The organism is Dactylosporangium sp. NPDC050588, assembly GCF_040654975.1.
In the GTDB taxonomy this organism is placed as follows: domain Bacteria; phylum Actinomycetota; class Actinomycetes; order Mycobacteriales; family Micromonosporaceae; genus Dactylosporangium; species Dactylosporangium maewongense.
This window is the reverse complement of record NZ_JBFAJA010000040.1, coordinates 1-55,953: the sequence shown is the minus strand read 5'-3', so window position 1 is coordinate 55,953 and position 55,953 is coordinate 1. Positions and strand designations below refer to the sequence as shown.

General features: G+C 74.0%; 57 protein-coding genes. 19 read left to right on the top strand and 38 right to left on the bottom strand.

From position 1 onward, the window contains the following. Window positions 1-507: diguanylate cyclase (locus tag AB0I21_RS27170; RefSeq protein WP_360565267.1), on the top strand; the 507-nt coding region annotated here is incomplete at its 5' end. On the opposite strand, the gene AB0I21_RS27165 is transcribed toward AB0I21_RS27170, so the two are convergent. Further along, window positions 486-689, bottom strand: a complete 204-nt coding sequence (locus AB0I21_RS27165) for a hypothetical protein (protein ID WP_344502661.1) — start codon at window positions 687-689, stop codon at window positions 486-488. The two genes, AB0I21_RS27170 and AB0I21_RS27165, sit on opposite strands and share 22 nt — an antisense overlap. Window positions 690-840: 151 nt before the next feature. On the opposite strand from AB0I21_RS27165, the gene AB0I21_RS27160 reads away from it, so the two are divergent. Beyond that, window positions 841-1,707, top strand: a complete 867-nt coding sequence (locus tag AB0I21_RS27160; protein ID WP_360565265.1) for an aldo/keto reductase — start codon at window positions 841-843, stop codon at window positions 1,705-1,707. A 66-nt stretch (window positions 1,708-1,773) separates the two neighbouring features. On the opposite strand, the gene AB0I21_RS27155 is transcribed toward AB0I21_RS27160, so the two are convergent. The 3 genes from AB0I21_RS27155 to AB0I21_RS27145 are packed head-to-tail and all read right to left on the bottom strand — an operon-like array spanning window position 1,774 to window position 5,207. Further along, window positions 1,774-3,045 carry an aldehyde dehydrogenase family protein gene (locus AB0I21_RS27155; protein WP_360565263.1) on the bottom strand — a complete coding sequence of 424 codons (1,272 nt, stop codon included), beginning with the start codon at window positions 3,043-3,045 and terminating at the stop codon, window positions 1,774-1,776. Window positions 3,046-3,093: 48 nt separating this feature from the next. After that, window positions 3,094-3,948 carry a methyltransferase gene (locus AB0I21_RS27150; protein WP_360565262.1) on the bottom strand — a complete coding sequence of 285 codons (855 nt, stop codon included), beginning with the start codon at window positions 3,946-3,948 and terminating at the stop codon, window positions 3,094-3,096. Further along, complete coding sequence (locus AB0I21_RS27145; RefSeq protein WP_360565260.1) at window positions 3,897-5,207, bottom strand: glycosyltransferase 87 family protein; 1,311 nt, start codon at window positions 5,205-5,207, stop codon at window positions 3,897-3,899. Before AB0I21_RS27145 ends, AB0I21_RS27150 begins: the two co-directional genes overlap by 52 nt. A gap of 174 nt (window positions 5,208-5,381) precedes the next feature. Here AB0I21_RS27145 and AB0I21_RS27140 point away from each other — a divergent pair, with 174 nt between their 5' ends. Beyond that, a complete protein-coding gene (locus AB0I21_RS27140) occupies window positions 5,382-5,657 on the top strand; it encodes a hypothetical protein (protein WP_360565258.1) in 276 nt (91 codons plus the stop codon). Window positions 5,658-5,666: 9 nt separating this feature from the next. After that, on the top strand, window positions 5,667-6,881 hold the full coding sequence (locus AB0I21_RS27135; protein ID WP_360565257.1) for a sigma-70 family RNA polymerase sigma factor: 1,215 nt from the start codon (window positions 5,667-5,669) through the stop codon (window positions 6,879-6,881). Here AB0I21_RS27135 and AB0I21_RS27130 read toward each other — a convergent pair. Further along, the gene (locus AB0I21_RS27130; protein ID WP_360565353.1) at window positions 6,862-7,212 is read right to left on the bottom strand and encodes a MarR family transcriptional regulator; all 351 of its coding nucleotides are present in this window, start codon (window positions 7,210-7,212) and stop codon (window positions 6,862-6,864) included. The genes AB0I21_RS27135 and AB0I21_RS27130 overlap by 20 nt on opposite strands. A 154-nt stretch (window positions 7,213-7,366) precedes the next feature. Here AB0I21_RS27130 and AB0I21_RS27125 point away from each other — a divergent pair, with 154 nt between their 5' ends. Together AB0I21_RS27125 and AB0I21_RS27120 are read left to right on the top strand one after the other, a co-directional pair. Continuing rightward, on the top strand, window positions 7,367-9,154 hold the full coding sequence (locus tag AB0I21_RS27125; protein ID WP_360565255.1) for an ABC transporter ATP-binding protein: 1,788 nt from the start codon (window positions 7,367-7,369) through the stop codon (window positions 9,152-9,154). A gap of 52 nt (window positions 9,155-9,206) precedes the next feature. After that, window positions 9,207-9,446, top strand: coding sequence for a hypothetical protein (locus AB0I21_RS27120; protein WP_344502670.1), 240 nt, complete (start codon window positions 9,207-9,209; stop codon window positions 9,444-9,446). 296 nt (window positions 9,447-9,742) lie between these two features. Here AB0I21_RS27120 and AB0I21_RS27115 read toward each other — a convergent pair whose 3' ends face one another. Then, a complete protein-coding gene (locus AB0I21_RS27115) occupies window positions 9,743-10,588 on the bottom strand; it encodes an NAD(P)H-binding protein (RefSeq protein ID WP_360565253.1) in 846 nt (281 codons plus the stop codon). Between the two features lie 54 nt (window positions 10,589-10,642). Between AB0I21_RS27115 and AB0I21_RS27110 the strand changes: the two genes are divergently transcribed. Next, complete coding sequence (locus AB0I21_RS27110) at window positions 10,643-11,140, top strand: MarR family transcriptional regulator (protein ID WP_360565251.1); 498 nt, start codon at window positions 10,643-10,645, stop codon at window positions 11,138-11,140. A gap of 33 nt (window positions 11,141-11,173) precedes the next feature. Here AB0I21_RS27110 and AB0I21_RS27105 read toward each other — a convergent pair whose 3' ends face one another. The 4 genes from AB0I21_RS27105 to AB0I21_RS27090 form a co-directional block, all read right to left on the bottom strand. Then, complete coding sequence (locus AB0I21_RS27105; RefSeq protein WP_360565249.1) at window positions 11,174-12,166, bottom strand: glycoside hydrolase family 88 protein; 993 nt, start codon at window positions 12,164-12,166, stop codon at window positions 11,174-11,176. A gap of 1 nt (window position 12,167) precedes the next feature. Further along, complete coding sequence (locus AB0I21_RS27100; RefSeq protein WP_360565247.1) at window positions 12,168-12,605, bottom strand: nitroreductase family deazaflavin-dependent oxidoreductase; 438 nt, start codon at window positions 12,603-12,605, stop codon at window positions 12,168-12,170. Window positions 12,606-12,641: 36 nt separating this feature from the next. Continuing rightward, window positions 12,642-13,973 carry an AI-2E family transporter gene (locus AB0I21_RS27095; protein ID WP_360565245.1) on the bottom strand — a complete coding sequence of 444 codons (1,332 nt, stop codon included), beginning with the start codon at window positions 13,971-13,973 and terminating at the stop codon, window positions 12,642-12,644. Between the two features lie 149 nt (window positions 13,974-14,122). Beyond that, on the bottom strand, window positions 14,123-15,049 hold the full coding sequence (locus tag AB0I21_RS27090) for a hypothetical protein (protein WP_360565243.1): 927 nt from the start codon (window positions 15,047-15,049) through the stop codon (window positions 14,123-14,125). A gap of 237 nt (window positions 15,050-15,286) precedes the next feature. Between AB0I21_RS27090 and AB0I21_RS27085 the strand changes: the two genes are divergently transcribed. Next, window positions 15,287-15,568 (top strand): DUF3040 domain-containing protein, encoded by a 282-nt coding sequence (locus tag AB0I21_RS27085; protein ID WP_344502679.1) that lies wholly within the window; start codon window positions 15,287-15,289, stop codon window positions 15,566-15,568. A gap of 173 nt (window positions 15,569-15,741) precedes the next feature. Here AB0I21_RS27085 and AB0I21_RS27080 read toward each other — a convergent pair whose 3' ends face one another. Next, a complete protein-coding gene (locus AB0I21_RS27080) occupies window positions 15,742-16,551 on the bottom strand; it encodes an NAD-dependent protein deacetylase (RefSeq protein WP_360565241.1) in 810 nt (269 codons plus the stop codon). A 91-nt stretch (window positions 16,552-16,642) separates the two neighbouring features. Here AB0I21_RS27080 and secA2 point away from each other — a divergent pair, with 91 nt between their 5' ends. Further along, window positions 16,643-18,970: an accessory Sec system translocase SecA2 gene (gene secA2, locus AB0I21_RS27075; RefSeq protein ID WP_360565240.1), complete on the top strand. Its 2,328-nt coding sequence runs from the start codon at window positions 16,643-16,645 to the stop codon at window positions 18,968-18,970. 239 nt (window positions 18,971-19,209) lie between these two features. Here the strand turns inward: secA2 and AB0I21_RS27070 are convergent, their stop codons facing one another. Beyond that, window positions 19,210-21,381, bottom strand: a complete 2,172-nt coding sequence (locus tag AB0I21_RS27070; RefSeq protein WP_360565238.1) for a hypothetical protein — start codon at window positions 21,379-21,381, stop codon at window positions 19,210-19,212. Window positions 21,382-21,418: 37 nt separating this feature from the next. Here AB0I21_RS27070 and AB0I21_RS27065 point away from each other — a divergent pair, with 37 nt between their 5' ends. The 3 genes from AB0I21_RS27065 to AB0I21_RS27055 all read left to right on the top strand — a co-directional run bounded on the left by AB0I21_RS27065 (window position 21,419) and on the right by AB0I21_RS27055 (window position 23,797). Continuing rightward, entirely contained in the window at window positions 21,419-21,808 is a 390-nt protein-coding gene (locus AB0I21_RS27065; RefSeq protein ID WP_360565236.1) for a hypothetical protein, read from the top strand. Between the two features lie 91 nt (window positions 21,809-21,899). Then, entirely contained in the window at window positions 21,900-23,306 is a 1,407-nt protein-coding gene (locus AB0I21_RS27060; protein ID WP_360565234.1) for a ferric reductase-like transmembrane domain-containing protein, read from the top strand. Next, on the top strand, window positions 23,306-23,797 hold the full coding sequence (locus AB0I21_RS27055) for an FMN-binding protein (RefSeq protein ID WP_360565232.1): 492 nt from the start codon (window positions 23,306-23,308) through the stop codon (window positions 23,795-23,797). The genes AB0I21_RS27060 and AB0I21_RS27055 overlap by 1 nt, the downstream gene beginning before the upstream one ends. 4 nt (window positions 23,798-23,801) lie before the next feature. Here AB0I21_RS27055 and AB0I21_RS27050 read toward each other — a convergent pair whose 3' ends face one another. Next, window positions 23,802-24,281, bottom strand: coding sequence for a GNAT family N-acetyltransferase (locus tag AB0I21_RS27050; RefSeq protein WP_360565230.1), 480 nt, complete (start codon window positions 24,279-24,281; stop codon window positions 23,802-23,804). 12 nt (window positions 24,282-24,293) lie between these two features. After that, window positions 24,294-26,357, bottom strand: a complete 2,064-nt coding sequence (locus AB0I21_RS27045) for an ATP-binding cassette domain-containing protein (protein ID WP_360565228.1) — start codon at window positions 26,355-26,357, stop codon at window positions 24,294-24,296. A 138-nt stretch (window positions 26,358-26,495) separates the two neighbouring features. On the opposite strand from AB0I21_RS27045, the gene AB0I21_RS27040 reads away from it, so the two are divergent. Next, a complete protein-coding gene (locus tag AB0I21_RS27040; RefSeq protein WP_360565227.1) occupies window positions 26,496-27,014 on the top strand; it encodes a type 1 glutamine amidotransferase domain-containing protein in 519 nt (172 codons plus the stop codon). Window positions 27,015-27,120: 106 nt separating this feature from the next. Beyond that, the gene (locus AB0I21_RS27035; RefSeq protein WP_360565225.1) at window positions 27,121-27,957 is read left to right on the top strand and encodes a hypothetical protein; all 837 of its coding nucleotides are present in this window, start codon (window positions 27,121-27,123) and stop codon (window positions 27,955-27,957) included. 50 nt (window positions 27,958-28,007) lie between these two features. On the opposite strand, the gene AB0I21_RS27030 is transcribed toward AB0I21_RS27035, so the two are convergent. After that, window positions 28,008-28,670, bottom strand: coding sequence for an SDR family NAD(P)-dependent oxidoreductase (locus AB0I21_RS27030; RefSeq protein WP_360565223.1), 663 nt, complete (start codon window positions 28,668-28,670; stop codon window positions 28,008-28,010). A gap of 58 nt (window positions 28,671-28,728) precedes the next feature. Here AB0I21_RS27030 and AB0I21_RS27025 point away from each other — a divergent pair, with 58 nt between their 5' ends. Beyond that, window positions 28,729-29,694: a membrane dipeptidase gene (locus AB0I21_RS27025; RefSeq protein WP_360565221.1), complete on the top strand. Its 966-nt coding sequence runs from the start codon at window positions 28,729-28,731 to the stop codon at window positions 29,692-29,694. 52 nt (window positions 29,695-29,746) lie between these two features. Here AB0I21_RS27025 and AB0I21_RS27020 read toward each other — a convergent pair whose 3' ends face one another. The 11 genes from AB0I21_RS27020 to uraD all read right to left on the bottom strand — a co-directional run bounded on the left by AB0I21_RS27020 (window position 29,747) and on the right by uraD (window position 40,398). Then, complete coding sequence (locus AB0I21_RS27020; RefSeq protein ID WP_360565220.1) at window positions 29,747-30,250, bottom strand: flavin reductase family protein; 504 nt, start codon at window positions 30,248-30,250, stop codon at window positions 29,747-29,749. A gap of 102 nt (window positions 30,251-30,352) precedes the next feature. Beyond that, entirely contained in the window at window positions 30,353-31,321 is a 969-nt protein-coding gene (gene alc, locus AB0I21_RS27015) for an allantoicase (RefSeq protein ID WP_360565218.1), read from the bottom strand. Next, complete coding sequence (gene allB, locus AB0I21_RS27010) at window positions 31,318-32,616, bottom strand: allantoinase AllB (protein ID WP_360565216.1); 1,299 nt, start codon at window positions 32,614-32,616, stop codon at window positions 31,318-31,320. Before allB ends, alc begins: the two co-directional genes overlap by 4 nt. Then, window positions 32,613-33,767, bottom strand: a complete 1,155-nt coding sequence (locus tag AB0I21_RS27005; RefSeq protein WP_360565214.1) for a hypothetical protein — start codon at window positions 33,765-33,767, stop codon at window positions 32,613-32,615. Before AB0I21_RS27005 ends, allB begins: the two co-directional genes overlap by 4 nt. A 2-nt stretch (window positions 33,768-33,769) precedes the next feature. Further along, window positions 33,770-36,022, bottom strand: a complete 2,253-nt coding sequence (pucD, locus tag AB0I21_RS27000) for a xanthine dehydrogenase subunit D (RefSeq protein WP_360565213.1) — start codon at window positions 36,020-36,022, stop codon at window positions 33,770-33,772. A gap of 126 nt (window positions 36,023-36,148) precedes the next feature. Beyond that, window positions 36,149-37,495, bottom strand: a complete 1,347-nt coding sequence (locus AB0I21_RS26995; protein WP_360565211.1) for an 8-oxoguanine deaminase — start codon at window positions 37,493-37,495, stop codon at window positions 36,149-36,151. Next, the gene (locus AB0I21_RS26990) at window positions 37,492-37,950 is read right to left on the bottom strand and encodes a (2Fe-2S)-binding protein (RefSeq protein WP_360565209.1); all 459 of its coding nucleotides are present in this window, start codon (window positions 37,948-37,950) and stop codon (window positions 37,492-37,494) included. The genes AB0I21_RS26995 and AB0I21_RS26990 overlap by 4 nt, the downstream gene beginning before the upstream one ends. Further along, window positions 37,941-38,792 carry a xanthine dehydrogenase family protein subunit M gene (locus tag AB0I21_RS26985; RefSeq protein ID WP_344502700.1) on the bottom strand — a complete coding sequence of 284 codons (852 nt, stop codon included), beginning with the start codon at window positions 38,790-38,792 and terminating at the stop codon, window positions 37,941-37,943. Before AB0I21_RS26985 ends, AB0I21_RS26990 begins: the two co-directional genes overlap by 10 nt. Next, the gene (gene pucL, locus AB0I21_RS26980) at window positions 38,780-39,631 is read right to left on the bottom strand and encodes a factor-independent urate hydroxylase (RefSeq protein WP_360565207.1); all 852 of its coding nucleotides are present in this window, start codon (window positions 39,629-39,631) and stop codon (window positions 38,780-38,782) included. Before pucL ends, AB0I21_RS26985 begins: the two co-directional genes overlap by 13 nt. 3 nt (window positions 39,632-39,634) lie before the next feature. Then, entirely contained in the window at window positions 39,635-39,925 is a 291-nt protein-coding gene (locus AB0I21_RS26975; RefSeq protein WP_360565205.1) for a hydroxyisourate hydrolase, read from the bottom strand. Then, window positions 39,922-40,398, bottom strand: a complete 477-nt coding sequence (gene uraD, locus AB0I21_RS26970; RefSeq protein ID WP_360565204.1) for a 2-oxo-4-hydroxy-4-carboxy-5-ureidoimidazoline decarboxylase — start codon at window positions 40,396-40,398, stop codon at window positions 39,922-39,924. The genes AB0I21_RS26975 and uraD overlap by 4 nt, the downstream gene beginning before the upstream one ends. A 140-nt stretch (window positions 40,399-40,538) precedes the next feature. On the opposite strand from uraD, the gene AB0I21_RS26965 reads away from it, so the two are divergent. After that, complete coding sequence (locus AB0I21_RS26965) at window positions 40,539-41,816, top strand: ATP-binding protein (RefSeq protein ID WP_360565202.1); 1,278 nt, start codon at window positions 40,539-40,541, stop codon at window positions 41,814-41,816. A 300-nt stretch (window positions 41,817-42,116) separates the two neighbouring features. Here the strand turns inward: AB0I21_RS26965 and AB0I21_RS26960 are convergent, their stop codons facing one another. From AB0I21_RS26960 to AB0I21_RS26950, 3 genes are all read right to left on the bottom strand, one after another. Beyond that, entirely contained in the window at window positions 42,117-42,890 is a 774-nt protein-coding gene (locus tag AB0I21_RS26960; protein WP_360565201.1) for a GNAT family N-acetyltransferase, read from the bottom strand. A 48-nt stretch (window positions 42,891-42,938) separates the two neighbouring features. After that, a complete protein-coding gene (locus tag AB0I21_RS26955; RefSeq protein WP_360565351.1) occupies window positions 42,939-43,295 on the bottom strand; it encodes a hypothetical protein in 357 nt (118 codons plus the stop codon). Window positions 43,296-43,656: 361 nt separating this feature from the next. Next, entirely contained in the window at window positions 43,657-45,096 is a 1,440-nt protein-coding gene (locus AB0I21_RS26950) for an MFS transporter (protein ID WP_360565199.1), read from the bottom strand. Window positions 45,097-45,198: 102 nt separating this feature from the next. Between AB0I21_RS26950 and AB0I21_RS26945 the strand changes: the two genes are divergently transcribed. Further along, window positions 45,199-45,594: a MarR family transcriptional regulator gene (locus AB0I21_RS26945; RefSeq protein ID WP_360565197.1), complete on the top strand. Its 396-nt coding sequence runs from the start codon at window positions 45,199-45,201 to the stop codon at window positions 45,592-45,594. Here AB0I21_RS26945 and AB0I21_RS26940 read toward each other — a convergent pair. The 4 genes from AB0I21_RS26940 to AB0I21_RS26925 form a co-directional block, all read right to left on the bottom strand. Beyond that, the gene (locus AB0I21_RS26940; protein ID WP_344502708.1) at window positions 45,576-46,274 is read right to left on the bottom strand and encodes a methyltransferase domain-containing protein; all 699 of its coding nucleotides are present in this window, start codon (window positions 46,272-46,274) and stop codon (window positions 45,576-45,578) included. The genes AB0I21_RS26945 and AB0I21_RS26940 overlap by 19 nt on opposite strands. A gap of 299 nt (window positions 46,275-46,573) precedes the next feature. Beyond that, complete coding sequence (locus AB0I21_RS26935; protein WP_360565195.1) at window positions 46,574-47,089, bottom strand: hypothetical protein; 516 nt, start codon at window positions 47,087-47,089, stop codon at window positions 46,574-46,576. 79 nt (window positions 47,090-47,168) lie between these two features. Continuing rightward, window positions 47,169-48,431 carry a HAMP domain-containing sensor histidine kinase gene (locus tag AB0I21_RS26930; RefSeq protein WP_360565193.1) on the bottom strand — a complete coding sequence of 421 codons (1,263 nt, stop codon included), beginning with the start codon at window positions 48,429-48,431 and terminating at the stop codon, window positions 47,169-47,171. Continuing rightward, a complete protein-coding gene (locus AB0I21_RS26925; protein WP_360565191.1) occupies window positions 48,428-49,120 on the bottom strand; it encodes a response regulator transcription factor in 693 nt (230 codons plus the stop codon). Before AB0I21_RS26925 ends, AB0I21_RS26930 begins: the two co-directional genes overlap by 4 nt. 49 nt (window positions 49,121-49,169) lie before the next feature. Here AB0I21_RS26925 and AB0I21_RS26920 point away from each other — a divergent pair, with 49 nt between their 5' ends. Beyond that, complete coding sequence (locus tag AB0I21_RS26920; protein ID WP_360565189.1) at window positions 49,170-49,670, top strand: hypothetical protein; 501 nt, start codon at window positions 49,170-49,172, stop codon at window positions 49,668-49,670. A gap of 899 nt (window positions 49,671-50,569) precedes the next feature. On the opposite strand, the gene AB0I21_RS26915 is transcribed toward AB0I21_RS26920, so the two are convergent. Further along, window positions 50,570-51,442 (bottom strand): LysR family transcriptional regulator, encoded by an 873-nt coding sequence (locus AB0I21_RS26915; protein ID WP_344502714.1) that lies wholly within the window; start codon window positions 51,440-51,442, stop codon window positions 50,570-50,572. A 75-nt stretch (window positions 51,443-51,517) separates the two neighbouring features. On the opposite strand from AB0I21_RS26915, the gene AB0I21_RS26910 reads away from it, so the two are divergent. After that, complete coding sequence (locus AB0I21_RS26910) at window positions 51,518-52,240, top strand: hypothetical protein (RefSeq protein WP_360565187.1); 723 nt, start codon at window positions 51,518-51,520, stop codon at window positions 52,238-52,240. Between the two features lie 103 nt (window positions 52,241-52,343). Here the strand turns inward: AB0I21_RS26910 and AB0I21_RS26905 are convergent, their stop codons facing one another. The 4 genes from AB0I21_RS26905 to AB0I21_RS26890 all read right to left on the bottom strand — a co-directional run. After that, window positions 52,344-53,129, bottom strand: a complete 786-nt coding sequence (locus AB0I21_RS26905; RefSeq protein WP_360565349.1) for an endonuclease/exonuclease/phosphatase family protein — start codon at window positions 53,127-53,129, stop codon at window positions 52,344-52,346. Window positions 53,130-53,178: 49 nt separating this feature from the next. Beyond that, complete coding sequence (locus tag AB0I21_RS26900; protein ID WP_360565185.1) at window positions 53,179-53,895, bottom strand: alpha/beta hydrolase; 717 nt, start codon at window positions 53,893-53,895, stop codon at window positions 53,179-53,181. A 280-nt stretch (window positions 53,896-54,175) separates the two neighbouring features. Next, window positions 54,176-54,814 carry a hypothetical protein gene (locus AB0I21_RS26895; protein ID WP_360565183.1) on the bottom strand — a complete coding sequence of 213 codons (639 nt, stop codon included), beginning with the start codon at window positions 54,812-54,814 and terminating at the stop codon, window positions 54,176-54,178. A 34-nt stretch (window positions 54,815-54,848) separates the two neighbouring features. Continuing rightward, window positions 54,849-55,953, bottom strand: a 1,105-nt coding sequence (locus tag AB0I21_RS26890; protein ID WP_360565181.1) for a hypothetical protein, incomplete at its 5' end; no start/stop codon positions are given.

Sequence of the window (55,953 nt, the reverse complement as noted above, 5' to 3'; positions counted from 1 at the left end):
AACACCGCCGGCAACACCGCCGGCAACACCGCCGGCAACACCGCCGGCAACACCGCCGGCAACACCGCCGGCAACACCGCCGGCAACACCGCCGGCAACACCGCCGGTCACACGGTCGCGGCGGTGCTTCTCGTCGACCTCGACGACTTCAAGATGATCAACGACACGCACGGGCACCACGCCGGGGACGCGGTGCTCGTGGCGGTCGCGGACCGGCTCGCCGCCAGCGTGCCGGCCGGCGGGACGGCGGCCCGCATCGGCGGCGACGAGTTCGCGGTGCTGCTGCCGGGGTCCGGCGCGCCGGCCGCCGAGGCCGTCGCCCGCAGGTTCCTGGACCTGCTGGACGTGCCAGTGCCGGTGCAGGGCCACCGGCTGCTGGTGCGGGCGAGCGTCGGCGTCGTCGACGGCGACCCGCGGGCCGCGGAGGCGCTGCTGCGGCGCGCCGACGCCCGCATGTACGCGGTGAAGCGCGAGACCCGGTTGGCTCAGATGTCCTCGTCGAGCTGAGTCGCCCGGCGCGGCTCGCGGACCAGCTGGCCGGTCGAGTCGACCGCGCCGTCGTCGATGCGCCCGCCGCGCTGCTCGTGCACGGCGCGGCTCTGCGCCTGTTCGTACTCGCGCCGCGCGGCCGCCCTGGCCTGGCCCTCGGGGCTGTCGGGGTCCACCCCGGTCGGGTCCTGTGCGTTCATGACATCACTCCCAGCGGTCGGCGTGACTCCCAGCGGTTGGCGTGAGGAGGGTCACCTTACCCATACCTCTCCGCGCTAATCCAGCCGTACTTCGCCACAGCGCTACGTTTGGACGGTTGCCTGCCATACCGTTCTGAGGAGAGCCATCCGCATGTCAGAGCAGACCAGCGTGCACGCCGCGGCGGCGGCCGGGACCATCGACCTCGGCGGTGACCTGACCGTCAACCGGCTCGGCTTCGGCGCCATGCGCGTCACCGGCACCGGCATCTGGGGCGACCCGCCGAGCCGCGCCGACGCGGTGGCGGTGCTGCGCCGTGCCGTGGAGCTCGGCGTCAACTTCATCGACACCGCCGACTCCTACGGGCCCGACGTGAGCGAGGAGCTGATCGCGGAGGCGCTGCACCCCTACGCCGACGACCTCGTGATCGCCACGAAGGGCGGCCTGGAGCGGCCGGGGCCCGGCGAGTGGACGTCCAACGGCGACCCCGAGCACCTGCGCCGCGCGCTCGACGGGAGCCTCCGGAAGCTCCGGCTGGAGCAGATCCCGCTCTACCAGTTCCACCGGCCGGACCCGAACGTGCCCTTCGAGGAGTCGGTCGGCGCGCTCGTCGAGCTCAAGGACGCCGGCAAGATCCGTCACATCGGCCTGTCGAACGTGACGGAGGAGCAGCTGCGGGTCGCGCAGCGGCTGACCCCGATCGTCTCGATCCAGAACCGCTACAACGTCGACGACCGCGGCTCCGAGTCGCTCGTCGACCTGTGCGAGCAGGAGAGCATCGTGTTCCTGCCGTGGGCGCCGATCCAGAACCTCGACGGGGTGACGGCGGTGGAGGAGATCGCCGCGCGGTACGGCATCACGACCCGGCAGCTCGTGCTCGCGTGGCTGCTCGCCCGGTCGCCGGCGATGCTGCCGATCCCGGGGACGGGGTCGGTGGCGCACCTGGAGTCGAACGTGGCGGCGGCGTCGGTCGCGTTGACCCCGGCCGAGGTGGCGACGATCACCGCCGCCACGTCCTGAGGCTCAGGCCGGCCTGAGCCCCAACCCTGCATCCCGGTTCGCGGCCCAGGACGTTCCGCCGGGCGCTCACGCGCCCAGGTCGGCCGCCCGGTCGGCGGGCACGACCACGTACTGGCGCAGCGACAGGTCGCGGAAGGTCACCGGACCGCGCGGCCCCGGCACCCGGTCGATGTTGATGCCCGTCTCCGGCAGCGCGAGGAGCTTGAACCCGTCGAGGAGGCGGGTGGTCGCGTTCCAGAAGGCGCCGGTGCCGGCGTAGGCGGCGAGGAACTCCCGTGCGGCGGCGGTGGACTCGGTGACGATCCCCGCCGCCAGCCCGGACGTCTCGTCGTTGGCGATGCGGGCCGCCTCCTGGACGCCGGAGACCGGGGCGATCGTGACGGTCGCCTCGCCGGCGGAGTCGAGGGCCCACTCGTAGCCGAGGGCGTGGCTGTGCGGCGGCAGCGACGCGGCGATCGCCGGGGTGCGGGCGGCGAGCGCGTCGACGACGCCGGGGACGGTCGCGTCCCAGATCGCCCGGTGGACCAGCAGCAGGTTGAGCCGGTTGCACACGCCGAGCCGGTCGAGGCCCGCGTCGATGAGCGCGGCCGCCTTGGCCGGGTCGGCGGCCTCGTCGAGGTAGAGGACGCCGCCGCCGTCGGCGTGGGCGAGGGTGCGCACGCCGTGCAGGGCGGCGCGTTCGGCGAGGCTGCGGGTGCTGTCGCCGCTGCCCCGGAGGATGACGAGCGGGATGAGGCCGGGCTGCGACACGAGCGCCTCGGCGCTGTCGCGGCCCTTTGCCCGCACCAGCTGCACGGCGGCGGGGTCGAGGCCGGCCTCGGCGAGGGCGGGCGCGACGACGGCGTCCATGAGCGCGACCGCGGAGGCCAGCGCCGCGGAGCCGGTCCGCAGCACCCCCGCGTTCTGCGACTTGACCAGCTGCGACGCGACGTCGACGGTCACGTTGGGGCGGGCCTCGTAGTTGGCGCCGATGACCCCGACGGGCCGGCGCCACTCCTGCAGGACCAGGCCGCCGTCGAGGGTGCGGATGGTGCGCTGCGCCGGCTCGGCCTCGACCCCGGCGAGGATGTCGAGCTGGGCCGCCATCGCGGTCAGCCGGGCCTCGTCGAGCTTCAGCCGGTCCAGCAGCCCGCCGCTCATCCCGTCGGCCCGCGCCGCCGCCTGGTCCTCCTGGTTGGCGGCGAGGATCGCGTCGCGGGCGCCGCCGCCGAGGCGGCGGGCCATGCCGCGCAGCGCCTCGTCGATCGTCTTGGCCGGCGCCGCGGCGAGTGACGGCGCGGCGGCCCGGGCGGCGCGGGCAGCCTCGGAAACGGCCTCGGACGACGGCGAAGCGGACACGCGGCACTCCCGGGGAACGACGACTGGTGAAGCCCAGATTCTAGAGCGTCACCGTTTCCGGGCCTGGAGGGTGTACGTCTGCGGCAGCCGCCACGGCCGGTCGGTGAGGCGGTGTTCGCCGTGCTCGTCGGCGGTGGTGCGGCCGGGCAGGGCGTCCCACGGCGCGCTGTCGTGCTCCCGCAGCATGGTGAGGTCCAGGCCGGCGTCCATGACGGCGGTGACGATCTCGCCGAGGCCGTGGTTCCACTGGTGGGTGGTCGTGTTCTGGAAGACGGTGTCGGTCTCAACGTAGGTGCCGTCCTCGTCCCACACGAGGGGGTCCTCCCGTTCGAAGTACGCCTGGTCGATCGCGAGGAGACCGTCGGGGCGGGTCTCGTCGACGGCCCACAGCATCGGGTGGCCCTCGCGGATGAACAGCCGGCCGCCGGGCTTCAGCAGCGCGGCGACGACCCCGGCCCAGCGGCGGACGTCCGGGAGCCAGCAGAGCGCGCCGATGCCGGTGTACACGAGGTCGAAGGCGCCCGGTTCGAGCACCCGCGGCGCGTCGTACACGTCGGCCTCGACGTAGGCGATGTCCGCGCCGGTCGCGGCGGCCAGGGCGCGGGCCTCGGCGAGCGACGCGCCGGAGAAGTCGAGACCGGTGACCGCCGCGCCGAGGCGGTGCAGCGACAGCGTGTCGGTGCCGATGTGGCACTGCAGGTGCACGGCGCGCCGGCCGCGGATGTCGCCGAGCCGCGGCAGGTCGAAGCGGACAACGTCGCTGAGGAAGCCGGGGTCGTCGAGGAACCGCTGCCGGGAGTAGCCGGGCGACGCGGCGTGGGCGGGGGCCCGCTCGTCCCACTGGGCGCGGTTCAGGTGCAGGTATTCGGAGGCTGCCGGGAGGGCGCGACTGGGCTGATGCACACGGTCGAACCTGCCACGCCCGGCGGCGCCCCGACAGCGGTTTTCCCCGGCCGCAACCACACCGCCGCGAGGACCAGCAGAGCGACGCTGACCAGGGTGTACGTGTCGCCGACCAGCCGTTGCACGCCGTGCCAGGTCGCGGGGTCCTCGATGTCGGGAAGATGCCACAGCAGGCCGCGCGGGGCGGCGATCCGGTCGCCGCGGCCCTGCATCGGCCAGGCGAGGAAGGCCATCGCGAGCAGCCCGGGCAGTCCCGCGGCGAGCCACCGCAGCCGGGCGGGGACCTGCGCCACGACGGCGGCGGTCGCGACCAGCACCGGCACGATCCAGGCGTAGTGGTACGTCCACGACACCGGCGAGACGAGCAGCCCGGTGAGCGCGGTGCAGGCGACGCCGGCCAGCTCCTCGCCGCGGAGGTGGGCGGTGCGGGCGACGGCGAACCCGAGGACCCCGACGGCGGCGGCCAGGGCGTAGTAGACGGCGGTCGAGCCGGTCCAGCGTTCGGCGAGGGTGTGCAGCGACTGGTCCAGCGACCCCCCGAGCGCGCTGTCCTGCGTGACCCGGCCGGAGCTGGCGAACATGCCGGTGAACCAGTACTGGGCCGAGTCGCGCCCGTCGGCGGCGAAGCCGAGCAGCGTCAGCGCGGCGAACGTCCCGGCGGCCGTCGCGGCGGCCCGGAACCGGCGGGTGACCAGCAGGTACACGATGAAGATCCCGGGCACGAGCTTGGCCGCGGTCGCCACCCCGACGGCCACACCCCGCAGCCGGTGCCCGTCCGGCAGCGCGAAGTCGGCGAGGACGAGCAGCACCAGGATCATGTTGATCTGGCCGTCGTTGAGGTTCGCCTGGACGGGCTCCAGCCACAGGGCGCCGGCGGCGAGGGCGAGCGCGGCGCCGGCGACGCCGGGCCCGCCGCGCAGCCCGGCCATCCGGAGGCTGAGCAGGCAGACGCCGACAAGCGAGGCGACGGTCAGCGCGTTGAGCGCGACGAGGGCGTGGGCGCTGCCGAGCCGGGACAGCGCGTCGAAGGCGAGCAGCGTCACCGGCGGGTAGGTGAACGGCCAGTGCCCGGCGGTGAACGCCAGGTCGTAGACGTGCGCGTGGTGCCGGAACGCGGCGCCGGCCTGCACGTACACCTCGATGTCGCGGTCGTCCAGCTGCGGGCCCTCGATCCTGGCCACCTGCAGGTAGCTGGCCAGCGACACGACGAACGCCAGGGCCCCCGGCAGGGCCAGCCAGTTCGGGACGTTGCGCTGCACGGCCGCAGCGTCACACGCAGGCCGCTCGGGGGATGTCAGGAAGGAGATAGATCTCGTGTCACGCTTTTCCCCGGTCGCCGGCACCAGTATGAACCGTGCCACGTTTCGCACGGTTCCGGCCCGCCGCGCCGATAGGACAGCGTCGGACCGGCGACGCGACGGGAGGTGTGGCGCATGCGTTCGCGTGAGACCGTGGTCGTCGCCGTCCTCACCGCCGTCCGCGACACCACGGTCATCACCGGGGCGGGCGGCGGCAGCCCTGATCCGGCCGCCACGGTCACCGTCGGGGCGAGCGTCGGGATCGCCGTGGGCGGCACCGGGGCCGGCGACCTGATGCGCCACGCGGACGTCGCCATGTACGCGGCGAAGCTCCGCGGCCGCAACCGTGCGGTCACGTTCACGCCGCGGCTCGAACCCGTGGCGCCGCTGACGGCGGCATCTGCCGCATAATCGGCGGTCGTGGACGTTCGCGACACGGTCGAGGCGGTCTTCCGGATCGAGTCGGCCCGGCTCGTCGCCGGGCTGGCCAGGATCGTGCGCGACGTCGGCCTCGCCGAGGAGCTCGCCCAGGACGCGCTGGTCATCGCCCTGGAGCAGTGGCCGGTGCGCGGCGTGCCCGACGACCCCGGCCCGTGGCTGATGGCGACGGCGAAGCACCGCGCCGTCGACGCGCTGCGCCGCCGCGCCAACCACGACCGCAAGCTCGCCGTCATCGGCGTCACCGACGTGACCCTCGACGAGGAGCCCGACGTCGACGACCATGTGCGCGACGACCTGCTCCGCCTCATCCTGACCGCCTGCCACCCGGCGCTGACCACCGAGTCGCAGGTGGCGCTGATCCTGCGGACGCTGGGCGGGCTCAGCACCGCCGCCATCGCCCGTTCCTTCCTGACCACCGAGGCGACCGTGTCGCAGCGGATCCTGCGGGCCAAGCGGGCCCTCACCGGCGTCGCGTTCGAGCTGCCCGCCCCCGCGGAGCTGCCGGCCCGCCTGACCGCCGCCCTCGGCGTGACCTACCTGATCTTCAACGAGGGCTACTCGGCGTCCGCCGGCGACGACTGGGCCCGCCCGCAGCTGTGCGAGGAGGCGATCCGGCTCGGCCGGGTCATGGCCGGGCTGCTGCCGTCGGAGCCGGAGGTGCACGGGCTGTGCGCCCTCATGGAGCTGCAGGCCGCCCGGATCCCGGCGCGGACCGCGGCGGACGGCTCGCCGGTGCTGCTCATGGACCAGGACCGGCGGCGGTGGGACCGGCTGCTGATCCGCCGCGGGCTGGCGGCGCTGTCGGCGGCGGAAACCCTCGGCACGCTCGGGCCCTACGGGCTGCAGGCCGCGATCGCCGCCTGCCACGCCGCGGCGCCGCGCCCCGCGGACACCGACTGGGACCGCATCGTCGCCCTGTACCGGCTGCTCGCTCACGTCGCGCCGTCCGCCGTGGTGCGGCTGAACCTCGCCGTCGCGGTCGGCATGGCCTCCGGCCCGTCGGCCGGGCTGGCCCTGCTCGACGAGCTCGACGGCGCCCTGGCGAACTACCCCTACCTGCCGGCGGCCCGCGGCGATCTGCTCGAGCGCCTCGGCCGCCACGAGGAGGCCCGGGCCGAGTTCGCCCGGGCGGCGGCCCTGACCCGCAACGAGCGCGAGCGGAGCCTGTTCCTGGCTAGGGCCGCAGCGTCCTGAGGATCCGCCCGAGGGTCTCGCGGTCCTCGGCGTCGAGGCCGGCGAAGAAGCGCTCCGCCTCGGCGTGCCGGGCGGCGCGGATCGCCTCGGCGGTCGCCTGCCCGGCGTCGGTGAGCACGACCAGGGTGGCGCGCCGGTCCGCCGGGTCGGGGCGCCGCTCGACCAGGCCGCGCTCCTGCAGCCCGTCGACGACCTCGGTGGTCGAGCGCGGCGCGATCCGCAGGTGGTCGGACAGCTCGCTCAGGCGCATGACGCCGTGCCGCATGAGCACCGCCACCGCGCGCGACTGCCCGGGCGTGATCCCGATCGGCTCGAGGGTCTCGTGCGTCATGTGCCGCAGGCGGCGGGCCACGCTCCAGAACGCCTCGGCGAGACTCTCGTCACCGGACCCGTCGGCATCTTTCACGGGAATACGGTAGCAGGGGTTGGTGTTGCTGCCTCATAGTGAGGTAACCTCACCATTACCCGAAAGAAAGCGAGCCCCCTTGGAACCCCAGCACCGGACCCGGCCGCCGCGCGAGATCAGCACCGCTGACAAGGCCCGCGCCAAGAACGTCTCCCTGGCCCGCATCGGCCGCCTCTTCACCGCGCACCGCGGCCCCCTCGCCACGGTCGTCGCCATCATCGTCGTCTCCTCCGCGCTCGGCGGGGCGACCCCGTTCCTGCTCCGCGAGGTCATCGACGTCGCGCTCCCCCGGCGCGACACCACGCTGCTCGCCTGGCTCGTCGCCGGCATGGTCGGCGTCGCCGCCGTCACCTCCGCGCTCGGCGTCGTGCAGACCTGGATCTCGACCAAGGTCGGCCAGCAGGTCATGCACCGGCTGCGCACCGACGTGTTCACCCACCTGCAGCGCCAGTCCGTCGGGTTCTTCACCCGCACCCGCACCGGCGAGGTGCAGTCCCGCATCACCAACGACATCGGCGGCATGCAGAGCGTCGTCACCTCGACCGCGACCTCGGTCGCGTCCAACCTGACCACCACCGTCGCCACCGCGGTCGCCATGGCCGCGCTGTCGTGGCGGCTGTCGCTGGTCTCCCTCGTCGTGCTGCCCCCCGCGATCTACGTGACCCGCAAGGTCGCCGGGATGCGCCGCGACATCACCGCGCAGCGCCAGCGGGAGCTCGCCGACCTCAACGTCACCATCGAGGAAGGCCTCTCCGTCAGCGGCGTGCGCCTCAGCAAGACCATGGGCGCCGGCGCCGCCGTCGTGGACCGGTTCACCGCCTCCTCGACCCGGCTCATCGACCTGGAGCTGCGCTCCGAGCTCGCCGGCCGCTGGCGGATGGCGTCCATGAACATCATCTTCGCGGCCATCCCCGCCGTCATCTACCTCAGCGCCGGCCTGCCGCCGACCGCCGGCTCGCTGAGCATCGGCACGCTGGTCGCGTTCACCGCGCTGCAGTCCGCGCTCTTCCGGCCGCTCATGGGCCTGCTCGGGGTCAGCGTCTCCATCGCCAGCAGCCTGGCGCTCTTCGCGCGGATCTTCGAATACCTCGACCTGCCCGTCGAGGTCGACGACCCCGCCGACCCGGTGCCGCTGCCCCGCGCCAGCACCCGCGGCCACCTGCGCTTCGAGGACGTCACCTTCACGTACCCGGGCAGCGACGCCGCCGCCGTCGCCGGGGTCAGCCTCGACGTGCCCGCCGGCACCTCCCTCGCCCTCGTCGGCGAGACCGGCTCCGGCAAGAGCACGATCGCGTCGCTCATCGCCCGCCTGCACGACCCCACCGGCGGGCGCATCACCATCGACGGCGTCGACCTGCGCGACGTCCGCCTCGCCGACCTCGCGGCGGTCGTCGGCGTCGTCAGCCAGGAGACGTACCTGCTGCACACCACCATCCGCGAGAACCTGCGCTACGCGAAGCCCGGCGCCACCGACCTCGAGGTCGTCGAGGCGGCGAAGGCCGCGCAGATCCACGACCTCATCATCCGCCTCCCCGACGGCTACGACACCATGGTCGGCTCCCGCGGCTACCGCTTCTCCGGCGGCGAGCAGCAGCGCATCGCGATCGCCCGCACCCTGCTGCGCGACCCGCGCATCCTCGTGCTCGACGAGGCCACCAGCGCCCTGGACACCGAGACCGAGCGCGCCGTCCAGCGCGCCTTCGACACCCTCGCCGAGGGCCGCACCACGATCACCATCGCCCACCGCCTCTCCACCGTCCGCGACGCCGACCAGATCCTCGTCGTCGACCACGGCCGCGTCGTCGAGCGCGGCACCCACACCACCCTCCTCCAGGCCGACGGCCACTACGCCGCCCTCGCCGCATAATTCGGTGACATCCCCGATGCGCGCACCGCCCCGGCGGGCGCACATTGGAGGCATGGGTCGATTCCTCGCAGCGGCCGCCGCCGTCATCGTCGGACTGTTCGTCGTCGGTGCGCTCGCCATCTGGCTGTTCAAGGTGCTCATGAGCGTCGCGTTCTACCTCATCGTCGGCGCGGCCGTGGTCGGCGGAGGCATCTGGCTCTACAACAAGGCCCGCCGCGGCCTGAGCAGCGGCGGCCGCAACCAACGCCGCATCGAGGCCTTCCTCGCCACCCGGCGCGGCCGCATCCGCTGACACCCGCCGCACGCCGGTGCGCGCCGCCACTGTGCCGGTGCGCCCTCACCGACGCGCGGCTCGGGCCGCCCCGCATCCGCCCGCTCCCGATGTACGGCCTGGGTCGCCGCGCGCCGAATCCCGGCCGCCACGCGGCCTCGGAGCAGCCAGAAGCCCCGGCTCACACCGACGCAGGGGGGGGGCGGGTCGCCACCCGGCCGCGGGCGGTCGACGCGCAGGCTCAGACCGCGCAGGTGCCGGAGAACAGGTTCGCCGCGGCCGTGACCAGGGCGACCGTGATGTATGCGGCGCTCATGTCAGAACGCGTCCGCGTGGTCGGCGACCCACGTCGCGAACGGGGTCGCCGGGCGGCCGAGCACCTCGTCCACCACGCCGGTCGGCGGGTGCTGCGGGGCGGCGAGGTGGCGCTCGTAGCGCTCCATGAGCGCCCCGGCGAACCGCTCCGGCAGGCCGGCGACCGTCAGCCGCCACGCGGCGACCTGGGCCGGCACCTCCTCGAAGGTCAGCGGGCGGCGCAGGACCGCGCCGATGGTCGCGACCTGCTCCCCGTGCGTCAGCGACTGCGGGCCCGTCAGCTCCAGGACCCGCCCGGCCAGGGTGTCGTCGCGCAGCGCCCGCGCCGCGACCTCGGCGACGTCGCGCTCGTCGACGAGGGACTCCTCGAAGGCGCGGAACGGGTACCGCACCGTCGCGCCCGCCCGGACCTGCGGGCCGAACGCGCGGGCGGCGTTGCCGGCGAACGAGGCGGGGCGCAGGCACGTCCAGGCCATGCCGCTGTCGCGGGTGGCGAGGTCGAGCTCCTTGTTGCGGTCGCCGGCGTACCGCGACGGCTGCTGTTCCTCGGGGTCGCCGACGTTCAACGCGGTGAGCGCGACGACCCTGCGGACCCCGGCGGCGCGCGCGGCGGCAAGGATCGCCGGCGCGTCCTCACCGGCGACCCGCGGGTGCAGGAACAGTCCGGTGGCGCCCGCGAGGCCGTCGCGGACGGTGCGGACGCAGTCGGCGCCGGGCAGCGGGGCGCCGCGGGTGACGGCGCGGACGGGCTCGCCCGCGGCGGTCAGCGTCCGCAGCAGGTGCCGGCCGATGGCGCCGGTCGCGCCGGTAATGAGGATCATGAGGGTCCCTTCCGGGTATCGTGTCATCGACAACCGATATCGTATGGATCTCATAATATTTGGATCCGGGATCGAGATGGTATGAGTTCCGTATCACAGTCGCGTGACAACCGGCAGCGGCGGCGCTCCACGACCGCGATCAAGGAGTCGCTGCGGGAGCTGTCGATCCAGCTGTCGCTGCTGAACCACCAGGTCGGCGGGCGGCTCGGGGTCAAGGACGCCGACTTCGACTGCCTCGACCTGATCAACCGGCACGGCCCGATGAGCCCCAGCGCCCTCGCCCGCCGCGCCGGCCAGCACCCGGCGACGATGACCGGCGTCCTGGACCGCCTGGAGCGCGCCGGCTGGATCACCCGCGAACGCGACCCCGCCGACCGCCGTGCGGTGCAGGTCCGTGCGCTGAAGGAGCGCAACGCGGAGATCTTCGGCCTCTACGCGGGGATGAACGAGGCCATGGACGACCTGTGCGCCGGCTACGACGAGGCGCAGCTGGCGCTGCTCGCCGAGTTCCTCGACCGCGCCACCACCGCCGGCCGCCACGCCACCGACGCCCTCGCCGAGGGGCCGTCAGACGGGTGACCGGGCCGCCGGCCGGGAATGGCGGAGACGGTGTCAGACGGGAAGGCGGGCCGCCGCGGCCCGGGCCATCAGGTAGAAGGACTGCGCCTCGGCGGAGGTGCCGGGGCGGTCGAACACGGGGGCGCCGCACACGCCCGTGACCAGGCCGTCCGGGGTGACCAGCGGCGCGACCGCGGCGATCAGCGACCGGCCCACGGCCGCGTAGGACGGCGGGAGCCAGCCGTCCGCGACGCCGGCGCAGGTGGTGTACGCGAGCATCTGCGCGACGTTCGCCTCCGGGAACGACGCCGGGTCGTCCAGGACGTTGCCGAACAGGCCGTCGGGGCGGCGCAGCGCCAGGCACGCGTCGACGATCTCCCGGGCGTGGCCGGCCAGGGCGGGCTCCAGCGACGGGTCGTGGCGCAGCGCCCGGGCGATGCCGGCGGCGACCCAGCCGCTGCCGGTGCCCCAGTGCTCCGGCGCGGTGAGGGCGGCGGTGTCCTCGTCCCAGCGGGCCGCGTACAGGCCGCCGCCGCACAGGCGCTCACGATGGCCGGCGACCTGCCGGACGGCCTCGCCGGGGTGACCGGCCGCGGCGAGCAGCGGCACCACCATGTAGACCGTGTCGGCCCACACCTCCCGGGAGCCGATCACGTGGAAGAGCGTGCCGTCCGCGGCCCGCGGCGCCCGCGCCAGCAACCAGTCGAGCTGCGCCGCCAGCGCCGGATGCGCCGCCACCGCCCGCGCGCCGCCGGGGGCAGGCGCGCCGCCGCCCAGGCCGCGGACACCGGTGGGCGGAGGCGTGGCGCCGGGCCCGGGGGCGGGCAGGTCGATGAGTGCCTCGCCGCAGGCGGCGCCGTTGACGGAGCCGGACTCCTCCCCCACCGTGCCGAGGCGGCCGTCGGGACTCTGGTGCACGACCGCGTCGAGGGCGAGCAGCCGCGCCAGGTCCGTGCGGCCGAGGTCGAGCAGGGCGTGCGAGGCGACGCCCTGCTCCCACGAGTGGCGCTGCATGGCCAGCAGCGCAAGCAGGACCGGGTCGGTCAAGTCAGCTCACGGGGGTGAGCACGAAGACGGGGATCTCCCGGTCGGTCTTGGTCTGGTACTCGTCGTAGTCGGGCCAGGTCTCGTTGGCGCGCTTCCACCAGGCGGCGCGCTCGTCGCCGGTGACGAGCCGGGCGGTGTAGTCCTTGCGGACCGGGCCGTCCTGCAGCTCCACCCGCGGGTGCGAGACGAGGTTGTGATACCAGACGGGGTGCTTCGGCTGGCCGCCGGCGGAGGCGACGACCGCGTACTCCCCGTCGTGCTCGATCCGCATCAGCGGGTTCTTGCGGATCTTGCCGGTCTTGGCGCCGAGCGTGGTGAGCAAGATGATCGGCCGGCCGCGCAGCGTGTTGCCCTCGGCGCCGTTGGTCCGCTCGAACAGCTGGGCCTGCTCGTTGGCCCAGTCCGCGGCGCCCGGTGCGTACTCTCCGGTCAGCGGCATGTCAGCTCCTCCTGGATGGTCGGTGCGGGACCAACCCTACTCGCGCGAGCGGGTGCTCCCGGAGGTTTCCGCGTCCGGCAGGTCCTCGCCCGGCGGGGGCGGGGTGGGCTCGGGCGGCTCGGACGCGATCGGGCCGCCGTCGGACTCGTCGGAGGGCTCGGTGCCCGGTGGCTCTCTGTCCGCTGTCGGCTCGCCGTCGGGATGGGCGACGAGGTACCGGATGGCGGTGTTGCCGACCGCCAGCAGCGGCACCGCGACGAGCCCGCCGACGATGCCGGCGGCGACCACCCCGGTGGTGATCGCGAGGATCACCGCGAGGGGGTGCAGGGAGACGGCGCGGCCCATGATGAGCGGCTGCAGCACGTGCCCTTCGAGCTGCTGCACGGCGATGACGATGGCGAGGACCAGCAGCGCGTGCAGCGGGTCCTTGGTGACGAGGGCGACGAGCACGGCGACCGCGCCGGACAGGGTCGCGCCGACGACGGGGATGAACGCGCCGAGGAACACCAGCGCCGCGAGCGGCAGCGCGAGGGGGATGCGCAGGATCGCCAGCCCGATGCCGATGCCGACGGCGTCGACGAACGCGACGAGGACCGTCGCCCGCACGTACGACACCAGCGTGAACCACGAGTAGTGCCCGGCGCGGGCCGCGGGCAGCCGCGCGGGGCGGGGCAGCAGGCGGCACAGGAACTCCCAGATCTGCCCGCCGTCGCGCAGGAAGAAGAACAGCGTGAACAGCACCACGAAGAAGCCGGTGAGGACCTCGCCGAGCGTGGTGGCGGTGGTCAGCGCCCCGGAGGTGAGCGCGCCCCGGTTGGACTTCAGCTGGTCGCCGAACCCGGCCATGGCGCTGTCGACCTGCTCCTTCGACACGTGCAGCGGGCCGCGGGCGAGCCAGTCACGGATCTCGTTGACGCCCCCGGTGACCTGTTCGGAGAGGCTGTCGAACTGGGCGATGAACGTCTGCACGATGACGCCGAGCCCGCCGAAGACGATGACGAGCCCGGCGACGAGCACGATCCCGGCGGCGAGCGAGCGGTGCACGCCACGCTTGCGCAGCGCGGCGGCGGCGGGCTCCAGCAGGGCCGCGAGCAGCAGGGCGACGACGACCGGGATCACCATCAGCCGCAGCGCGCCGATCAGCCGCAGCAGAAGGTACGCCGCGAGGATGAACAGCACGATCCGCCACGCCCACGCGCCGGCGACGCGGACGCCGTGCGGGATGCCGTCGTCCACTGTGGAACGCTGGTCGACGACCAGGACGTCACGGTCCGGGACCTCGCGGCGGAACTCGGGGACCACGCCGGTGCGGCGGGCCGTCGTCAGCCGCGCCCTGGCACGGTCGGACACTTGCGCGATCCAGGTCATGCCGCCACCTCCGCTACGCTCCGGCGCCGGCCTGACCGAAGACTGCGCCCATGATGCCCGGTCTCTCCGCTGCGCTCCGGACCGGTCATGCTGGTCGCTGTACCCCTCGACGGGCATCGCCAATCGAGGGGTTTCAGCCAGGTGTCAGATCACTTGACCTTGTCGTAGCGGGCGAACGAGTCCGGGTCCTGGGTGCTCGACGTGCGCCACACGTCGCCGACGCAGGTGTAGTTGGTCGGGTCGAGGTTGGGCTCGAGGTTGATCGTGCCGGCCTTGCGCCCGTCGACCGAGATGACCACCGAGGACGTGCTCTCCTTGCCGGCGAACTCGATCGTCCGGCCGACCGTCTTGACCTGCCAGTCGGTCTTGCCGGAGAACGTGGCGTCGATGGTGCGGCCCTTGTCGTCCTTGCCGCTGTACACGGTCTTGGTGTCGTCCTCGACCGCGGTGCCGTCGGCGTTGATCGTCCACTGCTTGCCGCCGCCGGTCATCTTGACCTTGCCGATGCCCTCACGCTTGTCGATGTCGGTGCCACCCAGGTCGACGATCTTCTGGTAGCTGGTCTGGTTCCACTTGCCGACCAGGCAGGCGTCGACCGGACCGGACTGGGACGCCGACGCCGCGACCGTGGGCCCGGCCGCGGGCTCCTTGTCCTGGTTCAGCGCGACGACGACGATCGCGACCACCAGCACGACGACCAGGACCCCGCCGATCGCGAGGATCGGCACGAGCCGGTTGCCGCGCGACCGCGCCGGGGCGGGCAGCGGCGTCGGCGTCACGTACGGGCCAGGCGCCGCGTACGGGTTGGCGGGCGGTCCGCTGTACGGCGCGGCGGAGTTGGGCGCGATGTTGTACGGCTGCGCCGAGTACGGCTGGTTCGGGTACTGCGGCTGCTGCTGCGGGTACGACGGCTGCTGCGGCTGCTGGGGCTGCTGCGGGAACTGGGTCGTGTGTTGCGGGTACTGCTGCGGCGGGTACTGCGGCTGCTGTCCTTGCGGCGGGTACTGCGGACCCGGCTGCGGGTACTGCGGCTGCTGCCCCTGCTGCGGGTGCTGCCACTGCTGCGACGGATCCACGATCGTCCTCCCCGATGCCTGACGTGTTCGCCGTAGAGAATCGCACACCGGACATCAGCTCGCAGGTCGCCAGAAGTGACAAATGGGGCATTTGCCTGTTCAGGCAGCAACCCCGCAGGCTGGGAGTTTGTCACTGGCGCCGATCGACCGACCCTAAACCCGCCGAAGTGTGTGACCATCGAGCGGAGCGGGTACACGTCGCGCACCGGGCAGGCCCGTCGGAGGAGGTTGAGCATCATGCTCAGCGAGAGCGAGCAGCAGCGGCTCGCGGACATCGAAGCCGCACTGCGCAATGACACGCGGTTCGTCAACGGGTTCAACCGGGCGATGACCCGCCGCGTCACACCCCGTCGCATCACCGCGGTCACCATCGCCGTCGCCGGCGTCCTCGGCGTCGTCGTGGGCCTGGCCGCCACCAGCGTCGCGGGCACCGTCCTGGCGATCTGCGCCGTCGGCGTCGCCGGAGGCGTGTGGACCTGGCGCCCGCCACACCGGTCGGATCCCCCCGTCACCCCATAACCGTCTCCGCACGCGCACATCGACCCCCGAGGGCCCGCCGGCCGTCGGGGGTCAGTGCACCGCGCGCAGACTTTGTCCGGTGTTGCACCCGATCGCCCGGATCAGGGGCGCGCTGAACGGCGGCCGGCGGTATGGCCGTCCTCCTGATCGTCGTCGCGGCGCCGGTACGAGGGTCAGGCGGCCAGCTCGGCCAGGTGCGTCAGGGTCTTGCCGAGCGGGGCGTCCACCAGTACAGCTGCCAGGTCGTCGCTCTTCGTCGGTCCCTGGTTCACGATGGCGATCGGCACGCCCAGCTTCGCCGCCCGGATCACGAAGCGCCGCCCGGACAGGACGGTGAGCGACGAGCCGAGCACCAGCAGCGCCGCCGCCCGCTCCACGAGCGCGAACGCCGCCTCCACGCGCGGCATCGGCACCTGCTCGCCGAAGAACACGACGTCGGGCTTGAGCATGCCGCCGCAGTCCTCGCAGCCGACCGTGACGAAGTCCGCCGCCTGCTCGTCGGTCAGGTCGACGTCGCCGTCGGGGTTGATGTCCCCGCCGGCCTGCGCATAGGCCGGGTTCGCGCCGCGCAGCCGCCCGTCGAGGGCCGTGCGGGCGGTCACGTCGCCGCAGTCGAGGCAGACCACCCGGTCCAGGCCGCCGTGCAGCTCGATGACCGGGTCCGCGCCGCCGGCCTGGTGCAGGCCGTCGACGTTCTGCGTGACGATCCCGGTGACCAGGCCGCCGCGCTGCAGCCGGGCGACCGCGCGGTGCCCGTCGTTGGGCGACGCCTCCGCGATCGTGCGCCAGCCCAGGTAGCTGCGCGCCCAGTAGCGCCGCCGGGCCACCGGGTCGCCGGTGAACGTCTGGAACGTCATCGGCGACGCGTTGCGTTGCAGCCCGCTCGGACCGCGATAGTCCGGAATGCCCGACTCCGTCGACAGCCCGGCGCCGCTGAGGACGACCACGCCACCGCCTTCGACGAGCCTGATCAACTGTTCCACTCCACGATTGTCGCTCGGCTTCCCGGTGGCGCCGCCAAGTGACGGTGATGGGGCGCACATGTCCGGCGCGCGGGGACGTATCGTGGGGGCCATGGGTTTGGTGAGCAAATTCAACGCGTGGCGTCGCAAGCTGCAGGAGCAGCCCGGCACCACGATCGACCTCGAGCCGATGCGGGCACTCCTGCCGGAGATCGAGGAGCGCGAGGCCGAGCTGTCCGAGCTCACCGACGACGAGCTCCGCGCCGCCGCCACGGCGCTGCACCAGCGGGAGGACCCGCAGGACTTCGTCGAGGCGTGCGCCCTCGGCCGGGAGGCCGCGAAGCGAGCCCTCGACGAGCGCCCCTATGACGTGCAGCTGCTCGGCGCCCAGGTGCTCCTGGCCGGGCACGTCGTCGAGATGGCCACCGGTGAGGGCAAGACCCTGACCGCCGCGATCGCCGCCGCCGGCTATGCCGCGCAGGGCCCGGTCCACGTCATCACGGTCAACGACTATCTCGCCCGCCGCGACGCCGAGTGGATGCGCCCGGTCTACGAGCTGCTCGACCTGACCGTCGGCTGGGTCAACGAGTCCTCGACCCCCGAGGAGCGCCGGGCGGCGTATGCGTGCGACATCACGTACGTCTCCGTCAGCGAGGCCGGCTTCGACCTGCTCCGCGACAGCATCGTGACCGACACCGAAGACCGGGTGCACCGCGAGTTCGGCACCGTCATCATCGACGAGGCCGACTCGATCCTCATCGACGAGGCCAAGGTCCCGCTGGTCCTCGCCGGCTCGACCATCGACGAGAAGGACTCGCCGGTCGCGATCGCCGAGATCGTCAGCGGACTGCGCCGCGACCACGACTACGAGGTCGTCGACGAGGGCCGCACCGTGCATCTTTCAACGTCCGGCCTGGCGAAGGTCGAGGCGCTGCTCGGCCTGGACCTCTACGCCGCCGAGCACATGGACTCGCTCACCGCCGTCAACCTGGCGCTGCACGCCGAGGCGCTGCTGGTCCGCGACGTCGACTACATCGTCCGCGACGAGAAGGTCGAGCTCATCGACGAGTTCCGTGGCCGGGTCGCCCAGCGGCGGCGCTGGCCCGACGGCCTCCAGGCCGCCGTCGAGGCCAAGGAGAAGATCCGCAGCAGCGGTGGCGGCACCGTCCTGCAGACCATCACCGTCCAGGCGTTCCTCACGCAGTACAAGAAGATCTGCGGCATGACGGGCACGGCCCTGCCGGTCGGCGACCAGCTCCGCGAGTTCTACAAGCTGGAGGTCGCGGTCATCCCGCCGCACCTGCCCAACGTCCGCAAGGACTGGCCCGACCGCGTCTACGCCTCCGCCGAGGAGCGCGACATCGCCGTCGTCAACGAGATCGTCGCGATGCACGCCACCGGCCGTCCCGTGCTCGTCGGCACGCTCAGCGTCGCGGAGTCCGAGCAGCTCGCCGCCACCCTCGCCGAGGAAGGCGTCGAGTGCGTCGTGCTCAACGCCAAGAACGACGAGAAGGAGGCCGGCATCGTCGCGGAGGCCGGCTCGTTCAACGCCGTCACCGTCTCCACCCAGATGACCGGCCGCGGCGTCGACATCCGCCTCGGCGGCAGCGACGAGAAGGACCGTGAGCGGGTCGAGGGCCTCGGCGGCCTCTTCGTCATCGGCACCGCCCGCAACGACAGCCGCCGCATCGACGACCAGCTCCGTGGCCGCGCCGGCCGCCAGGGCGACCCCGGCGAGTCCATGTTCTTCGTCAGCCTCGAGGACGAGCTGATCGAGCGCTACGGCCCCGAGCCCATGCCGATGGGCAAGGCCGACGCCGACGGCGCCATCGACGACGAGGACGTCCGCTGGGCGATCGGCTCCGCGCAGCGCGTCGCGGAGACCGTCAACCTGGAGATCCACCGCAACACCTGGCGCTACAACTACCTGCTGGACCAGCACCGCCAGCTGCACGCGAAGCGCCGCGAGGAGCTCCTCACGACCGACGCGGCCGGCGAGCTCCTCGCCGAGCGCGCCCCCGACCGCTACAACGAGCTGGCCGAGGAGCTGGGCGAGGAGGCGGTGCTCCACATCGCCCGCACGATCGCTCTCTTCCACGCCGACTCCGCCTGGTCGGAGCACCTCGCCGACATGAGCGAGCTCCGCGAGGGCATCCACCTGCGCGTCCTCGGCGCCCAGGACCCGCTCGACGAGTTCCACCGCGAGGCGATCCCCGCCTTCCGGGGCCTGCTCGCCGAGATCGACGACCGCACCGTCAAGGAGTTCGAGGAGCTGGAGATCGACGGCCCCGACTGGCAGCCCGCCGACGCCGGTCTCGTCCGCCCCAGCGCCACCTGGACCTACGTCGTCAGCGACAACCCCTTCGGCTCCGAGATGGAGCGCTTCTTCGCCGGCATGGTCAAGCTGTTCCGCAGCGGCAAGGGCGTCAAGAAGGGCTGACCCGCGTTCCACGGTCCCCGCGGCCGCCACCGGTTCCTTCCCGGTGGCGGCCGCCACCGTTTCCGGCCCATTCGACTCCGACCGCCGCGGCCGCGCTCGACGAGTCGCTGCGGTTTCGCCGAACGGCCGGCTGGGCCACTTCCCTGCGCGGCGAACGGATAAATCGGCTTCGCCGACATATCCGAAATTTCGGTTATGTTCCGAGCGACGCGTCCGGCCGGTGGCGGCGCGGCGCTGGTTCAGGCCGGCAGGTGGCGCAGGGCTTCCGCGGCGGCCTCGTCCGCGGTCCGCAGGCGCCCCCGCTGCCATGCCTCCTCCGCGGTGTCCGCCGGCAGCCGGAGCCGCACCGCCGCGAGCGCCTGGGCGAGCCGGGAAGCCTCCGCGCCGTACACCCCCGACGGCACGTCCAACGCCCCGGCGAGTTCGGCCGCGGGCACGTCGCGGCCCGTACGCACGAACAACACCACCAGATTGCGCAGCGCGATGATCAGCAACGGCCGGCCGCCGGTCGTCCGCCAGTGCCTGATCGCGCCGGCGAACAGGGCGAGCGCCGGCTCCGGCGGCCCGTGGCGGCCGCGCAGCGCGACCATGGCGGTGCGGGCGACGCCCATGACGAACCGGCCGCCGACCGCCGTCGCGAGCCGCAGCGACTCGTCGAGCGCGGCGACCGCGGCCGCGGGGTTGCCGTCGCCGTGGGCCTCGGCGAGGGCGAAGAGCGCGAACGCCGTCGCCGACGGGTTGCCGGTGGCGCGGGCCGCCGCGAGACCCGCCTCGGCGACGGGAAGCGCGGCCGGGTCCTGCCGGTACGCCAGCGGCAGCGCGAGGTTGGCCGCCGCGATCGCCTGCGCCGCACCGCCCGCGGGAAGCACGGCGACCGCCCGCTCGTACTGTGTGCTGGCCCCGTCGAGGTCGCCCTGGATGAGGGCGATGTCGCCGAGCAGGTCCGCGGCGCCGGCGTGGCCCGCGTCGAGGGCCTCGCGGGCGATCCGCGCGGCGGTGGTGAAGTCGCCGTCGAGCCAGGCGGCGTACGCCGCGCCGGTCAGCACCCCGGGCGCCTGCCGGGCGGCGCGCAGCGGCAGCGTCAGCGTCGACCAGGCGAGCAGGTCGGCCCGCAGGTGCCAGAACCCGACGAACGCGACCGCCCCGGCGATCCGGGCCGCGAGCGCCGGCGCGTGCGCGCGCGACCAGTGCCACGCCTGCCGGGCATCGTCCAGCGCGCCCTCGACGACCGCCACCCACGCGGCCTCGTCCGGACCCGAAAGACCCTGGTCGGCCGCCTCGAGGAGGCCGGCGAAGTGGGTGGCGTGCCGCAGCCGCAGCTCCCGGTCGGCGGCCGGGTCGAGCAGTTCGGCGGCGTAGACGCGCAGGCTCGCCGGCATCCGGTACCGCCCGACGCCCGCGCTGCCGGGCCGGGTCAGCAGCGACCGCTCGGCGAGCAGCGCGACGACGTGGGCGACCGAGCCGGCCGGCAGCGGGCCGTAGCCGATGACGGCCTCCGCCGCGTCGAGGTCGATCCCGGCGGCGAACACGTGCAGCCGCGCGAACGCGATCCGCTCCTGCTCGCCGAGCAGCCGCCACGACCAGTCGACGACCGCCCGCAGCGTCTGGTGCCGCGCCGGCCGGCCGCGCGGGCCCGCGTCCAGCAGGACCAGCCGCGCGTCGAGCCGCCGGCTCAGGTCGTCGACGGTGAGCGTGCCGACGCGGGCCGCCGCCAGCTCGATCGCCAGCGGCAGCCGGTCGAGCGCCTCGCACAGCGCGCCGACCCGTGCCGCGAACCCCGGGTCCGTCAGCGCCGCGAAGCCCGGGTCGGCGGCGGACGCGCGCGCCGTGAACAGCCGCACCGCGTGGGGGGCGGTGAGCGGGTCGACGACGTACACGCGCTCGCCCGGCAGCCCGATGCGCTCCCGGCTGGTCGTCAGGACCCGAAGGGCCGGGCAGTCCTCAAGCGACAGTCCGACGAGGACGTCGTGGACGGCGTCGACGAGATGCTCGCAGTTGTCGACGACCAGGAGCCCCTCGGCGCCGCGCGCCCACGCGGCGAGAGCGTCGGCGAGCCGCCCCTCGACGACGAGCCCGGCGGCCGCGGCGACCGCCGGCGCGACGGCGGCGGGGTCGCCGACCGCGGCCAGGTCGACCCACCACGCCGGCCCGCACGCCCGCGCGAGGCTGGTCTTGCCGACCCCGCCGGGCCCGACCAGCGTCACGACCCCACCGGCGCCGGCCTCGACGAGCGCGGCGACGGCGCCGAGGTCGGCGTCCCGCCCGATGAGCCCAGCGGTCCTCCGCGTCGGCGTTCCCGGCGTCGGTACGGGGGAAGCCCGGTCGCTCAGGAGCCGGCGTTGCAGGGCGCGCACCGCCGCCGACGGGTCGAGGCCGGTCTCGTCCCGCAGCCAGTCCCGGTGCGCCCGCACCGCGTCGAGGGCCTCGGCGGTCCGGCCCGCGGACCGGGTGTCGTTCCTGCGGCAGGACGCGACGGCCGCGGCGGGCGACTACGCCCTCGTCACGATCTTCGAGGCGCTGCACGACATGGGCGACCCGGCCGGGGTGCTGCGGACCGTGCGGGGCCTGCTCGCGCCGGGCAGAGCGGTGCTCGTCGCCGACGAGCGGGTGGCCGACGAGTTCACCGCGCCGGCGGGTGAGATCGAGCGGCTGCAGTACGCGTTCAGCGTCCTGCACTGCCTGCCGGCGACGATGGCGGAGGATCCGGTGGAGGCGGCCGGGACCGCGCTGCGCGCGCCGACGGTGGCCCGGTGGGCGGCGCAGGCCGGCCTGTCGTGCACGGTGCTGCCGATCGAGCACGACTTCTGGCGCTTCTACCGGCTGTCCGTTCTGGACTGAGTCCAGTGTGGACGGCCCTTGGATTAGGGCCGCTTTAAAAGCACCTGAAGGGTTTGGCCGCCGGCCCGCGCGATTGGTAAGACCGTCCCCGGTGGACATTCAAGGGGCACTACGAGAGCCGGTTCCAGGGGCGGTCATCCCGCGTGAGTTCCGCCGGCCGTACCGGCGCCGGCGCTCCGTCGACGCGTGGCGGGCGGTGACGATCGCCGCGTTCTGGCTGGGGCTGGTGGCGACGCTGCTGCCGTGGTGGTGGAACACGCCCGCCGGGTTCCTGCGCGACCCGGCGACGTCGCTGACGGCGGTGGGGCGGATCACCGGGCTCGTCGCGGGCTACGTCCTGCTGGTGCAGGTGCTGCTGATGTCCCGGGTCGCCTGGCTGGACCGCTGGCTGGGCGCCCGGGACCTGCTGCACTGGCACCGCGACCTCGGCGTGTTCGTCGTGGCCGCGGTGCTCGCCCACGCCGCGTTCACCGTCCTGGGCTACGCGAAGCTCGAACGTGTCGGGCCCGCCCGCGAGGTCGTCCGGTTGCTCACGGTCGACAAGTACACCGGGATGCTCGGCGCGTTCGTCGGCACCGGGCTGCTCGTGGCGCTCGCGGTCCTGGCGCTGCCGCTGCTGCGGCGCCGCATGTCCTACGAGGTCTGGCACCTGCTGCACCTCACGTCCTACCTGGTGCTGGTGCTCTCGGTCGGGCACCAGTTCGCGGTCGGGCAGGAGATGTCGGCGCCCGGCTTCTCGCGCGCCTTCTCGCTGGCGCTGTGGTGCGCGGTCGTCGGCGCGGTCCTCTGGGGGCGGTTGTTCGCTCCCGTACGGATGAACCTGCGGCACCGCTTCCGGGTGCGGTCCGTCGTGCTCGAAGGCCCCGACATGATCTCCATCTACATCGGCGGCGACCGGCTGCCGGAGCTGCGGGTCCGCGCCGGCCAGTTCTTCCGCTGGCGGTTCCTCGACGACCGCAACTGGTGGCAGGCACACCCGTTCTCGATGTCGGCGGCCCCGAACGACGACTGGCTGCGGCTGACCGTGAAGGTCGTCGGCGACCACACCGCCGGCCTGCGCCGGCTGCGGCCCGGCACGCGCGTCTTCGTGGAGGGCCCCAGCGGCGACTTCACCGCCGACCGCCGCCGGCAGGCCCGTGCGCTGCTCATCGCCGGTGGCAGCGGCATCGGCCCGATCAGGGCGCTGCTGGAGGAGCTCCCGCCGCGGACGGTCGTGCTGTACCGGGCGCGCAACGCCGGCGAGCTGGTCTTCCGGGAGGAGCTGTCGCTGCTCGCCGAGGCGCGCGACGCGCAGGTCTGGTACGTCACCGGCGGCCGCGACGACCCCGGCCCGCGGCGCGCGTTCAGCCCGCGCGGGCTGCTCGAGCTGGTGCCGGACCTGACCCGCCGCGACGTGTACCTGTGCGGGTCGGCCGGTCTCGTCGACGCGTCCGTGGTGGCGCTGCGCCGGACCGGGGTGCCGGCCCGCCAGATCCACCTCGACCCGTTCGAGTTCTGATGCGACGCATCGGCTTCGCCGTCCTCGGCACCGGCGTGGTGACCGCGCTCCTGGTCGCGGTGAAGGCCCAGCTCCCGGCCGTGGTCCCGGTCCCGCCGGCCGCCGCCACCCGTCCGTCCGGCCCTTCCACGGCGCACGCCCCGGCCGTCGCCTCCCAGCCCGCGCCGGGTGTCCGTGTCGTGGACCCGTCCCGGATGATGGACGGCTCCCATCTCGGCGCGGTCTTCACCAACCCGTTCGGGCCCGTCCAGGTCCGCGCCGACGTCCGCGGCGGCCGCCTCGTCGACGTGGTCACGGTGCGCCTCCCGACGGCCGCGGCCCGCGGCATCGAGATCGGCATGCGCGCGGCACCGGTACTGCGTGAGCAGGCCCTCGAACGCCAGAGCGCCGACCTCGACACGGTCTCGGGCGCCACCTACACCAGCGACGGCTACCGGCGCTCGCTGCAGTCCGCCCTCGACGCCGCCCGCACCGGGCGGCCCGCCGCCTGACCGGTCAGAGGGCGATCACCATCGACGGGTGGTCCACGTCGCGGAAGCCGAACCCGCGGTAGAGGTCGTAGCCCTCCTCGGAGGCGTGCAGCTGCGCCCGGACGACCCCGTTGTCCCGGAACCAGCCGAGCAGGGCCGCCACGCACGCCTTGGAGAAGCCGCGGCGCCGGTATCCGTCGTCGGTGGAGACGTTGAAGACGTAGCCGCTCAGGCCGGTCGGGTTCAACGGGGAGCCGAGCCGCTCGTCGATGACGCCGACCGCGCACGCCGCCAGCCGTCCCGGTTCGCCGGGCCGGTCGACCACGAACGCCGCGGTCCGGGCGTCGTCGCCGGGCAGCCGCCGCCGCAACGAGCTTGCGGCCTGCTCGGCCCAGTCCCCCGGCTCGAGCACCACACCGTCCATCGCCTGGAACATCACCATCCGCAGCCGGACCAGCTCGCCGGCGTCGGCCGCGGTGGCCCTGCGGGCTTGCACCTCGATCACGCCGCGAAGGTATCAAGCGGCCGTGTACCCCGTCGCCTGCAATGCGAACAGCTCCGCGTACGTGCCGCCGGCGGCGAGCAGGTCGAGGTGGGCGCCGTGCTCGACGACGCGCCCCTCGTGCAGGACGTAGATGTGGTCGGCGTGGCGGACGTTGGCGAGGCGGTGCGTGATGAGCACCGTGATCCGGTCGGGCGCGCCGGCCCGCAGCGCCGCGAACAGCGCGTGCTCGGCCCTCGCGTCCAGCGCCGCGGACGGCTCGTCGCAGATGAGCACCGGCGCGTCGCGGTAGAACGCCCGCGCGGCGGCGAGGCGCTGCCACTGGCCGCCGGACAGGTCCTGCCCACCGGCGAAGTTGCGCGACAGCAGCGTGTCGTAGCCGGCCGGCAGCCCGGCGATCATGTCGTGGGCGCCGGCCTTGCGCGCGGCGGCCTCGACCAGCCCGTCGTGCGTCTTCTCGCGCAGCCCGTCGCCCGGCTCGTCGCGCGGCTCGTCGTGCGTGCCGTCGTTCGTGCCGTCGCGCGGGCCGTCGCGCGGGCCGTCGTTCGTGCCGTCGCGCGGGCCGTCGTTCGTGCCGTCGCGTGGGCCGTCGTTCGTGCCGAGCAGGATGTTGCGTTCCGCGGTGAACGGCCAGTGCCAGTACTCCTGGCTGACCATCGCCACGTGCCGCCACGCGTCCTCGGGGTCCACGGTGGACAGCGGCGTGCCGTCCCACGACACGGTGCCGCTGTCCGGGTGGTACAGCCCGGCGATGAGCCGCGCGAGGCTGGTCTTGCCGGAGCCGTTCTCCCCGACGAGCGCGATCGTCTGTCCGCGGTGGACGGTCAGGTTCGCGCCGAGGACCGCGGGCGCGTCGGTCTCCGCGTAGTGCAGGGTGGCGTCGCGGACCTCGATGCTCGCCGGCGCCCGCACGGTCGCCTCCCTGGTCACGGGCGGCATCCGCTCGCCGGCGCGGGCCAGGAAGTCGGTGTAGTCGTTGAAGTACAGCCCTTCCTCGTAGACGCGGTTGACGTTGGTGACGGCGAGCGCGAGCGCGTTGCGGGCCGCCTGCAGCGCGAGCACCGCGGTGCCCGCCGCGGCGAGCGGCAGCCGGTGGTCGACGAGGAGCGCGCCGAGCGCCACGTACACCCCGAACGTCGCGACGCCGGAGAACACGCCGCCGACGAGCCGGGTCATCGTCTGGCGCCGGACGACCTCCAGCTCCGTCCTCGTCTCCGCGCCGGCCATGATGTCGTACTCGCGCAGGAGGAACGGCCGCATCGTGAACGCGCGCAGCTCCGCGGCCGTGGCCCGGTTCGCCATCAGGTCGGACAGCATCCACAGCCGGCGCCGGCGGCTGGTGCGCGCGTGGTTGCTGAGGTAGGCGAGGCGGGCCGCCCGCACCGCCGCCCACGCGGCCGGGACGCTGGCCAGCAGCAGCGCGCCGAGCAGCACGGGGTGCAGCAGCGCGAGGGTGACCGCGGTCGCGGCGAGCCCGGCGAGGCCGGCGGTGAGGTCGATCGCGCCGCGGGTCAGGAACTGCACCGCGAGCGACCCGCGGTTGCGGGCGCGTTCCATCTCGTCGGAGAACCCGGCGTCGTCGAACGCGGCCAGCTTGACCTGCGTCGTCAGCTCGAACAGCCGCCGCTCCGCGGTCGTGAGCACCTGCGGCTCGAGGCGCGCCTGCGCCCAGCCGGCGATGATCGACAGTCCGCTCCGCACGAAGGTCGCGGCGGCGACGACGACCAGCGACGGCACCGCCGCCCGGACCCGGTCCAGGGTCGGACCCGCGGCGAACAGCGCCTGCAGGACCCCTCGCGTCGCGAGCAGCCCGAACGCGGTCGCGACCCCGGCGAGCAGGTTGAGCGCCAGCGCGGCCACGGTGTCGCGGCGGTTGGCCTGCCACGCGATCGCGACCGCCTGCCGGAGGACCGCCGGAAGACGCCGCGCCATCGCGCTGAACCGCACGCTGGCCAGGGCCACGCTGTGCGACTCCCACCACGACGCCTTGAGCTCCGGCAGCTGCGAGCTGCCGGAAGGGCCTGACGCCCGGGAGCTGCCGGAAGGGCGTGACAACCCGGTGACCGTCGCCTTGGCCATCGACCCTCCTCGACGTCTCGGTTCGAAGATAGCGGCGTCCCGGCGCCACGGGTGAGCCGTCACACGCTTGGGTGGTCGCGCAGCGGGTAGGCAACAGGGGAACGTGACACAGCGCGACACAGAAGGAGGACATCGACGATGAATGTCGCATTTCTGGTTGCCAAGGAGGGCATCGAGCAGGTCGAGCTCACGGAGCCGTGGAAGGCCGTCGAACACGCGGGTCACACGCCGCGCCTGGTCTCACCCGAGCCGGGCCGGGTGCAGGCATACCACCACCTGGACAAGGCCGACGCGTTCGACGTCGACGTGACCGCGGCCGACGCCCGCGCCGACGACTACGCCGCCCTCGTCCTACCCGGCGGCGTCGGCAACGGTGATCTGTTGCGCTGGCAGCGGCCCGCCGTCGACCTCGTGAAGGACTTCGTCGCGTCGGGCAAGCCCGTCGCCGTGATCTGCCACGGTGGCTGGGTCCTCATCGAGGCCGGCGGCGTCGGCGGCCGCCGCGTGACGTCGTGGCCTTCGATGCAGACCGACTTCCGCAACGCCGGCGCCACGTGGGTCGACGAGGAGGTCGTCGTGGACGGCCCGCTCATCAGCAGCCGCAAGCCCGACGACCTGCCTGCGTTCTGCAAGGAGCTGGTCGAGGCCCTGGCCTGACCACCACCGGCGAGGCCCCGGCCTGACGACCACCCGGCCGGGGCCTCGGCATGACCACCACCCCAGCCGGGCCTTGGCATGACAACCAGCCCAGCCGGGCCTCGGCATGACGGCGCTGCTCGCTGTGCACGACCGCAACCCCGAGGTGCTGCACGTGGTCGGCTGGCTCGGCCACGAGCCGGCGACCCTCATCCTCTGGGACCACGCGCTGCACGGGGACTGGGACGCGCAGTGCAGCGCGGTGCTCGGCCTCCTCCACCTCAGGTGCGACGGCATCGACGTGGCCGCGGAGCTGCGCCGGCACGAGGGCCGCGGGCTGTTTCCCGAGCTGCTGCCCGCCCTCGCCGTGAAGACCGGCGACCCGTCCTGGGCGCGGCGGCTCCTCGACTGGGGGACGGCCGGCGCCTCGACCGACTGCAACGGCGGGCTGCTCCTCGGCCTGGCGCTGCTCGGCGGCGCCGGCCGGGACGCGTTCGACCGCGCGCTGTGGAGTCCCGGATGGGAGACGTGGTCGGGCTCGACGGGGACGGTCCGCTGGGCGGCGCGCGGCGTCCTCGCCGCCGGGTGGGGCGTCACCGGGCTGCGGTCCCGCTTCGACGCGCACGTCAGCGTCGCGACCGACCCCGCCGACCGCACCAACGCCGTCCTCGTCCTCGCCGGCGTCGTGGACCGCTGGCTCGACGACGAGTGGCCCGGCCTGCGCGCGGCCGTGGCGCCGCCGGAGACGAGGGAACAGGCGTTCCGGCTGCGGTTCGAGGGCGAACGGGCGCTGGACCGCCTCGCCGAGCGGCTGGTCGACGAGGCCCGGGACGGCGGCCGCACCGAGGTCGAGCCGGGACTGCCACTCCGGTTCGTCCTGCGGCAGGTGCACGACCTGCGCCGCCGCCTCGAAGGCGCCGTCCACCACGAGGCGGACCTCGACGCCCGGACCGGCACCCCCTGACGCCGCCCATGACGCCACCGCGCGGCGCCGGCACGGGCGGTGCGGCACGGTCACCGCTTCAGGGTGCTCCGCGTGATCATCCGCAGGGCCCGGGCGGCGACGGACATCCTTCTCGGGTAGGACACCACGGGCCGGCGGGTGCGGACGGCCTGCATGAGCACGTCCACCGCACGGTCGACGCTGACCAGCATCGGCTTCGCGGCACCCTTGGCCATCTTCGTGTCGACGAACCCGAACCTGACCGCGGTGACCGCCACGCCGCGCGGGCGCAGCGCCGCCGACAGGCCGAGCAGGTAGGAGGTCAGGCCGGCCTTCGAGGCGGCGTACCCGGGCGCGTCGGCGGAGATGAGCACGTCGGCGAGGCTCGACAGCCCGATGACATGACCGCGGCCGGCCGCGAGCATGCCCGGCACGACCGCCTCGACGGTCCGGGCCGCGCCGATCAGGTTCACCTGGAGCGCCCTCGTCTGCGCCGCGAGGTCCGCGGGGTCGAGCATCTCGCCGACGCCGGCCGCGTACACGCACAGGTCCACCGGGCCGATCCCGGCGAGCACCGCGGGGAACTCGTCCGAGGTGACGTCCACGACGTGCTGCACGACGCCGTCCCGCGGGCTGCGTGACATGCCGGTGACGCTCCACCCCTCGGCGACGAGGCGCTGCGTGAGCGCGAGTCCGATCCCGTCACTGTTGCCGACCACGAGGGCACGCTTCACCCGGCGAGCGTAACCACGCCCCTCGGTGGCGGCCAAGACATGCAGGTAGCGTGCCCGTATGACGGTTGATCGGCTGCTGTGGGAGCAGCACACCTGCCTGCCGCTGTCGGCGCGGGCACGGGTCGGCGACCTGCGGCGCTACCGGAGGCCGGGCGGGACGTTCGCGTCGGTCAACGTCGGGTACGCACCGCACAGCGCCGACGAGGTCCGCACGTTCCTTGCGGCGTTCCGGGCCGGGGTGGCACTCGAGGAGGACATGGTGCTGGGCGAGTCGGTCGCCGACATCGACCTGGTGCACCGGGACGGCGGGATCGCCGTCGCGTTCGACCTGGAGGACTCGGGGCCGCTCGAAGGGGACCTCGGGCGCGTCCGGGAGTTCTTCGACCTGGGCGTGCGGACCATGCTGCCGACCTACAACCTGCGCAACGCGGCCGGGTCGGGCTGTCTCGACGAGGTGGACGAGGGGCTGACCGCGTACGGCCGCGACCTCGTCCGGGAGATGAACGCCGTCGGCATGGTCGTGGACGGGTCGCACTGCAGCATCCGGACGGGCCTCGACCTGGCGGAGGTGACGCAGCGGCCGATGGTGTACAGCCACTCGTCCATGCGGGCCGTGTGGGACCACCCCCGCAACGTGACCGACGAGCAGGCCAGGGCGTGCGCCGCGACCGGCGGGGTCATCGGCATCACCGGCGTCGGGATCTTCCTCGGACCGAACGACGCGTCCGTCGAAGCGCTCGTCCGGCACATCGACTACGCCGTGGAGCTGGTAGGACCCGACCACGTCGGCGTCGCAAGCGACTTCGCGTTCGATCACGAGGACCTCGTCCAGGAGATGACGACCAACCCGGAGCTGTTCCCGGAGAGCTACACGCGATGGGGCCCGATCGAGCTCATGCCGCCGGAGGGCCTGCTCCAGGTCGAGGCGGCGCTGGAGGCGAGGGGCTACCCGGCGGACGCCGTGACCGCCGTCCTGGGCGGCAACTTCCGCCGCGTCGCCACCGAGGTCTGGTCCGCCCCGTAGCCGGCCGGCCGGGGTCGGAAGGGTGAGGTCAGGCGGGCGACCGGGCCACGGGTCAGCGGTCGAGGGCCAGGTAGCTGCCGTCGTGGTACACGAGCGGCGTCGCGGTGGCGTCGGCGTGGTGGGCGGCGTGGACCGGGGACGCCACGACGATCACGTGGTCGCCGGCCTCGACGTGGTTGACGACCTCGCAGATGAGGACCGCCAGCACGCCGTCCAGCAGGGGGACGCCGTCGGGGCCTGAGGTCCAGGTGCCGCCGGCCGCGGCATACGTCGCGTAGCGGTCGGCACCCCTGGCGGCGAACGTGCGGGCCACGGGCTCCTGCCCGGCGGTGAGGACGTGCACGCCGACCAGGCCGGCGCCGCGGACGATCGGCCACGCCGAGGCGGCCTTGGCGACGCAGAAGGAGACCAGCGGCGGGTCCAGTGAGACGGACGTGAAGGACGTCGCCGTGAAACCGGTCGGCGGGGATCCCGGCGCGGTGACGACGACCACCGCGGCCGCGTGGCGGCGCAGGACGCGGCGGAACAGCCCGGAGTCGATCGCGGTAGCGGTCACCCGTCCTCCTGTCACATCCGCCGCCCGGAAGCCCTGCCCCGAACCCACTGCCCGGAAGTCAGGGGAACCTTACCCGTGGGTACCAGATGCAACCATCAGGCGTCAGAGGGTCTCGCCGAAGAGGCGGAGGCGGGCCATGCCGCCGTCGGGGAAGACGTCGAGGCGGACGTGGGTGGCGGGGACGGTGCTGTCGAGGCGGAAGCGGTGCCTGGTGTCGGGCTGCAGGTCGACCCGGGGCAGCAGGTCGAACCAGGCGGAGTCCGACGAGGGGTCCGACGAGGGGTCCAGGGTGCCGCGGAGCGTGGCGGCGGCGGGGGCGTTGCCCTTGAAGTGGGTGGTGTCGAGCTCGGCCAGGCGGATGGTGCCCCGCGCGGCCAGGCGGACGAGGACCCAGTCGTTGCCGTCGTCGCGGCGGCGGGCCGTCTCCCAGCCGTCCCCCATGACGCGCGCGTGACCGGGCAGGATGAGGTTGTTGGCGGAGCCGTAGAAGCGGTTGCTGCAGTCCACGACGAGACCGCCGAGCTCCAGGGCCGCGAGGTCGACCGTCATGCCGTGCAGCAGCGCCGGGTCGGGGTCGACGACACCGTGCACGCGGAGGCGGGCGACACCGCCGTCGGGGAAGATGTTGAGCCGCACGTGGGTGACCCGGCGGTGGTCGGTGACCTCGAAGAGGTTGCGCGTGTCGCCCCGCACCGCCGACCTGCCGACGAGGGGGAACCAGCCGGTCAGCGCGGCGGGCGCGGGATGCCCGGGGACCTCGCAGCCCTCGACCGAGACGTGCGGCGGGTAGTTGCCGGTGAAGTGGGCGGTGTCGACGACGACGCCGTGCACCGCGCCGGGGGCGCCGAGGCGCACCACGGCCCAGTCGTGCAGGTCCGGCCCCAGGGTGCGGCGCCGGCGGGTCTCCCAGCCGTCGTAGACCTTCCCTTTGGGGCCGAACGTCCACGTCTCGAACGTGGACGGCTCCGGGTTGACGAGGTTGTCGCGGGCGGCGAAGAACTCGTCGTTGGCGTCGACCACGCCGCCGCCGAGCAGCCGCGACGCCAGGTCCGGCAGGTCCGTGAAGGTCATCGATCCTCCGAGCGCCGCAGCAGCGTTCCGTGTGGAGTGTCGCCGACCGGCACGCCGCGCAGCCAGGTGGTGTGGACGACCCCGCGCAGCGCGGCGCCGGCGTAGGGCGTCACGGGGTGCCGGTGGTGCAGGGCGGTCGCGTCGACGACGAACGGCTCGTCGGGGGCGAAGGCGACCAGGTCGGCGTCGGCGCCCACCGCGATGCGCCCCTTGCGGGTCAGGCCCACGAGGTCGGCGGGTCCCAGCGCCATCCAGCGCACCACGTCGGCGAGGGTGAAGCCGCGGTCCTGCGCCTCGGTCCAGACGGCGCTGAGGCCGACCTGCAGCGAGGCGATGCCACCCCACGCGGCCGCGAAGTCGCCGCTCTCCCGGCGTTTGAGGTCTGGTGTACTGGGTGAGTGGTCGGACACGACGACCGTGATGGTGCCGTCCGCGAGGCCCGCCCACAGCCCGTCCTGGTTCACGGCGTCACGGATCGGCGGGCAGCACTTGAACTCGGTGGCCCCGTCGGGGACGGCGTGCGCGTCGAGGGTGAGGTAGTGCGGGCAGGTCTCGGCGGTGACCCGGACCCCGCCGGCGGCGGCCTCGCGCAGCAACGGCAGCGCGTCGGCGGCCGACAGGTGCAGGATGTGCACCCGCACGCCCGCGGCGGCGGCGACGGACAGAGCGGTGCCGACGGCGGCGACCTCGGCCACCGGTGGCCGGGAGGCGAGGAAGTCGGGGTAGGCGCGGGACGCGAGCGTGTCGCGCAGGTGCCCGGGGTCCTCGGCGTGCACGACGAAGAGCGCGTCGACGCTCGCGAACGCGGCGGCGAGGCCGTCGCGGTCCAGGGGCGGAAACTCGGGGACGCCCGAGTCGGCGAGGAAGCTCTTGAAGCCGAAGACCCCGGCGTCGTGCAGCGCGGGCAGCTGGCCGGCGTTGCCGGGGATGGCGCCGCCCCAGAAGCCGACGTCGACCCAGCACTTGCCGGTCGCGGCGGCCTGCTTCTCGCGCAGCGCGGCGACGGTCGTCGTCGGGGGCAGCGAGTTGAGAGGCATGTCGATGATGGTGGTGACGCCGCCGGCGGCCGCGGCGCGGGTGGCGGTGGCGAACCCTTCCCACTCGGTGCGGCCGGGCTCGTTGACGTGCACGTGGGTGTCGACGAGGCCCGGCAGGAGGACGAGGTCGCCGAGGTCCTCGTCGCAGTCGGCGTCCACGGGACCGAGGTCGGCGATCCGTCCGTCGTGGACGGTGACGGTCGCCGGGCGCGGGCCGTCCGGGAGATACACCTGCCGCGAGCGCAGCGTGAACGTCACAGGGCCACCAACTCCTCGATCGTCCGCCCCACGGAGGGCGCCGACAGTGCTCCGCAGTGGACACCGCGGAGCAGGAAACGGGCGATGGCCCGGGCCGTGGCGGGCTCGTCGAGGATGCCGCTGTCACGGCGGGACAGGTAGGCGTCGAGGCGCCGGCGGGCCTCGGGCAGGCCGTCGAGGTAGAAGCCGAACGTGGCCGCGTAGCGGGTCGGCAGCTGCGCCGGGTGCAGGTCCCAGCCCTGGTGGATGCCGCGTTCGAGGCTGCGGCGCACCAGCCGGGCGTGCACCCGCCACGCGGCGTGCACGGCGGCGGTGTCGCCGACGGGGAGGATGTTGGTGGAGCCGTCGGCGACGTGGACGCCGGCAGCGGACGCCGCCGCCACCTGCATGACCGCCTTCGCGTGGTCGGCGACGGGGTGGTCGAGGGCCTGCTGCGCGGGCGCGACACCGAGGGCGGTGCTGTAGTCGTACGTGCCGTAGTGCAGCCCGGTGAGCCGCCCGCGCGCGGCGAGGATCATCCGCGGCAGCGGCGACGTGCCGTCCGGGCCGAGGACCGCCTGCGGGGTCTCGACCTGCAGCTCGAAGCGCAGCCGCCCCTCCTCCAGCCCGTGTGCGTGCTCCAGCTGGCGGCACAGCAGGACCGCGGTGTCGACGTTCGCGACCGAGGTGGGTTTCGGGATCGTGACGACGAACTCCGGCGGCGGCGGGCCGAGCGCGGACAGGAACAGGTCGAGGGTGCGTGCGGCGCGCCGCACGGTCGCCGGTTCGAGGCTCTTGACCCGCAGCCCGCTGAACGGCACGGCACAGGCGCGCAGGGCGGCGCCCGCCGCGAGGGCGTGCTCGTCCTCGACGGAGGAAGGGCGCGCGCCGTAGCCGTCCTCGAAGTCGACGCGCAGGTCCTCGACCGGTTCGCCGGCGAGCTTCGTCCGTACCATGTCCACAATGGACTCGGAGAAGTCCGGGAGTCCGTGCTCCTCCAGGGTGGCCAGCGCGAGCGCTCCCCAGTCGCGGACCGTGGTGGCGCTGAACCGGTCGGCGGGCACGTAGCAGGTGTGCACGGGGCGGCGGGCCACCGGCGCGGGCGGCGGTGTGTCGCCGGCGTGCTCGGCGCTCGCGAGCAGCTCTTCGAGGTCGAGGTCGGTGAGTCCCATGCTCAGGTCCCGGTGAGATGTTCGGGCCGGACCGGGACTCGGTTGAGCGCGAGGCCGGTCGCGGCGCGGATCGCGGCGACGATCGCCGGGGTGGACGAGATCGTCGGCGGCTCGCCGACGCCGCGCAGGCCGTAGGGCGCGTCGGGGTCGCCGAGCTCGAGCACGTCGATGCGCATCGGCGGGACGTCGAGGATGGTGGGGATCAGGTAGTCGGTGAACGACGGGTTGCGGATGAGCCCGCCGTCGACCTGGATCTCCTCCATCACGGCGAGGCCGAGGCCCTGCGCGGTGCCGCCGGCGATCTGGCCGCGCACCGACTGCGGGTGCAGGGCCCGGCCGACGTCCTGCGCGGTGACGATCTCGACGACCCGCACGAGGCCGAGCTCGACGTCGACGTCGACGGTCGCGCGGTGCGCGGCGAACGCGTACTGCACGTGCGCGTCGCCCTGGCCGGTCGACGGGTCGAGGGGCGTGGTCGGCCGGTGCCGCCACTCGACCGTCTCCTCCACCGGCACGTCGCCGAGCACCTCGGCGAGGTCCGCGATCAGCTCCCCTCCCCCGGTGACGAGCTTGCCGCCCCGCAGGACGAAGTCGTCCCTGCCGATGCGACGGCCGAGCTCCCGGCGGACGGCGGCGCAGGCGGCCTTGACGGCGCCGCCGGTGACGTACGTCTGCCGCGACGCCGAGCTGGAGCCGGCGCTGCCGATCGTGGTGTCGGCGGTGGCGACGGTGACCTGGTCGACGCCGAGCTCGGTGCGCACGATCTGGGCCTGGACGGTGACGAGCCCCTGGCCGACCTCGGCGGCGGCGGTGTGCACGACGGCGGCCGGCTCCCCGCCGACGACCTCGAGCCGGACGCGGGCGGTGGAGTAGTCGTCGAACCCTTCGGAGAAGCCGACGTTCTTGATGCCGACGCCGTAGCCGACGCCGCGGCGCACGCCTTCGCCGTGGGTGGTGTTGGCGACGCCGCCGGGCAGCTCCCGCAGGTCGCCGCCGCGGTCCGGGGGCGGTGGCGCGGCGCGGACCCGGTCGAGGAGGTCGGCGACGGGGGCGGGGCCACGCACCACCTGGCCGGTCGGCATGGTGTCGCCGGGCGCGATGGCGTTGCGGGTCCTGACGTCGACGGGGTCCATGCCGAGCGCGGCGGCGAGCTTGTCCATCTGGGACTCGTAGGCGAAGCACGCCTGCACGGCGCCGAACCCCCGCATGGCGCCGCACGGCGGGTTGTTCGTGTAGACGGCGTAGCCGTCGACGAGCACGTTGTCCACTGTGTACGGTCCGACGCCCAGCGTGGTCGCGTTCGCGACGACGGCCTTGGACGTGGAGGCGTACGCGCCGCCGTCGAGCACGATGCGCGCCTTCACGTAGACGAGCCTGCCGTCGGTGTCGGCGCCGTGCTCGTACCACATGCGCGCCGGATGCCGGTGGACGTGCCCGTGGAAGGACTCCTCGCGCGAGTAGACCATCTTCACGGGGCGCCCGGTGTGCAGCGCGAGCATGCACGCGTGGACCTGCATGCTGACATCCTCGCGGCCGCCGAACGCCCCGCCGACGCCGGCGAGGCTGAGTCGCACCTTCGAGGCCGGCAGGCCGAGGCAGTCGGCGACCTGGTCGAGGTCGCCGTGCAGCCACTGGGTGGCGATGAAGAGGTCGACGCCGCCGTCCTCGGCGGGGATCGCGAGGCCCGACTCGGGCCCGAGGAACGCCTGGTCCTGCATGCCGACCTCGTACTCGCCGGCGACGACGACCGGGGCGGTGACGGACGGGTCGCCCTTGCGGATCGGCACGTGCCGCAGCAGGTTTCCCCGGTCGTGGACGGTGTCCGCGGAGTCGATGGCGGCGACCGGATCGGTGATCGGCGGGAGCGGCTCGTATTCCACGACGATCGCGGCGCACGCGCGGCGGGCGGTCTCGGGGTGGTCGGCGGCGACGATGGCGACCGGCTCGCCCGCGTAGCGGACCTGGTCGATGGCGAGGACGGGCTGGTCGCGGTCCTCGAGGCCGTACCGCTTGGCGCCGGGCACGTCGGCGGCGGTGAGGACCGCGTGCACGCCAGTGGTGGCGACGGCGCCCGTGATGTCGACGCGGACGATCCTGGCACGCGGGTGGGGGCTGCGCAGCGTGGCGCCCCACAGCATGCGGTCGGCCCACAGGTCGGAGGAGAACGCGAACTCGCCGGTCACCTTCAGAGTGCCGTCGGGCCGCTGCGGCGAGGTGCCGATGCCCTGCTGCGTGCCCAGCGCCGCGGTCGTCATCGCGCCTCCAAGACCGTGCGAGCGCCGGCGCCTGTGCGTGGGCCGGGCGCGGGAGGCGTGGTCATCGCGCCTCCAAGACCGTGCGAGCGCCGGCACCTGTGCGTGGGCCGGGCGCGGGAGGCGTGGTCATCGCGCCTCCCGGAGCTTGCGGGCCGCCCGGGCGAGCGCCGCGGCGGCCATGGCCTCGTCCACCGTGGACAGCGCGCCGTCCTGGACGACGGCGCGGCCGCCGACGAGCAGCAGGCGCAGCGGCGCCGGCGGGCCGAACACGAGCGCGGCGACCGGGTCGTCGATGCCGGCGTGGCCGATGCCGTCGAGCCGCCACAGGGCGACGTCGGCGAGCTTGCCGGCCTCCAGGGAGCCGAGCTCGTCGGCGCGGCCGAGGCAGCGGGCGCCGCCGATCGTGCCCAGCGCCAGGGACTCGCGGGCGGTGAGCGCGGCCGGCCCGCCCCGCAGGCGGGCCAGGTACAGGGCCTGGCGCAGCTCCGGGCCGAGCTGCCCGGCCTCCTGCGACGCGGCGCCGTCGACGCCGAGACCGACCGGCACCCGCGCGTCGAGCAGGTCGCGGACGGGGGCGAGGCCGGCGCCGAGCCGCCCGTTGGAGCTCGGGCAGTGCGCGACGCCGGTGCCGGTGGCGCCGAGCTTCGCGATCGCGCCGGGATCCAGGTGCACCGCGTGGGCCAGCCACACGTCGTCGCCGAGCCAGCCGAGCGACTCGGCGTAGTCGACGGGCGTGCAGCCGTGGACCTCCCGGCAGTACGCCTCCTCCTCCACGGTCTCGGCGAGGTGCGTGTGCAGCCGGACCCCTTCAGAGCGGGCCAGGTCCGCGGCCTCGCGCATGAGCCGCGGCGTGACGGAGAACGGGCTGCAGGGCGCGACCGCGATCCGCACCATCGCGCCCGGCGACGGGTCGTGGAAGCGGTCGATCGCGTCCTTGGTCGCGGCGAGGGCCGCGTCGGTGTCCTCCACGACGCTGTCCGGCGGCAGGCCGCCGTCCTTGACGGACAGGTCCATCGACCCGCGGCACGGGTGGAAGCGCAGGCCGACGGCCGCGGCCGCCTCGATCTCCGCGGCGAGGACGTCGCCGCCGTCGCGGGGGAACACGTAGTGGTGGTCGGTGCTGGTGGTGCAGCCGGACAGCGCCAGCTGGGCGAGGCCGGCGGTGGCGGCGGCGTGCACGGTCCCCGCGTCGATGCGGGCCCACACCGGGTACAGCTCCTTGAGCCAGCCGAAGAGGATCTCCTGCTGGGCGTAGCCGCGGGTCGCCGACTGGTACAGGTGGTGGTGGGTGTTGACGAGCCCGGGCGTGGCGAGGCAGCCGGTGCCGTCGACCCGGGTCGCGTCCGGCGCGCCCTCGTACGGGCCGGGGCCCACGGCGACGATCCGGTCGCCCTCGACGGCGACGTGGCCGTCGGCGTGCTCGGTGCCGGCACCGTCCACCGTGGACACCGCGCAGTGTTCGATCACGATCATGCGCCGGCCGCCAGCTTCACCGCGGCGACGATGTTCTCGTAGCCGGTGCAGCGGCACAGGTTCCCGGCGAGGGCCTCGCGGATGTCGGGGTCGCTGGGCACCGGGTTGCGCGCGAGCAGGTCGTGGACGGCGACGACGAGGCCGGGGGTACAGAATCCACATTGGACCGCGCCGGCGGTGAGGAACGCCTGCTGGACCGGGTCGAGACCGCCCGCGTCCGGCAGCCCTTCGACGGTGCGGACATCGCGGTGCTCGGCCTGGCCGGCGGCGACGAGGCAGGCGCAGACCGGGGTCCCGTCGAGGTAGACGGTGCACGATCCGCATTCGCCCTGCTCGCAGGCGTTCTTCGCGCCGGGCAGCCCGAGGCGTTCGCGCAGCACGTACAGCAGGCTCTCCCCCGGCCAGACGTCGTCGGCCTGGCGGTCCTCCCCGTTGACGGTCAGGTTCACGCGCATCGGTGCTCCTCCCAGGCCCAGCGCAGGGTGCGGCGGCCGAGGACGGCCAGCGCGTGCCGCCGGTAGGCCGCGCTGCCGCGCACGTCGTCGATCGGCCGGGCGGCGGCGCCGACGAGCTCGCCGAACCGCCGCGCGAGCGACTCCGGCAGCGGCGCGCGGTCCTCCCAGGGCAGCTCGGCGGACAGGGACTCGGCGTCCGTGGCGCGCAGCGGGGTCGGCCCGGCGGAGCCGATGCCCGTGCCGACGCTGCGCCGGGACGGGTCGAGCGCGAGGGCGAACGAGCAGACCGCGATGACCATCGCGTTGCGGGTGCCGACCTTCGCGAACTGCTGCGGCCCCTTCGCGGCCGGCACGAGGAACGCGGCGATCAGCTCGTCGGGGGCCAGGACGCTGCGTTTGGGGCCCTGGAAGAAGTCGGTGACGGCGACGGTGCGGGTGCCGCGGACGGAGGCGACCTCGACCTCGGCGCCGGTGGCGAGCAGCGGCGGGTGCGCGTCGCCGGCGGGTGAGGCGGAGCCGAGGTTGCCGCCGACGGTGCCGCGGTTGCGGATCTGGGGTGAGCCGACGGTCCTGGCCGCCATGGCCAGCCCGGGCAGGCGCGTGCCGAGCTCGTCGATGATGCGCCGGTACGTGACGCCGGCGCCGATCCGCAGCCGGTCGCCGTCGGTGGCCCAGTCGGTGAGCGCCGCGACCCGGGTCAGGTCGAGCAGCGCGGGCGGCCGGCGGCGGTCGAAGTTGAGCTCGACCATGATGTCGGTGCCGCCGGCGATCGGCACCGCGTCGGGGTGTTCGGCCTTCGCGGCCAGGGCCTCGTCCCAGGTGGACGGTCTCAGAAACTCCACGTGACCTCCTCGGCGACATCGTCGTCGCGCCTGACGGTCCCTTCGATCAGCCCGTACGGCCGGTCGGCGGCGTAGTACACCTCGTCGGGGTTGTCGAGCCCGAACGGGGCCAGATCGACGAGGAAGTGGTGCCGGTTGGGCAGCGACAGCTTCACCTCCACGACGTCCGGGCACGCCGCCAGTACCGACGAACCCATCGCGAACAGGGTCTGCTGCAGTGCCAGGCTGTGGGTGGCGGCGAACGCCTCGACCAGAGCGGCCCGGGCCGCGCCGTCGTCCGCCGAGCCGGTGTGCCGCCAGGTGGCGTTCACGCTGGTGGCGAGGATCCGGTCGCGGGTCTCGGGCAGGGTGGTCCAGGCGTCCTTGACGAAGCCGTGGAACTCGGAGTCGGTCGTCTTGAGCAGCACCAGGTCGCGGACGCCGGACACGACCTGGGTGTGCTCCGCGTCGTGGTGGACGGTGGCGGTGCGCACCTCGCCGCCGTCGCGGCGGAACGTGTGCCGGCCGTCGACGGGCCGCCACGGGTACTGCTCGACGTGGACCCGCGCGCCGTGGATGCTCGGCTGGGAGCCGACGAAGTGCCGGGCCAGCCGCGCCGCGAATGATTCGATGTCGTCGATGCCGTGCTGGCGGGCGAACGCGTAGACGGTGTTCTTCTGCGTGTCGGTCGGCAGCACGGCGCCGTTGTCGCCGGTGAGGTGGCTGGCGGCGAGGTCGCCGCGCAGGGAGAGGCTGACGTTGAGGTCCATGAGCTCGTCGCCGCCGGGCCCGCGGGTGACGCGCACGATGCGGATCTCGGCCTTGCCGTACTGGTTGGGTCCGAGGGCGAAGGTCGGCACGGATCAGCTCCCCCGGTAGGTCGAGTACCCGTACGGGCTCAGCAGGAGCGGCACGTGGTGGTGCCGCTCGTCGGCGACCGTGAAGACGATCGCGACCTCGGGGAAGAAGTCGGAGGCGAACTCCGTCCGCAGGACCAACCGGTGCCGGCCCGCCTCGAGCGGCGCGTCGAACCGCCATCGGCCGTCCGTGTCGGTGACCCCGTCGCGCGGCCCCGAAGGAGTTTCGAGGCACACCGGTACGCCGGCCACCGGAAGCCCTCTGGAGGTGTCCAGCACGTGGGTCGAGAAGCTCATACCACGAGCCGTTCCAGGCGCAGCTCCACAATCTTGCGCAGCTCGCCCCGGACGACCCGGCGCTCGGTCTCCTCGTCGTTGCCGAGCCGGCCGCGGGCCTCGGCGAGGATCTCCGGCGCGCTCTTGCCGCTGGCGAAGATCAGAAACAGGTAGCCGAAGCGCTCCTCGTAGACCCGGTTGGCCTCGGCGAGCTCGGCGGATCCCTGGACTTCGGACTGCTCGCGGCGCGACCAGGCGGCCTCCTCGCTGTCGCCCTCTGGGCGCTCGCCGATGCGGGGGTGGGCGGCGAGGGCGTTGGCAAGGTCCGGCCAGCTCAGCGCGTCGAACTCGGCGACGCCGGTGACGATGAGGTCGGCGGATGTCGGATAGGGGCGGTGGGCGGCCACCCTGGCGGCCCAGCAGGGCGACGCGCAGCAGGCCAGCAGGGCCTCCTGCGCCGCGGCCGGCGGCAGATCGTTGAAGTGGGCGAGCATGGCCCCCCTCTCACTATCTCCGGCACCATACTCCGGAGATGTTTCATGTCTAGGCCTGTCCAGTATCCCCTTTTTGTCTGCCCAAGCCACGCCTTCTCCGTCGCGGTGCCGCCTGTCCGGCTGCGTGGCAGACTCGAAGAATGCAGTTGCGGCCGGAGATCGAGCTCGTCGAGGTGTCGGGCCGGTCGCTGCGCATCATCGACGCGCACCTGATCACCGACGGCCCGATCGGGCACGACCTGCCGGACCGCGGCGTCGTCCTGACCGCCGGCCCGGACGGGTACACGGCCCGCTGGTCCCGCGGTTTCGTGAACCTGCCCGGCCTCGCCCGGGCGTTCGTCGGCGGCGCCACGGGCGGGGCCCTCTTCCGGCTGCTCGGGCTGCCCGGCGCGGTGCTCGGGGCGGTCATCGCGGTCGGCCTGGCCCGCACCGCCAAGGACCGCCCCACGACGGTGCCCGACCCGACCGTCACCGTCGTCGAGGACGGCCCCGACCTGGTGCTGCGCTCGGCTGACCTGGCGTCGCTGGTGTTCGCCGTGATGGAGCTGACCGGCGCGACCGGTCCCGTGACCGTGAGCCCCGCGTTGCAGCAGCCCTCGCTGACCGACTCCGAGGCCGTGCGTCTCGACGACGTGGGCGGGCTCGACGAGGTCGTGGCGCAGTTCCGCGACGTGGCCGTGTCCTTCCGCCACCCCGAGGTCATGGCCCGCTGGGGCGCGACCAGGCCGCAGGGCATCCTGCTCTACGGCCCGCCCGGCACCGGCAAGACGATGCTCGCCCGCGCCCTGGCCAACGAGATCGGCGGCGAGCTGCGCGAGATCCGCACCCCGGAGATCCTCGACAAGTGGGTCGGCAACTCCGAGAAGAACATCCAGCGGATTTTCGCCGACGCCCGCCGCCTCGACCACCCGACCGTCCTGCTCTTCGACGAGTTCGACTCGATCATCAGCTACACCGGCGCCGCTTTCGACGCCGCCGGCCAGATGATCAACGCGGTGGCCGGCATCTTCAAGCAGGAGATGAACACCCTCATCGAGCACAACCCCAACGTCATCGTCGTGGCCACCACCAACTTCCCCGACCGTGTCGACTCCTCGCTGATCCGCTCGGGCCGCTTCGACCTGAAGCTGGCGGTGCCGCCGCCCGGCCCCGCCGCCCGCGCCGACATCCTCGGCAAGCTGCTGCGCCGCCTCATCGCCCGGCACGAGGTCGGCGGCTTCCGCCTCTTCGCCGACGACGTCGACGTGCCTGCTCTGGCCGCCGCGGCGACCGGCCTGACCGGCGCGGACTTCAAGGAGGCGCTGCGCCGCGCCCAGCTCGACAAGGCCATGCACGAGGCACGCCAGGGCCGGCCACCGTCCCCGATCACCCAGGCTGACCTGCTTGCTGTGATCGCCGCTGTACGACCCACCGCCTGACCGACTGCCCGGCGTCGCCTCCGCCGCTGCTCCGCGTCACCCCAAGCGACCTGTCGCACCCGCGGCCTCGATCGAGCGCGCCATCCCCGCGACCGCCTTCGGCGCGGCGGCCCGGCCCCGGCCTTCGCTGAGCGCGGCCTTCGTCGTCAGACTATGGCGAGGCCCAGGCCGAACAGCAGGGCGGCGCCGGCCAGCAGGCCGAAGGCGATCCAGCCTGGCCGCACCGGGTGCCTGCGGCCGAACGAGCGGGCGGCCAGGGGCGAAGGTCGCTGAGCTGTCCGGTGTCGCCCCGAGTCGGGCTCAGGGGTTGTGGACGAACGGCGTCGTGGTGGCGAGTTGCTGGAAGCCGAGCCGGCGGAGGATCGGGCGGCTGTCGGCGGACGCGTCGACCTGCAGGTACCGGTAGCCGGCCGCGGCGGCGAGGGCGGCGCGGTGGGCGACGAGCGCCCGGAAGACGCCACGGCCGCGCCAGTCGGCGACGGTGCCGCCGCCCCACAGGCTGGCGAAGCCGGTGCCGTCGTGGAACTCGACCCGGCCGGCGCAGATGGGCCGGTCACCGGCCATGACGACGGCGGCGGCGATCTCGCCGGGACGGTCGTCGAGGCGGGCGGCGAGATCCTTGCCGATGCTCGAGTGGTCGCCGCCGAACACCTCGTCGTGGACCGCGACGACCAGGTCGGCCCCGGCGGCGTCCGTGACGGGCTCCAGCCGCGTGCCGGCGGGCAGCGTCACCTCGAGGGGAAGGCCGGCGACCTCGGCGAAGAGCAGGCCCTCGACGGGGCCGGGCTCGAACCCGGCGGCGAGGAGCCGCCCGGGCAGGTCGGCGGGGCGGTCGTGCGAGTAGTGCTTCCACTCCCACGGCTGGCCGAGCCGGCCGAACCGCTGGATCTGCGCGGCGATGACCGCGTCGGCGTCGAGGCCGTCGAGGTCGCACCAGGAGATGCCGTGCCAGCCGTCACTGGAGGAGACGACGCGCACGATGCCGGGCTCACGCTCCACGACCGAGCCGGCGCCGGCCCCGGGCTCCTGGCGGATCGTCTCGTCGAACAGGGCTAGCACCCGCTGGGCATCCACGCCTCAAGACCACACCCTCGCCGAACCGCGTGCAAGCGGTTTGCGGCGTCAACCGGTGTAGGTGCCGATGACCTCGATCACGCCGACGAGATGCTCGTTGAGGGCGTCGACGTCCTCGGCGGGGATCCACAGCTCGAGCACGGTCCCACCGCCCGCACGCCGGCTGACGTACCGCCGGGCGAACGCCGTCTCGACCCGGAACCGCGTCACGTGCCCGACCCCGGACGCCGGCACGTTCCATTCCCGGGCGATCTGCGTGGCGTACTCCTCGTTGAGGACCGGGTAGAAGATCGGCTGATCGGCCAGCCGCGCCGGCCAGCGCCGCCAGTCGGCCGCCTCGACGAGCCGCAGCTCCTCCGGGCCGGCGGGCCGCCACAGCGTCGTCGTGCCGTCGGCGTTCTCCACCCGCCCCACGAGCAGCTGCGCGGCCAGCCGTGCCACGTCAGGGTCGACGTCCTGCCCGCCCGGCGGGCTCTGCTCCACCCACGCCGCCCGGTCCGCCGGGACGGCCGGCACGGCGGCGAGGTCGTCGATGAGGACGGCGAGCACGCGGTCGCCTTCCAGCCAGCGCAGCGCGGCGACGTCATCCGGGTCCGAGCTCTCGATGACCGCGGTGAGCGCCGCGGCGTCGAGCTCGTACGCCGCCGATCCGGCCACGTGACCGCACGCCGCCACGAGCGGCGGTGGCCAGCCGGCATCGGCCCGGACGAACTCGCCGCCGACCGGACCGATGCCGTATGCCTTCGTCACAGCGGCAAGTGTCGCATCACGCGTGCCGGCCGCGGCGCCCGGAGAGCACCGGCACCAGGCTCAGGGCGAGCCCGGCGAGCGCGACGCCGGTGACGAGGTTGACGCCGGGGTGGAACTGGGTGAAGTCGCCGGCGCCCGCCCCCGCGTCGCCGCCGGTCGCGACGAGGGCGGTGACCGCCGCAAGGATGAGGGCCGCGCCGACCTGGCCGGAACTCTGCACCAGTCCTGAGGCGAGCCCCTGCTCCTCGTCGGCGATGCCCTCGGTCGCCTGGGCCATGATCGAGCTGAACCCGAACGCGAAACCGCCGCCCAGCAGCAGCATCGCCGGCAGGATCGCGAGCAGGTAGTGCGGCGCGCTGCCGGCGGTGAGCAGGAACCAGCCGTAGCCCAGGCTCATCGACAACATCGAGGCGACGATGAGGCGCGGGGTGCCGTAGCGGTCGATGAGCCGGCCGACGAAGGGCGAGCCGAACGCGACCAGCAGGCCCGCCGGCAGCAGTGCGAGCGCCATCCGCAGCGGCGACCAGTGCAGGACGCTCTGCAGGTACAGCGTCATCATGAACTGGAAGCTCAGGTAGGACCCGAAGAGCGCCACCATGCTCACGTTGGCGCGCACGATCGAGCCGACCCGCAGGATGCCGAGGCGGATGAGCGGGTGCGCGACGCGCCGCTCGATGAGCACGAACCCGGCCAGCAGGGCCACGGCGACGACGGCGGAGGCGAGCGTCACCGGGTCGAGCCAGCCGCGGTCGGGCGCGGACACGACGGTGTAGACCGCCAGGAGCATGCCGCCGACGAGGGTGGCCGCGCCCGCAAGGTCGTGCCCGCCGCCGTGGGCCCGGTCATCCCTGGGGATGAGGAAGTGGCCCGCGACCAGCGCGGCGATGGCGAGCGGCACCGGGATGAGGAACGTCCACCGCCAGCCGACGCTGGTCAGCAGCCCGCCGAGGATCAGCCCGGAGCTGTACCCGCTGGCGCCGAAGACCGAGAAGACCGACAGCGCACGGTTGCGGGCCGGCCCCTCGTGGAACGTGGTGGTGAGGATCGACAGGGCGGTCGGCGCGGTGAACGCGGCGGCGAGGCCCTTCACGAAGCGGGTGGCGATGAGCAGCGTGCCGTCGTCGACGAGGCCGCCGACGAGGGACGCGATCGCGAAGACGCCGAGCGCGACGAGGAACACGCGACGCCGGCCGAGCAGGTCGGCGGTCCGCCCGCCGAGCAGGAGCAGGCCGCCGTAGCCGAGGACGTACCCGTTGACGATCCATTGCAGCGAGGTGGTCGACAGGCCGAGCTCGGCGCCGATGGACGGCAGCGCGACGCCCACCATCGACACGTCGAGGGCGTCGAGGAACAGCACGGCGCAGAGCACCGCGAGGATCCCCCAGAGCCGCGGGGTCATCGTCGCGTGGGGCTCCGGCGCGATGGTCGTGCCTGGGGCCGGGAGTGTCGTAGTCACGGCACGGACACTAGATGCATGCGCATTCAATGTCCACGCACTAATTGCGACTGCATTTAATGTGGGTGCATCGGGATGTGGTACCGGAGTAGGATGCGCGGCATGACGTCGCAGGCTGCGCTGATCGAGCACTGGCGCTCGCTGCTGACCAGCTACAACGAGGTCGCGAGCCATCTGGAGCGCGCCCTGCAGGAGACGCACGGGCTGAGCATGAGCGAGTTCGAGATCCTCGACCGGCTCGTCGCGCAGCAGTGTGAGAAGCGCCGCATGCAGGACCTCGCCGCCGACATGTACCTCAGCCAGAGCGCCCTGTCACGGGCGGTCGCGCGGCTGGAGAAGAGCGGCCTGGTGTCGCGCGCGCTGTGCGAGGCCGACCGGCGGGGCGTCTTCGTGACGCTCACCAGCGAGGGTCTGCAGCGGCACACCGCCGCCCGGGAGACCCACCTCGCCGTGCTCGCAAGTCACTTGCAGGTCGGCGGTCAGGACACCCGACGGTAGTAGGAGTCGACCGCCGGCTGGCCGGTGTAGTTGGCACCCGCCGTGTCGTCGGCCCCGAGGTACTCATACGGCAGCGCGACGTCACCACGGTCGTCCCGGCCGATCCTGCGGCGGCGGCCGTCGTAGTTGAACCCCGCGTCCCGCAGGTGCGTGGCGAGCCGCCGCCCGGCGGGCCGGCCGTCCTCGAGCCGCACGCTGTCCAGGTCGATGTCCGCGACGAGCCGGCCACCGCCGGTCAGCCAGCCCGCCGCCTTCGCCAGGAGGCCGAGCTTGTCGCCCACGTAGTGCAGGCCGTGCACGCTGGTGATGAGGTCGTACCGCCGGTCGGGCTTCCAGTCGGCCACCGACGCGGTGGTCAGCCGCAGCCACGGCACGTCCGGCGCCGGGTCGAACATGTCCACCAGGTCCACCCCGTGGACGAGGACCCGCTCCCCGACACCGGCGGCGTCCAGCCTGGCGGCCGCCTCGACCAACGCCCGCCCCGTGCCGCAGCACAGGTCGAGCCACGCGACGGTGTCCGCGGTCCCGGTGACCGACACCAGCGGCAGGAGGGCATCGACCGGGTTGAACCCCAGCTCGCGGTCGTAGCTGTCGACCCCGGCGAGCCCGCGCCCGCGGTTCATCGCGGAGTTGGCCACCACTGACGAGCCGGCGAGCGTGTCGTCATCGAGCAGGGTCACCGGACCATGATCGCAACCATCCCCCGCGAAGCCAACACCGCGCCGCCCTTCCCCCACCCTCGCCCGCCGTTCCGTCCCGTTCTCTGGGATGACTCCCCGCCGCACCGCCGCAACCCATGTGCGGAGATCGCCAATCGCGGCGTACACGAGCCGACGCCGTCCTGCGATGTGGGACGTGGCGGCAAGCCGCCCTCTCATGAGCGAGCCCACCGACCGACCCCGGCCGGTGCGGCACGCCTGCACCGCGGCCGCCGGCGCCGCTGACTGTGAGCGGCGCCGACGGGGTGTGGCCGGGTGGGTCAGCGGCGGCCGCCGTGGTCGTCGCCGGCGTCGTGGCCCGCACCGTCGTCCGAGCCGTGCCCGCCGCCGCCGTGGTCGTCGCCGGCGTCGTGGCCCGCACCGTCGTCCGAGCCGTGGCCACCGCTGCCGTGGTCGTCGCCGACGTCGTGGCCCGGGCCGTCGTCCGAGCCACCGCCGCGGTGGCCGCTGCCCGAGCCGCCGCTGCCGCTGCCGCTGTTTCCGGAGCCGCTGCCCGAGTTGCCGGAGCCGGTGGTGCGGTTGCCGCCGTGGTCGTCGGCGGACGGGGAGGCCGAGGCGGACGGGTGGTGGCCGTGGTCGTCCATCGACGCCGACGGGGAGGCGGTCGGGTCGTCGCTGGACATCGACGGGGACGGCCAGGCACTGTCGTCGGTCGACGGCGACGCCGAAACCCGGGCGGGACGGCCGTCGTTCGACGGGCCTGACGCGGCCAGGGCCGTGCCGCCGATGGCGAGGGCCGTCGTGACGGTCGCGGCGATGATGATGAGCTTGCGCATGTCGTGCACCTCCGTGGTTGTGCTGTGCTTGCACTGACCACGGTGCCGGGCGCCGCGATAGCGGGGGCCTGTGGCAACCCTAAGGTTCGGTTAACGCCCCCAGCGTCACCGTGACCCGTGCGCCGCCGAGGGGTGAGCGGTCGACGGTGAGCGTTCCGCCGGCGGTTTCCGCGGTACGGCGGGCGATGTCCAGACCGAGACCGGTGGACCCCGCGTTGCTGACGCCACGGGCGCCCGCGGACGGGTCGAAGCCGGCGCCGGCGTCCTGGACGGTGAGGACGCGGCGGGCGTCCAGCGTGACCGCCAGGGCCACCCCCTCCTCCGTGTGGGCGAAGACGTTGCCCAGCAAGGCGTCGACGCACGCCGCCAGCTCCGTGGCGGAGACCGCGACGGGCAGCGGGCCGGCCGGCAGGTCCGTCTCGACCGGGCGGCCCTGGTCCTCGGCGAGCACGGTCCAGAAGCGGACCCGTTCGGCGACGACCGCGGTCGCGTCGCAGGACGGCACGTCACGCTCGCGGCGGGCGTCCTCGATGACGGTGGTGACGGCCCGGTCCAGGGCGGCCACGTGGGCGAGGATGCGGTCGGCGTCGGCGGGGTCGCGCAGGCCCTCGGCGTCCAGGCGCAGGGCGGTCATCGGGGTCCGCATGCGGTGCGAGAGGTCCGCGACGCGCTCGCGTTCGGACTGCAGGAGGTGGCGGATGCGGGCGGCGAGGTGGTTGAGGGCGGTGGCGACCGCGCGGACCTCCGGCGGCCCCGACGACGCCGGCGCCCGGCGGTCGAGGTCGCCGCCGGCGAGCGCGTCGGACACCGCGGCCAGGGAACGGATCGGGCGCACGACCATGACGGCGAGGCGGTCCGCGACGGCGACGCCGACGGCGAGCAGGCCGGCGCCGAGCAGCGCGAGGACCAGCCACGCGCGGGTCACGCCCTGGCGCAGCTCGGCCAGCGGGACGAACACCCGGATGACCGCGGTGCCCTGCGGGAGCCCCTGGACGGCGACGAGGACCTCGCGACCGTCGGCGTGTTCGACGGAGAAGCTGCCGGTCCGGGCGGCGAGCCGCACCGCCGGGGTCCGGTCGGTGAACGGGCCCACGACTGCGCCGTCCGGCTGGTACACGCTGACCGGCCGCGAAGGGTCGGCGTTGAGCTGCTCGACGGCGAGGCGCAGCGACTGCGGGTCGGCGGTGGCCACGAGGATGCCCACGGACTGCGCCTGCGTCATGGCGACCGAGACGGCCCGGTCCGCGGCGACGCCGCGCAGCAGCAGCGCGAGCGGGACCAGGAACGCGAGCAGCACCAGCGTCATCGCGGCCGCGACGAGCAGCGCCAGGCGCCACCTCACCGCTGCAGCCCGAACTTGACGCCGACGCGGCGGACGGTGTGCAGGCGGCGCGGCTCCTGGGCGGTCTCCCCCAGCTTGCGGCGCAGCCACGACAGGTGGACGTCGACGGTCTTGTCGGCCGTCGTGTACGGCACCTGCCACACCTCGGTGAGCAGCTCGCGTTTGCCGACGACCTCGCCGGCGCGGGTCATCAGGTGGTACAGCAGGTCGAACTCGCGCGGGGTGAGGTCCAGCGGCGCGCCGTCGAGCGTCGCGGTCCTGGCCCGCGGGTCGATGCGCACCCCGTCGACGTCGAGCGCGGGATCCCGTTCGGGTGCGGACGGTCCGCCGTCGGCGCGGCGCAGCACGGCGCGGATCCGGGCGTCGATCTGTTCGGCCCCGTACGGCTTCACGACGTAGTCGTCGGCGCCGGCGTCCAGGGCGCGGACCATCTCGCCCTCGGTGCGCCTGGCGGTGACCACGATGATCGGCACGCGGCTCACCGCCCGCAGCATCCGCAGCACCTCCCGGCCGTCGAGGTCGGGCAGGCCGAGGTCCAGCAGGACGACGTCCGGCGCCTCCGCGACGGCGAGCTTGAGCCCGTCCATCGCGGTCGCGGCGGGCACGACGACGTGCCCCCGCTCGGTCAGCGCGCGCACGACGCCACTGCGGATGGTCCCGTCGTCCTCCACGAGCAGCACCTTCGCCATAGCCAGAGGTTAACCATGCCTTAGCCATCGGCGGTGGATAGTGGTGTGCATGTGGACGACGTTGCACCGCCGGTGGGCCCTCGCGGGCAGCGCGTGGCTGGCGACCGTGGCCGTTGCGACCGCCGTGGCGACCGGCGCCGTCGGATCGATGCGGCAGGGCATCTTCGGCACGTCGGACACCCCGTACAGCGAGGCCAAGGTCGACGCGCTGCTGGCCGGCGCCACGACGGGCCCGGCCGCGTCACCGGCCACACCACCCGTCACGCCGGACGGGACGCCGGGCCAGTCGGCGGCCCCGACCGCGGCCGGGAGCGGGGTCGTTCGGGCCCTGACGACCTCGGCCGGGACGATCGTCGCGGTGTGCGACGTGGGGCTGGTCACACTGCGGTCGTGGACACCCAACTCGGGCTTCGAGACCGACCACGTGCAGCGGGGACCGGCGGCGGTCGCGTCGCTGCGGTTCAAGGCGCGCAGCGGCGGCGGCGACGTGCGCGCCGAGGTGACCTGCGCCGGCCCCGAACCCCACCTCACCGTCGCCGGCGACGACTGACCCCCTTCGCGGCATCGGCGCGTGTACCGCGCAACGACGGCCTGACCTTGCGGTTTCCGGTGCCCCGTGCGTCACTGAACGGCCCCCGCAGCGCCAACGGTCTGGACCAACCTGCGCAGCGACCGCAAGCCTGATGCAACGACGACCGACACCCGTCCGACGGCCACGAGCCCGACACGACAATCATCTCGACCCACCGGCGCAGCGACCACAAGCCCGGTGCAACGACGACCGACACCCGTCCGACGGCGGCAAGCCCGACACGACAATCATCTCGACCCACTGGCGCAGCGACCGCAAGCCCGATGCAATGACGGCCATGCGGCGGATGAGCGGCCGGCACGATGAGGACCGGCGTCCATGCGGCGGAACGAGTCAGGGATCGCAGCGCCTCAGCGAGGACGCAGGCCCGCGAGGTCAACGAGCCGTCGACGATCCGATGGCCATGCGACGAACATGGCCGGCGCGGCAAGGACCGGGGTCCACACGGGCGAAACGAGCGCGGAACGAGTCAGGCTCGCAGAGCCTCGGCGGAGCCCCGACGAGGACGCGGGCGCGGGCCGGCGGAACGAGCCGTCGACGACCCAATGGCCATGCGACGAATAAGCAGCCGGCGCGACGAGGACCAGCGTCCACACGGCGGAACGAGCCAGGAATCGCAGCGCCTCAGCGAGGACGCAGGCCCGCGAGGTGAACGAGCCGTCGACGACCCAATGGCCATGCGACGAATAAGCAGCCGGCGCGGCAAGGACCAGCGTCCACACGGCGGAACGAGCCAGGAATCGCAGCGCCTCAGCGAGGACGCAGGCCCGCGAGGTGAACGAGCCGTCGACGACCCAATGGCCATGCGACGACAAGCAGCCGGCGCGACGCGACCAGCGTCCACGCGGCGGGACAGGTCAGGGTCGCAGCGCCTCGGCGAGGGCGCGGGCCGGTGGGGTGAGCGAGCCGTGGACGAGCTCCGTGCGGTGCACGAGTCGCGGCCTTGTCACCGGGACGCCGGCGACGCCCGGGTGGGTCAGCGGGCCGGGCAGCAGCGCCAGGCCCGCGCCCGCGGCCACGAGCGCGAGCAGCCCGCCGGTGTCGGTGCCCTGGTAGGTGAACCGTTCACGAAACCCGCCGCTGTGCGCCAGCGCCCGCAGCTGCGGCAGTGGCGTGGCGACGTCGGGCGCGTCGATCCACGTCGCGTCGGACAGGTCGGCGAGGCCGACGGATGCTCGGCCGGCGAGCGGGTGACCGGTGGGGAACGCGACCAGGGCGGCGGACTCCGCCAGTACCGACGCCGCCAACTGCCCTGCGTCGGGCAGCGGCAACGGGTCGCTGGGTGCTGTCACGCCGTCGACGAGTCCGACGTCGAGCGTCCCGGTGGCGACGCCGGTGGCCACGGCGTCGCGGCCGGCCAGCAGCAGCGTGAACCGCACGCGGGGCATGGCCCGCTGCACCTCGGCGAGGACCGCGGCGGCCCGCGCGCTGCCGGCGAACGGCGTGGCGCCGAGCACGACCGTCGCGGCGGGCTGGCCCGACAGGCGGATCACGTCGGCGCGGGCTGCGCTCAACCGAAGCAGGATCGGGCCGGCGTGCTCGAGCAGCCGCGCGCCCGCGTCGGTCGGGGCGACCGGTCGCCGGTGCAGCAGGGTGGTACCCAGGTCGGACTCGAGCGCGGCGATCTGTTGCGACACGGCGGACTGCGTGTAGCCCAGCTCCTGCGCCGCGGCGGAGAACGACCCGGCGCTCGCGACCGCGACGAACGTGCGCAGCAGGTGCGGATCCACGCCATCAGTATTGCTTATCCTGCTACGCGAATCAGTTGTTGGACTGATGTACACCGGTCACGGGACAGTGGACGCATGACCGAGACCCGCACCGCCCGCATCGCCCTGGTGGGCGACCGTTCCCTGCACGTCCGTTCCCACTCCCGGATTCCGGGGCTGCTCGACGTCCTCCGCGCGCAGCACGGCATCGGCGTCGACGCGTACTGGATCCCGACACCCGACGCCGCGGCGACCGACCTCGCCGGGTTCGACGGCGTCTGGCTGCTACCGGGCAGCCCGTATCTCAGCGAGGAGGGCGCCCTGCACGCCGTGCGGGCCGCCCGGGAGCACGGCATCGCGTTCCTCGGCACGTGCGGCGGCTTTCAGCACCTGCTGCTGGAGTTCGCCCGCACGGTCTGCGGCATCGCCGACGCCCGGCACGGCGAGTCCGAGCCCGACGCCGGCTTGCAGCTGATCGTCCCCCTCGCCTGCTCGCTCGTCGGCCACGAGGGCGCGGTCAACCTGACCCCCGGCTCGCTCGCCGAGCGCATCTTCGGGGTTGAGCGTTCGATCGAGCGGTACCACTGCGGGTACGGGCTGGACCACGCCTTCCTGCCGGAGCTGACCAGGCACGGGCTGCGCTTCACCGGCTTCGACGACGAGGGCCAGGTGCGGGTCGCGGAGCTGGCCGGCCACCCGTTCATGATGGGCACCCTGTTCCAGCCCGAACTGGCCGGCGACGGCTCCCGCTGCCACCCGGTCATCCGCGCGTTCGCCGAGGCCGCCGTCTCCGTCGCCGCGCGGTCGGTGGTCTCGTAGCCGACCGGTCAGCGGCGGCGGCGCGCAGGCCGGTGCGCCCAGCCGGCCGCGTTCCGGGTCGACGCCGACGGTGCGGGCGACGCTGATCCTGGCGTCGCCCGCATCAGCGCAGGTCGGCGACGACGGCGAAGTGGTCCGACGGCCAGACGCCGTCATGGGGGACGGTGCCCGCCAGGTGGACGCCCTCGACAGACCCACGGCCCGGGCCTTGCAGGCCCACCAGGACGTAGTCGATCCGGGCGTTCGGCGTCGCGTGGCAAGTGACGTGCGGGTTGCGGCGGTCCCAGGTCCACCCTGGGTCGTTGCGGCCGTGGTACCGCCACGCGTCGACCAGCACCAGGCCCGGCACTGCCGGCGCGGTGAGGTGTCCGCCCACGCGCCGCATCTCGTCGGACTCGGGTTCGGCGTTGAAGTCCCCGGTGAGCACCGGCGGGTGCTCCGGGACGCGGTGCTCGGCCACGAACGGCACCAGCCGCTCGACCTGCGCGCACCGGGCCGCGGAGCCGCCGGGCGGCGAGTCCAGGTGGGTGGTGAACACCGGCACCGGACCGTCGGGAGCGTCGATGCGGGCGTGCAGCACCGTCCGGCCCTCGCCGCCGAGGTCCCCGATCGCGGTCGCACCGATCGGCCACCGGCTCAGCACCGCGTTGCCGACATCGACGGTGGTGTCGCCGATCCGGTCGTGCCACCGCCCCGGCATCGGCGAGCCGCTGAACGCCCAGTGCATGCCGAGCTCCCGCGCCAGCAGCTCGACCTGGTGCTCGCCACCGCGGACCGCCCAGGCCTCCTGCAGGCAGCACACGTCGGGCTGCTCGGACCGGAGGGTGGCGAGGATCGCCTCGTGCCGGGCCCGCCAGTCGCCGAACCGCCACCACACGTTCCACGTCATGATCCGCACCGGACCGATCGTAGATCACCGATCCGGCGGGTGGTCCACGTCAGCGCGGGACGGCGAGGACGGGCAGGAGCGCGGCGGGGTCCTCGACGTGGGCGTTGTGACCGAGACCGGGAAGGTCGACCGGCTCCGGGACGAGCGCCGCGAGCTGCTCGTGGCTCACCATCTGGTCGTGCTCACCCCGGGCGAGGACGACCGGGACGCGCGCGGCGGCGAGGAGGGCGGCGACCCCGGGCTCGCCGACCGCGAACGTCCGCGGGTCGTGCGTGCTCCGCCAGCCCTCTCCGTCACGGGTCACGGCGGCGTCCGGCGCGTCATCCTTGAGTCCGACGAGCCCGGCGACGCGCTGGAAGCGAGTTGCGGCCTCCTCGCGGGTCGGGTGGATGATCGGCGGCTTCCTGGCGAGCGCCGCGGCGCGGGCGAGCTCCTCGGCGGTCCAGGCGACCTTGATGCCGAGCCCGACGACCGCCCGCACCCCGGGCAGGTCGGCGAGGTGCAGGCCGATCACCCCGCCGAACGAGTGCCCGACGACGACGGTCCCGTCCGGGTCGACCAGCCCGGCGACGGCGTCCGCGACCCCGGCGAAGGTGTACTCCTCCAGCCACCCCGAGCCGCCGTGTCCCGGCAGGTCGGGCGCCACCCACGCCGTGTCGAGGAGGGCGGTCAGGTCGCCCCACACGTCGGCGGTGGCGCCGAGGCCGTGCAGGAGCAGGATCGCCGGGGTGCCGGAGCCACCGCGGAGCACTCGAAGGTCGGTCACCCTGACAGCATCCCCCACAACGGCGCCGCCACGGGCCGGCAACCACCCGCGCCCAGAATGAACGGGTGGCCCGCCCCGCGCCGGGACGAACGGGTGACGCCGCGCGTGCTTCGCATCCACGCCGGCCGGTCATCACCCGCACCCTGGTGAGCGGGTCGTGCAGGACACCTGCATCGCGGACGCCGCCCTCCGCGTCGCCTCGGAGGTCGGATCACCCGCACTCCCACGACCGGGCGAGCCGGTCAGAGCAACCCGCGCCGCGACGGGCGGCGGTGAGGGGCTATCTGGCGGTGGCGTACGCGAGGAGGCGTGGGGTCGTGACGTCGCCCCAGGCGGCGGTGAGGGTCGGGGCGCCGGGAGGGGTCGGGGCGTCGTCCTTGAGGACCCTGAGCACGGTGAGTTCGTGGGAGCTTGTTGCGATGCGGGTCGGGTCGGCGTCCTCCACGTGGAGGATGTCGGTGGCGTCGGGGGCTGCGGCGCCGGCGTGGCCGCTGCCGTTGGCCTGGACGTCGCTCGGGCGGGCCTGGCGGACGCCGTCGACCTCGAACTCCTCGGCGGCCTGGGGTTCGGCGGTCAGGATGATGCGGGCGAGGGCGGCGGCGTAGACGGGGTCGCCGGTCGCGTCGTACACCCACCTAGTGCCGAGGACCGAGTGCTCGGTGATGCCGACCAGCCAGCGGTCGGCGCCGTCGAGCGGTGCGCCGCGGTAGGTGAGCGGGACCTGCAGGACCGGTCCGTCGCCGGCACGGACGAGGATCGTCTCGATGCCGACCTCGCCGGCGGGGTCGTCGAAGCGGAACGCGCCGACCTTCGCGACGTCGGGGGCGGCGGGGCCGGCGTACCAGGAGCGGGTGGGCAGCCACGCGTTGAGCAGTTCGAGTTTGGTGGGCGTCAGGTCCGCCCGGTGCAGGAGCGCCATGATCGCATCGTAGTGGCGGCGGCGGTCGTCCTGCTCAGGGCAGCGGGCTGGCGGGCCACGCCGCAACGGTGTTGCCGCCGGTCCAGACGCAGTCGTCCAGGATCCAGCGCACCACGCCGGCGTCGTAGGCGCCGGACGCGGTCGCCCGCAGCACCCCCGCGCCCTCGTCGACGGTGACCTCGAGGATCCGCCGGCCGTCGGCGGTGCGCTCGGAGAGGCGGGCCGGGTGGCCGCCGATCGTGGTGTCCATGGCGGGCAGCCGGGCCGGCGCCTGCGGCGGGACGCTGGTCAGCCTGAGGTCGGATGTGCCGTCGGTGAGGTCGAGGATGGTGTGCGTCTCGCCGGCGAGGAACGTCATCGTGCAGCGGTCCGCGTGCATGCCGTCGGGGAGGTTGGTGAGCCGGTAGGGCACGACGCAGCGGTACGCGCGGTCGAGGCGCACCCCGGTGGCGAACACCAGGGCGCGCGGCTCGTCGAGCGTGGTGACGACTTGCAGCCACAGCCCGTCGGCGTCCTGCCAGCGGATGACGGTGGTGCCGCCGGAGGAGGTCAGCACGGCGGGCCGGCCGGCGACGGTGACCGGGGTGGGTGCGCCGATCTGCGGCTCCCAGCCCTGGGTGGTGACGCCGACCCGGACGGTGGTGCCCGCGAGCCGGTCGGTGGTGCGGGTGAGCTGGTCGGTGGTGCCGGTGAGCCGGTCGCCGGCGCCGGTGGAGCCGTGGAAGGTGAGGGATTCCTGGCGTTCGCGGACGAGTTGCTGGTAGGTGACGCCGAAGGACGGTGACGGCAGCCGGTCCACGCTGAGGTGCAGCACCAGGGGGCGGCCGATCCTGCCGGGGCCGGCCTCCTCGGCGGCCTCGCCGGTCGCGGCCGGTGGGCGCGGCACGTCGACCATCAGCTCGCCCCGGACCGCGCCGGCCGCGCCGGGTGACGGCGACGCCCCGCCCGACGGGTTCTGGTGGGCCGGCAGGCCGGTGAAGACGTCCGAGGGTGATGTCGGCGCCGGGTCGCCGCCCGGCAGCAGCGCCAACGCGGCCGCGACCGAGGCGGCGACAGCGGCCGCGCCGCCGAGCAGCAGCCACCGCCGCGGCCAAGAAGCGGTGCCAGCGCGGAACACAGCGCCCGCGCCGCCGCCGAGC

Coding starts and splice junctions, on each gene's coding strand:
- AB0I21_RS27165 (WP_344502661.1), bottom strand. CDS start 689: ATGAACGCACAGGACCCGACCGGGGTGGACCCCGACAGCCCCGAGGGC.
- AB0I21_RS27160 (WP_360565265.1), top strand. CDS start 841: ATGTCAGAGCAGACCAGCGTGCACGCCGCGGCGGCGGCCGGGACCATC.
- AB0I21_RS27140 (WP_360565258.1), top strand. CDS start 5,382: ATGCGTTCGCGTGAGACCGTGGTCGTCGCCGTCCTCACCGCCGTCCGC.
- AB0I21_RS27130 (WP_360565353.1), bottom strand. CDS start 7,212: ATGACGCACGAGACCCTCGAGCCGATCGGGATCACGCCCGGGCAGTCG.
- AB0I21_RS27120 (WP_344502670.1), top strand. CDS start 9,207: ATGGGTCGATTCCTCGCAGCGGCCGCCGCCGTCATCGTCGGACTGTTC.
- AB0I21_RS27115 (WP_360565253.1), bottom strand. CDS start 10,588: ATGACACGATACCCGGAAGGGACCCTCATGATCCTCATTACCGGCGCG.
- AB0I21_RS27110 (WP_360565251.1), top strand. CDS start 10,643: ATGAGTTCCGTATCACAGTCGCGTGACAACCGGCAGCGGCGGCGCTCC.
- AB0I21_RS27100 (WP_360565247.1), bottom strand. CDS start 12,605: ATGCCGCTGACCGGAGAGTACGCACCGGGCGCCGCGGACTGGGCCAAC.
- AB0I21_RS27095 (WP_360565245.1), bottom strand. CDS start 13,973: ATGACCTGGATCGCGCAAGTGTCCGACCGTGCCAGGGCGCGGCTGACG.
- AB0I21_RS27085 (WP_344502679.1), top strand. CDS start 15,287: ATGCTCAGCGAGAGCGAGCAGCAGCGGCTCGCGGACATCGAAGCCGCA.
- secA2 (WP_360565240.1), top strand. CDS start 16,643: ATGGGTTTGGTGAGCAAATTCAACGCGTGGCGTCGCAAGCTGCAGGAG.
- AB0I21_RS27055 (WP_360565232.1), top strand. CDS start 23,306: ATGCGACGCATCGGCTTCGCCGTCCTCGGCACCGGCGTGGTGACCGCG.
- AB0I21_RS27045 (WP_360565228.1), bottom strand. CDS start 26,357: ATGGCCAAGGCGACGGTCACCGGGTTGTCACGCCCTTCCGGCAGCTCC.
- AB0I21_RS27040 (WP_360565227.1), top strand. CDS start 26,496: ATGAATGTCGCATTTCTGGTTGCCAAGGAGGGCATCGAGCAGGTCGAG.
- AB0I21_RS27035 (WP_360565225.1), top strand. CDS start 27,121: ATGACGGCGCTGCTCGCTGTGCACGACCGCAACCCCGAGGTGCTGCAC.
- AB0I21_RS27025 (WP_360565221.1), top strand. CDS start 28,729: ATGACGGTTGATCGGCTGCTGTGGGAGCAGCACACCTGCCTGCCGCTG.
- alc (WP_360565218.1), bottom strand. CDS start 31,321: ATGACCTTCACGGACCTGCCGGACCTGGCGTCGCGGCTGCTCGGCGGC.
- AB0I21_RS27005 (WP_360565214.1), bottom strand. CDS start 33,767: ATGGGACTCACCGACCTCGACCTCGAAGAGCTGCTCGCGAGCGCCGAG.
- pucD (WP_360565213.1), bottom strand. CDS start 36,022: ATGACGACCGCGGCGCTGGGCACGCAGCAGGGCATCGGCACCTCGCCG.
- AB0I21_RS26995 (WP_360565211.1), bottom strand. CDS start 37,495: ATGATCGTGATCGAACACTGCGCGGTGTCCACGGTGGACGGTGCCGGC.
- AB0I21_RS26990 (WP_360565209.1), bottom strand. CDS start 37,950: ATGCGCGTGAACCTGACCGTCAACGGGGAGGACCGCCAGGCCGACGAC.
- AB0I21_RS26975 (WP_360565205.1), bottom strand. CDS start 39,925: ATGAGCTTCTCGACCCACGTGCTGGACACCTCCAGAGGGCTTCCGGTG.
- uraD (WP_360565204.1), bottom strand. CDS start 40,398: ATGCTCGCCCACTTCAACGATCTGCCGCCGGCCGCGGCGCAGGAGGCC.
- AB0I21_RS26965 (WP_360565202.1), top strand. CDS start 40,539: ATGCAGTTGCGGCCGGAGATCGAGCTCGTCGAGGTGTCGGGCCGGTCG.
- AB0I21_RS26945 (WP_360565197.1), top strand. CDS start 45,199: ATGACGTCGCAGGCTGCGCTGATCGAGCACTGGCGCTCGCTGCTGACC.
- AB0I21_RS26935 (WP_360565195.1), bottom strand. CDS start 47,089: ATGCGCAAGCTCATCATCATCGCCGCGACCGTCACGACGGCCCTCGCC.
- AB0I21_RS26925 (WP_360565191.1), bottom strand. CDS start 49,120: ATGGCGAAGGTGCTGCTCGTGGAGGACGACGGGACCATCCGCAGTGGC.
- AB0I21_RS26920 (WP_360565189.1), top strand. CDS start 49,170: ATGTGGACGACGTTGCACCGCCGGTGGGCCCTCGCGGGCAGCGCGTGG.
- AB0I21_RS26910 (WP_360565187.1), top strand. CDS start 51,518: ATGACCGAGACCCGCACCGCCCGCATCGCCCTGGTGGGCGACCGTTCC.
- AB0I21_RS26905 (WP_360565349.1), bottom strand. CDS start 53,129: ATGACGTGGAACGTGTGGTGGCGGTTCGGCGACTGGCGGGCCCGGCAC.
- AB0I21_RS26895 (WP_360565183.1), bottom strand. CDS start 54,814: ATGGCGCTCCTGCACCGGGCGGACCTGACGCCCACCAAACTCGAACTG.